Genomic DNA, 42,905 nt, shown 5'->3' with positions numbered 1-42,905 from the left:
GCAGAACCGCGTCACCCAAGCCGAATTCCGGTGCGTCGCCTGCGGGCACACCGCCCACGCCGACGTGAACGCGGCCAGCAACATCCTGCGGGCAGGGCTTGCCCGTCAGGCCGCACCCGCGGCCTGAAAAGCCGGTGCCTTCAGGCATCGGAGGAGTCACTGTCGTGGTCACCGGACGACATCAGTCCGTCTCGATGGTCGCCGAACCGGCCGGCGGGACCGCCCACCCGGCGAGCTTCTCGGCCAGCGCCGCGCCGCCGACGTTCTCCCGGGCCACCACGACGACGGTGTCGTCGCCGGCGATGGTGCCGACCACCTCCGGCAGTCCCGCCCGGTCCAACGCGCTGGCCAGGTACTGCGCCGCGCCCGGCGGGGTACGCAGGACGGCGATGTTGCCGCTGGCGTCGGTCCCGTTGAGCAGTTCGCGCAGCAGCCGGACCAGCCGGGCCGGTGCCTGCTCGGCGTCCCGCAGCGGCCGGTGGCCGTCCTCGGGGATGAGGTAGACGGCCGGCCCGTCGCCCCCGCGTACCTTCACCGCGCCGAGTTCCTCCAGGTCCCGGGAGAGGGTTGCCTGGGTGACCGCGACGCCCTCGGCGGCCAGCAGATCGGCCAACTCGGTCTGCGACCGGACCGGGGTGCCCCGGATCAGCTCGACGATCCGGGCGTGCCGGGCGGCCCGGGTCGACGGGCCGGTCACCGGGCACCCCCCGACTCGCGCAGCAGCCAGGTCAGCACCGCCTTCTGCGCGTGCAGCCGGTTCTCCGCCTGGTCGAACACGGCGCTGCTCGGCCCGTCGAGCACGTCGTCGGTGATCTCCTCGCCGCGGTGCGCCGGCAGGCAGTGCAGCACGATCGCGTCCGGCGCGGCGCCGGCCAGCAGCTCCTTGTTGACCTGGTACGGCAGGAACGGGGTGAGCCGGTCCCGGCCGTCGTTCTCCTGCCCCATCGAGGTCCAGGTGTCGGTGGCGACGACCTGCGCGTCGGCCACCGCCGCGGCCGGGTCGCGCAGCAGCCGGACCGATCCGCCGGTGCCGGCCGCGATCTTCGCGGCCCGGGCCAGCACCTCCAGCGCCGGGTCGTGCCCGACCGGCCCGGCCACCCGTACGTGCATCCCGGCGGTCGCGCCGGCGAGCAGGTACGACTGGGCCATGTTGTTGCCGGCGTCGCCGACGAACGCCAGGGTCCGGCCGGTGGTGTCGCCGAACCGCTCGCGGACGGTGAGCAGGTCGGCCAGTAGTTGGCACGGGTGGAAGCCGTCGGTCAGCGCGTTCACCACCGGCACCGTGGCGCCGGCGGCGAGTTCGGTGATCCGCTCGTCACCGTGGGTACGCAGCACGATCGCCGCCACGTACCGGGACAGCACCCGCGCCGCGTCGGCCAGGGTCTCGCCCCGACCGAAGTGGGTGAGCTGGGTGTCCAGCACCATCGGGTGACCGCCCAGCTCGGCGATCCCGGCGTCGAACGAGACCCGGGTGCGCAGGCTCTGCTTGTCGAACAGCACCGCCACCGATCGCGGGCCGGTCAGTGGGCGGTGGCCGAACCGGTCGGCCTTCATCCGGGCGGCCAGGTCGAGCACGGCCGCCTGCTCGACCGGGTCGAGGTCGTCGTCGCGCAACAGGTGTCGGATCATGACCTGCCATCCGGTACGTCGTGGGTGTTCCCGGCCGCCGCGCCCCGGGCCGCCGGCACGCCGGCCTGGCGGGTCGGAGTGCCCGGGGTGGCCTGGCCGGCATGGGTGACCTGGCCGGCGCCGGTGGCCTGGCCGGCCGGGGTGGCCGCGTCCAGGGCCGCCGGCAGGGCGGCCAGGAAGGCGTCGACCTGCTCGGCGGTGAGGATCAGCGGCGGGGCCAGCCGGATCACCTCCGGCTTGACCGGGTTGACCAGGAAGCCCGCCGCGCGCAACGCGTCGGCGGTGGCGCCCGCGACCGGCGCCCGCAGCACCAGACCGAGCAGCAGGCCGGCACCGCGGACCTCGGCCACCAGCGGATGGCCCAGCTCCTCGACACCGCGCCGGATCCGCTCACCGACCCGCTTGACGTGGTCCAGCAGGCCCTCGCCGGCGATGGTGGAGACCACCGCCAGGGCCGCCGCGCAGCTGACCGGGTTGCCGCCGAAGGTGCTGCCGTGACTGCCCGGCCCGAGCAGCTCCGCCGCGTCACCGAAGGCCAGGCAGGCGCCGATCGGCAGGCCACCGCCGAGGCCCTTGGCCAGCGTCACCACGTCCGGCTCGACCTGGTCGGCCTGGTGGGCGAACCAGTGTCCGGTGCGACCCATGCCGGTCTGCACCTCGTCCAGCACCAGCAGCGCGCCGTGCCGGGCGGTGATCCGCCGGGCCTCGGCCAGGTAACCGGCCGGCGGCACGACCACACCGTTCTCGCCCTGGATCGGCTCGACGATCACCATCGCGGTGCGGTCGGTGACCGCGTCGGCCAGCGCCGCGGCGTCGCCGTACGGGACGTGGGTGACCTCACCGGGCAGCGGTCGGAACGGATCGGCCTTGGCCGGCTGCCCGGTGAGCGCCAACGCGCCCATCGTCCGGCCGTGGAAGCCGCCGTCGGTGGCCACCACGTGCGAGCGGCCGGTCCGCCGGGACAGCTTGAACGCCGCCTCGTTGGCCTCCGCGCCGGAGTTGGCGAAGAACACCCGCCCGGGCCGGCCGGCCAGCGCCAGCAGCAGCTCCGCGAGCGCCACCGGCGGTTCGGCCACGTACAGGTTGGACACGTGGCCGAGGGTGGCGACCTGCCGGCTCACCGCCGCCACCACCGCCGGGTGGGCGTGCCCGAGCACGTTGACCGCGATGCCGCCGAGCAGGTCGACGTACTCCCGGCCGGTGTCGTCGACCACGACCGCGCCGCGGCCGGAGACCAGCGCCAGCGGCGGCGTGCCGTAGTTGTCCATCAGGACCTGCGACCAACGTTCCACGAGCGCGCTCATGCCGGCCCTCCGCTGCGCTCCGGGCCGCCATGAGGCACACCCGCACTGAGCCCGATGATTCGCTCGCTCATGCTGGGACAACCATCGTGCCGAATCCCTCCGAGGTGAAGACTTCCAACAGGATCGAGTGGGCCACCCGACCGTCCACCACGTGTGCGGCGGGCACCCCGCCGCGGACCGCCCGCAGGCAGGCCTCCATCTTGGGCACCATCCCGGCGCGCAGGTCGGGCAGCAGCTTCGCCAACTCGTCGGCGGTCACCTCGGAGATCAGGCTGTCGGCGTCCGGCCAGTTCGCGTAGAGCCCGGGCACGTCCGTCAGCACCACCAGCTTTCGGGCCCGCAACGCCACCGCCAGCGCCGCCGCGGCGGTGTCCGCGTTGAGGTTGTGCAGCACCCCGTCGGCGTCCGGGGCCACCCCGGCCACCACCGGGATCCGGCCGGCGTCGATCAGGTCGGTCACCGCGGAGACGTCGACGGCGTCGACGTCACCCACCTGTCCCACGTCGACCGGCTCGCCGTCGACGTACGCGGGGCGGCGCACCGCGGTGAACAGCCGGGCATCCTCGCCGGACAGCCCCACCGCGTACGGGCCGTGCTCGTTGATCAAACCGACCAGTTCCCGGCCGACCTGGCCGACCAGCACCATCCGGACCACGTCCATCGCCTCGGCCGAGGTGACCCGCAGGCCACCCCGGAACTCGCTGGCGATGCCGAGCCGGTCCAGCATCGCGGAGATCTGCGGTCCGCCGCCGTGCACCACGACCGGCTTGAGCCCGGCGTACCGCAGGAACACCATGTCGGCGGCGAACGCCCGCTGCAGCTGCGGATCGACCATCGCGTTGCCGCCGTACTTGACCACCACCGTGGCCCCGGAGAAGCGGGCCAGCCAGGGCAGCGTCTCGATCAGCGTGGCCGCCTTGCGCTGCGCCTCGCTCAGATCCCGGGACAGGGCCGCCGCCGTCACTGTGCCTGCCTTCCGTTCGCGACTGCGGGACTCCGCTTCGCTGCGTTCCTCGCGCTCACGATGAATACGCCGAGTTCTCGTGGACGTACCCGTGGGACAGGTCGTTGGTCCAGACGGTGGCGGTCTCGGAGCCCGCGTGCAGGTCGATCCGGATGGTGACGTCCCGGCCGGACAGGTCGACCTTGGACCGGTCCTCGGCCGCCGCGCCGGAGCGGCAGACCCACACCCCGTTGACCGCGACGTCCAGCCGGTCCGGCTCGAACGCCGCCGTGGTGGTGCCGACGGCGGCCAGGATCCGCCCCCAGTTCGGGTCGTTGCCGAACAGCGCGGTCTTGACCAGGTTGTTGCGGGCCACCGACCGGCCCACCAGCACCGCGTCGTCGGCGTCGACCGCGCCGACCACGTCGATGGCGATCCGCTTGGTGGCCCCCTCGGCGTCGGCGACGAGCTGCTGGGCCAGGTCGTGGCAGGCTGCGGTGACCGCCGCGGTCAGCTCCGCCTGGTCGGGTTCGATTCCGGAGGCGCCACTGGCCAGCAGCAGCACGGTGTCGTTGGTGGACATGCAGCCGTCGGAGTCGACCCGGTCGAAGGTCAGCCGGCAGGCCGCCCGCAGCGCCTCGTCGAGCGCGTCCGGCCCGGCGACCGCGTCGGTGGTGAGCACGCAGAGCATGGTGGCCATCGCCGGCGCCAGCATCCCGGCGCCCTTGGCCATCCCGCCCACCGTCCAACCGGCGCCGCCCACCACGGTGCTCTTCGGCCGGGTGTCGGTGGTCATGATCGCCTCGGCGGCGGCCGGACCGCCGTCGCGGGACAGCCCGCGCACCGCGAGCCGGATGCCGGGCAGCAGCTTGTCCATCGGCAGCCGCTCGCCGATCAGCCCGGTGGAGCAGACCGCCACCTCGCCCGCGCCGAGCAGCAGCCGGGCGTTGCGGTTGCTCAGCGCGGCGGCGGTGTGTTCGGCGGTGGCGTGGGTGTCCTGGAAGCCGGCCGGCCCGGTGCAGGCGTTGGCCCCGCCCGAGTTGAGCACCACGGCGCGGACCACCCCGCCGCGCAGCACCTGTTGGCTCCAGAGCACGGGCGCGGCCTTGACCCGGTTGGCGGTGAAGACGCCGGCCGCGGTGGCGTCCGGTCCGTCGTTGACCACCACCGCCAGGTCCGGCGCACCGCCGCTCTTCAGCCCCGCGGCGATCCCGGCCGCCCGAAATCCCTTGGGCGCGGTGACTGTCACTGTGTCAACCTTTCGTTCGCGACTGCGGGGCTCCGCTTCGCTGCACTCCTCGCGCTCACGGATGCCCCCTCGTTCGCGACTGCGGGGCTCCGCTTCGCTGCACTCCTCGCGCTCACGGTGCTACTCCGTAGGGGGAGAGGCCGGTGGTTTCCGGGAGGCCTGTCATCAGGTTGGCGCACTGCACGGCCTGGCCGGCGGCGCCCTTGCCGAGGTTGTCCAGCGCGCTGACCACGATCAGCCGGCCGGTGTCGAGGTCGACGGTGGCCTGCAGGTGGCAGGCGTTGGAGCCCAGGGTGGCCGCGGTGTGCGGCCACTGCCCCGCCGGCAGCAGCCGGACGAACGGCGCGTCGGCGTACGCGGCGGCGAGCACCTCGCGGGGGTCGACCGGGCCGGTCGGTCGGGCCGTCACGGTGGCCAGGATGCCGCGCGGCATCGGCGCCAGCACCGGCGTGAAGGACAGCCCGGTGGCCCCGGTCGCCTGCTTGATCTCCGGCACGTGCTGGTGGGCGCCGACCTTGTAGGGCGACAGGTCGCCCATCACCTCGCTGCCGAGCAGGTGGGCCTTGGCCGTCCGGCCGGCCCCGGACGTACCCGAGGCGGCGACGACCACGACGTCGTCGGCGGCCGCGACGCCGGCCGCGATCAGCGGGGCGAGGGCCAGGGTGACGGTGGCGGCGTAGCAGCCGGCGGCGGCGACCCGGTCCGCGGCCGCGACCGCCGCCCGCTGGCCGGGCAGTTCGGGCAGCCCGTAGGTCCAGGTGCCGGCGTGCGGCCCGTCGTAGTAGCGGGCCCAGGCGTCCGGGTCGGCGAGCCGGTGGTCGGCGCCGAGATCCACCACCTTGACCGAGTCCGGCAGCTCCGCGGCCAGGGCGGCCGACCGGCCGTGCGGCAGCGCCAGGAAGACCAGGTCCGCGTCGGCCAGCGCCGCCGGTCCGGTCGCGGTGAACGTCAGGCCGAGACCGGTCAACTGCGGATGTACGGCGGATACCGGCTGGCCGGCGTGGCTGTGCGCGGTCGCCGCGACGAGATCGAAGTCGGGGTGTCCGGCGAGCAGCCGGAGCAACTCACCACCCGCGTAGCCGCTCGCTCCGGCCACCGCCACTCGAATTCCCATACCGACCTCCGTATGATTATGCGGTCATAGTAATGGAGCCGCTCGACCGGCCGCAAGTTCATCCAGGCCCCGCCCACCGTGAAACGGGGGTTCACTCCGTTCACTCCCCATCGATGAACCTGAAACTCTCATTGCTGAGGGTTACGTTCCAAATACATCGAATAGCATAACTACGTTCGCTCGCCGCGCCGCGCTGGACCGGCTGCGCGAACGGCGGGTCCGGGCCGCGGAGGGATGGTTCACCGGCACTGCTGCACCCCCGGCAGCGGCGGCGCGGCCCCGCGTACCGGTTCCGGGCCGAACCCGCCGACGGCCCGGTCGCTGTCTCACAGCGGCGGCGCGGTCCCCCGCGCCGAACCCCTCCCACCCACGGCACCGCGGGCAACCGGGTCGGACGACGCCGCCGCGGGCCGGCGGCCGGCGACGCCGGTACCGCACGAGCTGCCGCCCGCCCCGGCGGTGTTCGTCGGGCGGGCCGGCCAGCTGCGCCGGCTACGGACCGCGCTGGTCGGCGCGGGCCACGCCGGCGCGCCGGTCGCCGACGACGTCACCGTGCCGGAGCCCGGCCAGCGGCACCCGGCGGGCCAGCACCCGGTCGCCGGAGCGGAGCGTCGGTTCCATGCTCCGGCCGACCACCGCCACCCGCAGCAGCCGGCGCCGGGCCCAGAGCAGCAGCGCGGTGGCCGACGCGAGGACGCCGGCCACCGCGACCACCAGCAGCGTGTTGCCCACCGGCGGCTCAGGCGCCGCGCAGGGTGGCACCGTACCGGCGGGCCGCCTCCGCCACCGCGGCGTCCCGGGCGGCCACCGCCTCCTCGGCGGTGAGCGTCCGGTCCGGCGCGCGGAAGGTCAGCTTGTACGCCAGCGACCGGCGACCCGCGCCGAGCTGCTCCGAGGCGTACACGTCGAACAGCCGGACCGACTCCAGCAGGTCACCGGCGCCCTCGACGAGCGCCCGGCGGACGTCCTCGGCGGCGACCGTGTCGGCCAGCACCAGCGCGACGTCGATCAGCGCCGGCGGGAACCCGGAGACCCGCGGGGCGGGCACCACCGGGGTCGGCGGCAACGCGTCCAGGTTCAGCTCCATCGCGCTGGTCCGCCGGGGCAGCTCCAGCGCCGTGACCACCGACGGGTGCAGCTCACCGGCGTGGCCGACGACCACGCCGTCCACCACCAGCTCGGCGCACCGGCCCGGGTGCCACGGCGCCCGGTCCCCCTGGCGGACCACCAACCGGTCGTCCGGGACGCCGGCGGCGGCCACCACGAGCCGGGCGGCCTGCACCGCGTCGGCCCAGCCGGCCGGCCGACCCGCGCCCCACCAGCCGGCCGGTTCGACCTCGCCGGCCAGCACCGCGGCCACGTGCCGGGGTTGATCCGGCAGGGTCGCGTCGGCGGCGGCCAGCTCGGCGTCCGACGGGCGCCGGTCGACGCCCATCGGCGGTGGGCTGCCGGCGTCCGGCCGGGGCCGGAACACCACACCCGTCTCGTAGAGCGCCAGGTCCCGCAGGCCGCGGCCGAGGTTGCGGCGCAGCACGCCGAGCAGCGGCCCGAGCAGGTTGGTCCGCAGCAGCGGGTCGGTGTCGGCGAGCGGGTTGGCCAGCCGCACCGCCCGCCGCCACGGGTCGTCCGCCGGCAGCCCCAGCGCGTCGGACGTCTCCGCCGACATGAACGGGTACGCCAGCACCTCCACGTACCCGTGCTCGGCCAGCGCCCGGGCGACCGCGCGGCGGCGCAGCTGGTCGGCGGTGAGCCCGCGGCCGGCCGGCGCGGCCGGCAGCACGCCCGGGATCCGCTGGTAGCCGTCCAGCCGGGCGACCTCCTCGACCAGGTCGGCCGGTTCGGTCAGGTCGGGCCGCCAGGTCGGCGGGGTCACCGCGAGGCTGACCCCGGCGCCGGCCGCCACGGCGACCGAACCCGGGTCCTCGGCGAGCCGGTCGGCGCCCTCGGCCACCCGGCAGCCGACCCGCTCCAGCAGGGCCACCACCCGGGCCGGCGGGTAGTCGACGCCGATCCGCCGGGACGGCAGCCCGGCGTCCATGCTGATCGGGGTACGCGGCCGGACGTGGTTGACGTCCAGCACCTCGGTCCCCGCCGTGCCACCGCCGTACGTGGTCAGCAGCTCGACCGCCCGGTCCAGCGCGACCAGCGGCAGGGCCGGGTCGACGCCGCGTTCCCACCGCTTGGCGGCCTCGCTGAACAGCTTGTGCCGGCGGGCGGTGCGGCCGATCGTCACCGGGTCCCAGTGTGCCGCCTCGAACAGCACCTCGGTGGTGCCGGCGACCACCTCGCTGGTCTCGCCGCCCATCACCGCGGCCAGCGAGATCGGCCCGGTGTCGTCGCAGATCACCAGGTCCTCGGCGTGCAGCGTGCGCTGGACGCCGTCCAGGGTGGTCAGCTTCTCGCCCGCTTCGGCCCGGCGCACCACCAGCGGCCCGACCAGCCGCTGCGCGTCGAACGCGTGCATCGGCTGGCCCAACTCCAGCATCAGGTAGTTGGTGATGTCCACCGGCAGCGAGATGGCCCGGATGCCGGCGGCGAGCAGCCGCCGCCGCATCCACTGCGGGCTGGCCGCGGTCGGGTCGACGCCGCGGACCATCCGGGCGGCGTACCGGTCGCAGCCGACGGTGTCGCGGACCTCGACCGGGTACGCCGGCGTGGCCGTGGCCCCGGGGGCGGGCGCCAGGGCCGGGTCCCGGAACGGCACCCCGAAGGCGTGCGACAGCTCCCGGGCCAGACCGCGCACCGACATGGCGTAGCCGCGATCCGGGGTGATCTCCGGCTCGACCACGATGTCGTCCAGTCCGACCACCGGCCGGGCGTCGTCCCCGGGCTTGGCCGGGCTGTCCGGGGGCAGCACCAGGATGCCCGAGTGGTCGTCACCGAGGCCGAGTTCCCGGGCCGAGCAGATCATCCCGTTGGAGTTGCGCCCGTACGTCTTGCGGGCGCCGATGGCGAAGCCGCCAGGCAGCACCCCGCCGGGCAGGACGACCACGACCCGGTCGCCGGGGGCGAAGTTGGTCGCCCCGCAGACGATCTCCTGCGGCTCGCCGGTGCCGTTGGCGGCGCCGACGTCCACCCGGCAGAACCGGATCGGCTTCTTGAAGCCGGTCAGCTCCTCGACCTCGACCACCTCGCCGACCACCAGCGGCCCGGTGACCGTGCCGGCCAGGTCCACGATGGACTCGACCTCGACGCCCAACTCGACCAGGGCCGCCTCCAGGTCTTCGGCGGCGAGGTCGGCCGGCAGGTCGACGTGTTCACGCAGCCAGGAAAGCGAAACTCGCATGACTTCAGATCACCGTACCCATTGCTCGATTCCCCATCCCGGTCACTGCCCCACGCCGAAGGCGCGGGTGAACCGCGCGTCGCCCTCGACCAGGTCGCGCATGTTGCCGATGCCGTGCCGCAGCATCAGCGTGCGTTCGATGCCCATGCCGAAGGCGAATCCGGAGTAGGCCTCCGGGTCCACGCCGCAGGCCCGCAGCACCCGCGGGTTGACCATGCCGCAGCCGCCCCACTCCACCCACCGCGGGCCGTCCCGGTGCTCGGCGAACCAGACGTCGAACTCGGCCGACGGCTCGGTGAACGGGAAGTAGTGCGGCCGCCAGCGCACCCTGGCCTCGGCGCCGAACATGGTCCGGGCGAAGTGCTCCAGGGTGCCGCGCAGGTGCGCCATGGTGATGCCCCGGTCCACCACCAGACCCTCCACCTGGTGGAAGACCGGGCTGTGGGTGGCGTCCAACTCGTCGGTCCGGTAGACCCGGCCCGGGCAGATCACGTAGATCGGCGGGGTGCGGGTGAGCATCGTGCGGATCTGCACCGAGGAGGTGTGCGGGCGCATCACCAGGCCGGGCACCTCGGTGTGGAAGGTGTCCATCAGGCCCCGGGCCGGATGGTCCGGGTGGATGTTCAACGCGTCGAACGCGGTCCACTCGGTCTCCAGCTCGGGGCCCTCGGCGACCTCGTAGCCCATCCCGACGAACAGGTCGGCGATCTGCTCCATCAGCGTGGTCAACGGGTGGCGGGCGCCGCGCGGCCGGCGGTCGTAGGGCAGGGTGACGTCCACCCGCTCCTCGGCCAGCATCCGCTCGGCCCGGGCCCGCTCGGCCTCCTCACGGCGCTGCGCGAACGCCTCCTCGATCGCCCGGCGGGCCTCGTTGACCCGCTTGCCGGCGTCGGACTTGGCCGCCGGGGGCAGCGCACCGATCTCCCGGCGGGCCAGCGAGACCGGAGCCCGGTCGCCCAGGTGCTGGTGGCGCAGTCCGGCGAGCGCGTCCGGATCGGCCGCGTCGGCGAACGCCTTCCGCGCGGTGTCCACCGCGTCGTCGAGGGCGCTCTGGTCGAGCAGCGCGACCTGCTTCGGGTCGTACGGATCATTGCGGTAGGTCATGACTTACGGGCACTCCCTGCCTCGCGGCGGAGTCGGTCTGGCGACTGGGGCGCCAGCGACACCGTGGTGGGTCAGCGGTCGGCGGCCATGGCGGGGCACTCGTCGCCCGGCTTCAGGAACCGGGCGCGGTGCGGGACGACATCGGCGCCGGCGACCGGCACAGTCTACGGACGCGCGGCTGCGCCGCTGCCCGCCGGTGGGAGGCTCGCAGGGAGGAAGAGGTCAGCCCTGCCGCCCGCCGGGACCGGCGGGCTGGCTAAAGGAACGCGTCGCGGCGTTCGTCACGGGGTGGACTCCCTGTCTCTGAGTGCTCTGGCCGAAGCGTACAGGCAAACGGCCGCGGCGGCAGCCAGGTTGAGGCTCTCGGCCCGGCCGTGCAGGGGCACCCGGACCCGGGCGTCGGCCGCGGCGGCCAACTCGTCCGGCAGTCCGTGTGCCTCCGAGCCGAACAGCCAGGCGGTCGGCCGGGCCAGGCCGCCGGCGTCGGCGAGCAGGTCCAGGTCGGTCTCGCCGTAGCCGGAGGCGGCGAACACCGCGTACCCGGCGGCGCGCAGGTCGGCGACGACGGCGGCCGGGTCGGCGGCGCGGACCACGTCGACGTGGAACAGGCTGCCGGCCGAGGCGCGGACGCACTTGCCGTTGTAGGGGTCGACCGTCTCGCCGGCGAAGACCACCGCGCCGGCGCCGGCCGCGTCGGCGGTGCGCAGCACCGTGCCGGCGTTGCCCGGGTCGCGGATCCCGGCCAGCACCGCTGCCAGCCGGTGACCGGGCACCGGCGGCCGCTCGGACCGCCGGCCGGGCGCCAGCACCCGCGCCAGTGACCGGTCCAGGTGGTGGCAGACCGCGACCAGGCCCTGCGGGGCCACGGTCTCAGTCAACGCCGCGAGCGCGTCGTCGGTCACCGGTGACACGGGTACGCCATCCCGGGTCGCGGCGGCGGTCAGGTCGGCGTACCGGTCCAGGGCGGCCGGGGTGCCGAACAGTTCGGCGACGGTGCCGGGCCGGGCGAGCGCCTCGCGGACGGCCTGCGGCCCCTCGGCGAGGAACCGGCGGGCGGCCTCGCGGTCGCGGCGGCGGTGCAGCCGGCGGGCGGCGACCACCCGGGGCGTACGGGCGGTGAACAGCGTGGGTTCCTGTCCTCGGACGGCGTCGAGGCGCCCCCCGGGTCGACGGTGCGACATGGGAGGCGCCTCGGTGACGTGCCGCGGTTCGATCAGGCGGCCTGGGCGGACGCGCCGCCGGTGCCCTCGGCCGCGACGGCGGCCTTGGCGACCTCGACGATGGCCGCGAACGCGGTGGCGTCGTTGACCGCCAGGTCGGCCAGGATCTTGCGGTCGACCTCGACGCCGGCCAGGCGCAGACCCTGGATCAGGCGGTTGTAGGTCAGCCCGTTGGCCCGGGCACCCGCGTTGATCCGGGTGATCCACAGCTGCCGGAAGTCGCCCTTGCGGTCACGACGGTCCCGGTAGCTGTACTGCATCGAGTGCAGCACCTGCTCCTTGGCCTTGCGGTACAGCCGGGAGCGCTGCCCCCGGTAGCCGCTCGCGGTCTCGAGCAGGGTACGGCGCTTCTTCTGGGCGTTCACAGCCCGCTTGACGCGTGCCATCTCAACTCCTTCTTATGTCGCGGTGGCGCGCGTCAGCGGCCCAGCAGCTTCTTGATGCGCTTGACGTCGGCCTTGGCCACCTCGACCGTGCCAGTCATCCGACGGGTCACGTGGGAGGACTTTCCCTCCAGCAGGTGACGCTTGCCGGTCTGCTCCGACATGATCTTGCCACGACCAGTGACCTTGACCCGCTTGCCCATTCCGGAGTGCGGCTTCATCTTCGGCATGTAAAACGTCTCTCCCCTGTTACTCGCCGCTGTTGTCGGCGACGGTGCCGGTGTCACCGGCGGTTGCGGCCTCGACGGCCGGTCCGGCGGTGGCTTCGGCGGTGTTCTGATCCCTGGGCGTGCCACCACGGTTGGCCGTGGCGGCTACCGCGGCTGCCTTGGTGGCCCGGTGCGGGGCCAGAACCATGATCATGTTTCGACCGTCCTGCTTCGGCGCGGCCTCGACGTAACCCAGGTCCGAGATCTCCGACTCGAGCCGGCGCAGCAGCCGGTAGCCAAGTTCGGGTCGGCTCTGCTCACGGCCACGGAACATGATCGTGACCTTGACCTTGTCGCCCGCCTTGAGGAACCGCACCACGTGACCCTTCTTGGTCTCGTAGTCGTGCGGGTCGATCTTCGGCCGGAGCTTCATCTCCTTGATGACCGTCTGCTGCTGGTTACGCCGCGCTTCGCGCGCCTTGAGTGCGCTCTCGTACTTGAACTTGCCGAAGTCCATGAGCTTGCACACCGGCGGGCGCGCCATCGGCGCGACCTCGACCAGGTCCAGGTCGACGTCGGCGGCCAACTGCAGGGCGCGCTCCAGCGGGACGATGCCCACCTGCTCACCCTCAGGGCCGACCAGACGGACCTCACGAGCCCGGATCTGATCGTTCACGCGTGGTTCGACGCTGATGGGGCCTCCTCGAGTCCGTACTCCGATAGGAGCCGACCCCGGCAGCCTCCGCGCGGAGGCCGGCCCGGAAAGCAGTAGGCCCCGGCACATGCCGGGGCCCGCTCGACCGGTCCGATACGGCCGATGGCCGTATGTCCGGATCGGGCGAACCCGAACCGGGGACCGGACCCGGACGCCGGTATCGGCGACGCGGGTGGGAGCAGGCGCTCCGCTTTATGGCTGTCATGGGCACGTGAGCACCCGTCGACAGCATGGTCGACACCGCAAGGTTACCAGGTCGGTCGACAGACCGCGAACCGGCGCCCCCGGCCCGGCGCGTCGGCCAGGGGCGCCGGCGGCACGGATCAGCCGGCGGCGGGTTGGGCCTGGTGGGCGGCGTGCAGGGCACGCAACTGCCGGACCCCGGCCACCGCCCGGTCCTTGTCCGCCACCTGCAGGGCCATCAGCGGCACCCGATCGTCGTCGTGCAACTCCAGGCTGGCGCAGGCCGCACCCCGGTCGAACCGGACGGCCCGGACCACCTCCCAGGGCAGGTCGTAGGAGCCGACCACGTTCCGCACCCGGATCCCGCGCTCGTCCGCGTCGACCCGGGGGCGGGTGAACCAGAGGGCGCCGAGCGCCCCCAGCACCCCGAGGCCGATCATGGCGAGCTGGTCGCCGCGCTGGAAGGTGCCTCCGTCGGCGCCGGTGGAGCCGTGCAGCGAGGTGGCGATCAGGCTGAAGACCACCAGCAGCAGGATCGCCGCCGGCCAGCACACCAGGCGGATACGGTACGGACGCAGGCGTACGGTCCGGGACTCGGTCACGGCACCCAGTGTGCCACCCGTCGTACTCACAGGCGGCAGGCGTGGATGTTGGTGACCAGGATCGCCCGCGCGCCGAGGTCGTAGAGCTGGTCCATGATCTGGTGCACGTCGCCGCGCAGCACCATCGCGTTCACCGCCACCCAACCCTCCCGGTGCAGCGCCGAGACGGTCGGCGACTCGATGCCCGGGGTCAGCGCGCTGGCCCGGTCGAGCAGGTCGACCCGGACGTCGTAGGTGAGCATCACGTACCGCCGGGCGACCAGGACGCCGTGCAGCCGCCGGTCGAGCTGGTCGACCCGGGGGTTGGCCGGCGCGCCGGCCCGGCCGATCAGCACCGCCGAGGACCGCAGGATCGGCTCGCCGACGACGACCAGGCCGGCCTGGCGCAGGGTGGCCCCGGTATCGACCACGTCGGCGATGACGTCGGCCACGCCGAGCCCGATGGCGTTCTCCACCGCGCCGTCGAGCTGGATCACCTCGGCCTTGAGGCCGTGCTCGGCCAGGTAGCGCTCCACCACCCCGGGGTACGCGGTGGCAACCCGCCGGCCGCCGATCTGGTCGACCGACGACAGCGTCTCCGGCCGAGCGGCGAACCGGAAGGTGGCCCCGCCGAAGTTGAGATCCATGATCTCCTCGGCGCCGCTGGCGGCGTCGACCAGCAGGTCCCGGCCGGTGATGCCGAGGTCGAGATCGCCCGACGCGACGTAGGTGGCGATGTCGCGCGGGCGCAGGTAGAAGAATTCGACGTCGTTGGCCTCGTCCCGGCAGACCAGATCACGGTCGTCGGTGCGCTGCCGGTAGCCGGCCTCGCGCAGCATCTGCGCGGCCGGGGCGGACAGGGTGCCCTTGTTCGGGATGGCGATACGCAGCATCGCTGAGTGCTCCTTCGGACAGTAAACGATCATGGCGAAAGGTGGCACTCAGAGATGTCGGTAGACGTCCTTGAGCTCCAGACCGGTGGCGAGCATCAGCACCTGGGCCTGGTAGAGCAGTTGGGAGATCTCCTCGGCGGCCCGCTCGGGCCCCTCGTGCTCGGCCGCCATCCACGACTCGGCGGCCTCCTCGACCACCTTCTTGCCGATGGCGTGCACGCCGCGCTCCAGCGCGGCCACGGTCGCCGAGCCCGGTGTGCCGGCCGCGGCCTTGGCCTGCAGCTCGGCGAACAGCTCCTCGAACGTCTTCACGGGTCCCGATTCTCGCAGCCGAACCGTCCGCCGCCCCTGGCAGGGGTGACCGCGTACCAGGTGCTGGACGGACGGTCCGTCGCCGCACCGGGGACGCCGGTGCGTGAAGGCAGGCCTACCGTTCCACACCCGGCGGATCGACGACGGATCCGTCCAGCGACCCCCGGGCGCCGTCCCACTCCGGGTCGGTGAGCTGGTCGAAGATTTCGGCGAGATCGTCCCACTGGCGCCAGCTCCTCGACTGGACGGGACCGAGCACGGCTGCGGGCCTTCCGGCGACAGTAATCACCACCTGTTCTCCCGCTTGAGCCCGGCGTACCAGATTGCCGGCGTTCTGCCGTAACCCTCGCAGTCCAACTTCTTTCACACCACGACGGTAGGACATGCGCTGAGGAGCACCGGCGTGAGTCACGCTCAACGGGCGGTCGGATCCTGGTACGTGGTCCAGCCGACGAACCGTTCGAACAGCGCGCGCGGCGGCGGGGCGTCGTGCGGGTTGAGCCGGTAGAGGTCGCGCGCCGCCTCGTGCAGCAGCCCGCACAGGTGCACGGCCAGACCGACCCGGTCGTGGAGGTAGCCGGCCCGCAGCAGCAGCCGGGCCATCGCGCACGGCCACGGTGCCGCGCAGGCCCGGCAGATCCAGATCGGCCGCAGCGGCACGTGCCGCCGCGCCTGGCGCGCGTCCGCCGGCGTCTTCCGGTCCAACCGGTCCAGCGCCAACACCGGAATCTTGTACGGCTGGATGCCGTTCACCGGCCAGCGGGATCCGATCTGCATTGGGGCCTCCTCGATCGCCGGTCGGTGGACGGGCCGCCCGTTCCGGGGACGGGCGGCCCGCGGTCCCGCCCGTCGGGCGTCGTACCGCCGTCATCCCGGTCGGCGGTCCGACAGGTCCGAGCGGTCCCGCCGGGACACCATTTTTGTGACCGAGCGACTACGGTCGGAAGCCGTTCGCGCTGCACCAGCGCGGACGTGCGGCGAATCCTTCTCATGTGCAGGAGAGTGCGAATGGAGTTGTCACCGTTGTTCGACCTGTTCGCCGGCGAGCTACGCCGGTTGCGGACCGCCGCCGGGCTGTCCCAGGAGGCCCTCGGCGAGAAAATCAACTACTCGGCGTCGCTGGTCGCCGCCGTCGAGCAGTGCCGCCGACCGCCCCGGCTGGAGTTCGCCGAACGGGCGGACGCGGTGCTCGGCGCCGACGGGCTGCTGCTGCGGATCCGGGCCGCGCTGCTGCGCGAGGTGGTACTGCCCTGGTTCCGCGAGTGGGTGGCGATCGAGAGGGAGGCGACCGGGCTCTGCTCGTTCGAGCCGCTGGTCGTCCCCGGCCTGCTGCAGACCGAGGACTACGCCCGGGCGTTGCACGAGGGCGCCAGCCAACTTGTCGGTGAGCCGATGGAACAGCAGGTGGCAGCCCGGCTCGAACGGCAGAGCGTGCTGACCCGGCCGAATCCGCCGCTGCTCGTCGCGGTGTTGGACTACACGGTGATCGAGCGGCCGGTCGGCGGCCCGAAGGTGATGCGCGACCAGCTCCGGCACCTGGTGGAGGTCGGCAGCCGGACCCGGGTGCACCTGCACCTGGTGCCGCGCGACGTCGGCGCCTATCCCGGCCTGAACGGCGCGTTCGTCCTGGCCACCCCGCCGGACGCGGACGAGATCGGGTACCTGGACAACCAGTTGCACGGCACTTTTGTGGAGCGGACCGCGGACGTACGATCGCTGCGGCAGTCCTGGGAGGCGGTGCGGGCCGAGGCGGTCTCGCACGGGCAGACCATCAAGATGATCTCGGAGGCGGCGGAAGCATGGACCTGACCGGGGCGATCTGGCGCAAGAGCACCCGCAGCAGCGGCAACTCGGGCAACTGCGTGGAGGTGGCCGACAACCTGTCCGACGTGGTCGCCGTACGGGACAGCAAGGACCGCAACGGGCCGGCGCTGGTCTTCTCCCCCACCGCCTGGCGCTCCTTCGTGGACTCCACCCGGCGACCCTGACCGCCCAGCCGGCCGGGCGACCACGACGCGCTCTGTTCGTCCACCCGGCCGGCCCACGCGCCGCCTGGCCGGTCCGGCCGGGCGCATCCATTACGGTTGGCCGGTGCGGCGACTCACCGACGAAACCGTCCTGGCGGTCGGCCGGCTGACCCTGGCGGCGACCGAGTTGGAGTACCTCCTCGCCTGGATCGGCGCCGACCAGGCCGGCGGCGACCCGACGGCGGTCTTCGCCTCCCCCGGTGAGCCGCTGCGGGCGGCCCGCGGGTCGGTGCAGTTCGCACCCCCGGAGCACCGCGACGAGTTCGTCGGCCTGGTCGAGGCCGCCGGCTCCTACCTCACCCAGGCCCACACGGCCGTACGGGCGATGTGGTTCGAGAACGGCCGGGTCGACGCCGCCACCTTCGACGAGATCGCCGGGCTCCTGCTGCGCTGCCGCGACCAGTTGCAGGCCCGCCTGGACGAGGTGGCGGCGTGACGACCCGGGTGATCGTGTTGAACGGCGGATCGAGTTCCGGCAAGTCGGGAATCGCCCGGTGCCTCCAGGCGGTCCTGCCGGACCCGTGGCTGACGGTCGGCGTCGACACGCTGATCGCCGCGATGCCCGCGTCGATGAGTGGTTCGGACACCGGCATCGTCTTCGCCCCGGACGGCGGGGTCGACGTGGGACCGGAGTTCTCGACACTCCAGGCGGCGTGGATGGCAGGCGTCGCCGCGACGGTACGCGCCGGCGCCCGGGTCATCGTCGACGACGTCTTCCTCGGCGGCGCGGGATCCCAGCAACGATGGCGCGAGGCGCTCGCCGGGCTGGACGTACTGTGGGTCGGGGTGCGGTGTGCGGCGGCGGTGGCCGCGGGTCGGGAGTTGGCCCGGGGGGATCGGGTCTGCGGGATGGCCGAGTCACAGGCGGACCTGGTCCACCGGGGTGTCGAATACGACCTGGAGGTGGACACCACCCACACCGAGGCCCTCGCCTGCGCCCGGATCATCGCCGACCGGCTCGCCGCGTCCTCGGCATGTCCGGGGTGATGCCGGCCCGCGAAACCGGTCCGCACGGTGAACGTGCCGGTCGCGATCACGCCTTCCGCCCGCCTGCGGATCGCGACGGTCGAAAGCTTGTTCATCGTGCTTAGCATCAGCGTTATGAGCTCGGGAGTCTGGATAGTTGCCGGGTCGGTGGCCGCGGTCCTCGCTGCCGTCGCGATCATCGCGCTACGTCGACGGCGGCGGGCGAAGGCGGGCGGATCCGACCCGGCAATGCGGGCGGCCCGTCAGGCCATCCGTCAGAGCCGACGCGATCAGCGTCGCCGGGGCCGGGGCAACCTCCGTGGTGAGGGCTACGGTGGCGACGACGGTCTCGGCCAGAGTGCCGGCGTGACAAGCGACGGCGGCGGCGTACCGTAAGCCCGAGGTGCGACTGTCCGGATCGCGCTCGACGGCAACGGTTGCGACAGCGGCGCGGCGAGTACCCTGCCGTCATGCCGAGCACGGAGTTGGACGAGTTGATCGTCGCGGACGCCGACGCGCTGCGCGCGTGGCTGACGGACCACCACGCCACCTCCCCCGGTGTCTGGCTCGCCCTGACCAGGAAGGGCGGCACGGTCACGACGCTGACCTGGCAGCAGGCGGTCGACGAGGCCCTGTGTTTCGGCTGGATCGACGGGCAGGCCCGGAAGGGGGACCAGGAGATGTCCTGGATCCGGTTCACCCCGCGCCGGCCGCGCAGCGCCTGGTCCCGGCGCAACGTCGAGCACGTGGCCCGGCTGGAGTCGGCGGGACGGATGACGCCCTCGGGCCGCGCCGTGGTGGAGGCCGCGAAGGCGGACGGGCGGTGGGCCGCCGCCTACGCCCCGCCGTCCGAGGCCGAGGTGCCGGCCGACCTGCTCGCCGCGATCGCCGCCGAGCCCGCCGCCCAGGCCATGTTCGACGTCCTCACCAAGACCAACCGGTTCTCCCTCATCTACCGCCTCAACGCCGTCAAACGGGCGCAGACCCGCGAGCGGAAGATCGCCGAGTTCGTCGCCATGCTGGCCCGGCACGAGACGATCTACCCGCAGAAGGCCAAGCCGCCGAACCCGCCGGCCTGATCACCGCGCGGCACGCCGGGAGGTCGTGCCCGCCACGGGGGTGACCGGCCGGAACAGTGCGACGATGTCGTCGAGCCGGAGGACGACGAGCGCACCCACCACGGCCAGCGGCACGCACAGCACGATGGTCCAGATCGTCGTCCCGGGAGCCGCGATCGAGGCGTACCCGCCGGTCCCGGCGACCACGGTCAGCGCGACGTTGCGGACGAGGTGATGCCGGCCGAACGGCGCCGCTGCGGCTTCCCCGAAGCACCGGCAGGACGCCGGCGTACCCCGCCGCAGGACGACGGCGACGGTCACCGTGAACGCCGCCAGCAGGGCCGTCGCCAGCGCGAACCCGACAGTGGACACCGCGGCGACGGGCAGCGGCACCAGCAGCACGGGCACGGCCGCCTCGGCCGCCACCACCACCGCCGCCACCGGGACGACCGCGCGCCCCGGCAGCAGATCCATGGCCCGCAGCGAGTCGGCGAACGCCGGGAACGCCGCCCGCCCGCGCAGTTTGCCGGCGGCCGAGGCCAGGAAGACCAGCGCGAGCAGGCACCGGCTGAACCCCAATACGTACGACATGATCTCTCGCCTCCTGTCGCCGCCGCCCCGGGGTGGGGCGTGCGTCGTCGGACGGTTCGCTACCGTGGCCCGATGCACCAGTCAACGCTGCTGATCGTCGCCGGCTCCGTCGTGGCGGTCGGGGTCGCCGTGTCGGTCGCCCGCGCCATGCTCCAGGTCGTCGGGGTGAACGGTGACAGCATGACCCCGACGTACCGGGACGGCGACCAGCTCCTCGTGCTCCGCCGGGGATTCCGACGTCGGCTGCGGGTCGGCGCGGTGGTCGTCTGCCTGCCGCCACCCGGTGTCACGATCACCGCGGGCGACGCCGAAGCGGCCACCCAGCTGATGGTCAAACGGGTGGCGGCGCTGCCGGCGGGACAGGTCCACGTCCTGGGCGACGCGCCGCGGCACAGCTTCGACTCGCGTGCCTTCGGCCCACTCGCGCCGGAGCTGGTACGGGGTGTGGTCATCCGACGGCTGCGGGCCGCCGTCGACTCACCGGCCGACGGACACGACGTCGCGTCCCGGGAACAACTCGGGTAGCTGGGCGGCGTTGTTGCTGACAGCGGCCACCCGGCCGTCGGTGTCGACCAGGTAGAACCCGGGGAACGCGGCGACCTGGAAGGCCGACTGGAGCGTCCCGTCGAGTGGCTCGTGGACGATCGCCGCCCGGCTGTCGGCCACGCCCAACGCGGCCACCAGGTCGGTGTCCTCGTTGTCCGTGTGCGCCGACTCCGGACGCAGGCGGGTGACCACGACGAGCACCGCCATCGGGGTGTCGAGTGCCTCGGCGAGCGCCGAGCGCACCGCGGGCAGTTGCTCCTGGCAGCCCGAACAGTCGGGGGCGAGGAACGCCACCAGGCCGCCCGAAGGGCGCAGCGCGGCGACGGACACCACGTCCCCGCCGGCGGTCGAGGCGGTGAAGTCGGGCACCCGCGCGCCGACCGACAGGGTCACCGGCGGGCGTACGGCGGTCAACTCCTGCTCGCGCAGCTTCCGGATCACGCCGAAGGTGAGCAGCAGGTTCAGCAGGGTGAGGATGGCGAGAACGGCGATGGCCGCGACGACGACGGACATGGGTGCACTCCTGACGGGATTGGGCAGGAGAGCGCCGCGGCCGGTCGGTGGCCGGCCGCGACGCCTCCAGGGGCGTTACTCAGCAGTCCGAACCCCACCAGCATTCGCACATGCTGTTACATGCGCGCCACTTGAACCGGGTGTTGGTGAAACGGCAGCATATCGGGGTGTTGGTGCAGGACGGCTGGCAGACGGCCGAGGCCGTGGTCCCGGGCAGCATCAGTGCCAGGAGACGGTCCGCGAGCGCTCCGACGTGACGGGTCATCTCGGGTACCTCCAATCTGGATCTAGACTGATCGCGGACGGTAGCCCGACGTGGTACACGGGGACCTACAGCGTCGATACAAAATTTGGAGGTGCCGTGAGCCTGCGATTCCAGCTACTCGGCCCCCTGCGGATCGTCGCCGACCGTCGGACGGTACCGGTGGGCTCGCCGAAGCAGCGGACGATGCTGGCGCTCCTGCTGCTGTTGGCCAACGAGCGGGTGTCGCTGGACCGTCTCGTCGGTGAGCTGTGGGACGAGCCGCCACGTTCGGCGGTGGCGAACCTGCGCACCTACGCCAGCGGGCTGCGCCGATTGCTGGGCGAGCTGGCCGACGGATGCGCCGGCGCCGACCGGCTGGTCGCCAGCGCCGCCGGATATCAGCTGCTCGTCGACCCGCAGGAACTGGACCTGCACCGCTTCCAGACGGCGGTCGAGGTGGGCCGGGCGGCCCTCGCCCGCGGTGACCACGCCGCCGCCATCGCGCGTCTGGGCGCGGCCCTGGACCTGTGGCGGGGTCGGCCGGCCGAGGACGTCCGCCCCGGACCGGAGCTGGCCGCCCGGGTCGCCCTGTTGGAGGAGCAGCATCTGTCGCTGGTCGAGGATCTGATCCAGGCACGCCTCGCACTCGGCGAGCACGCCTCGGTGACCGGCGAGCTGCGGCTGCTGATCACCGCCCACCCGTACCGGGAGCGGCTGCGTCAGCAGCTCATGCTGGCGCTGTACCGGTCCGGTGACGCGCCGGCGGCCCTGTCGGCGTACGCGCAGACCCGCGCGGTCTTCGCCGACCAGCTCGGACTCGAACCCGGGCCGGAACTGTCCCGGCTGCACCAGGCCATCCTGCGCCGGGCCCCGGAGCTGTCCGCACCCGCCGTCGCCGCGGCGTCCGTCGACACGGCACCGGCCGCCGGTCCCGACCACCCACCCGGCCCGCCCGATCCACCGCGACAGTTGCCACCGGACCCGGCGGCGTTCGTCGGCCGGGTCGCCGAGCTGCGTACCGTCGAGCGGGCCTGCACCGCCGCGGACGGCCCCCGGACGGGCCCGGCGGTGGTCGTGTTGCACGGACCGGCCGGGATGGGCAAGACCACCCTGGCGGTACGGGCCGCGCACCGGCTCGCGAGCCACTATCCCGACGGACAGCTCTACCTCGACCTGCAGGGCGGAGCTTCCGGCCGGCCTGGACTCGACCCGCTGTCGGCGCTCGGTCAGCTGCTGCGCGCGCTCGGTGTGCCGGCCGGGAACGTACCGCTGGAACTGGGTGAGGCGGCCGCGCGGTTCCGGTCGGAGACCGCCGCCCGGCGGCTGCTCGTCGTCCTGGACGGCGCGACCGGGGCGCCGCAGGTCAGGTCCCTGCTCCCGGCGGGCCGGGGATGCGCGGTCCTGATCACCAGCCGGCGACCGGCGAGCACCCTCGACGCGCTCCGCGTCCGGCTGGACCGGCTCAGCGACGCCGAGGGACGCCAGCTGCTCGACACCCTCTGCGGCGACGGTCGGCCGACGGCCGACCCCGACGCGTCGAACCGCCTGGTCACGCTCTGCGACGGGCACCCGTTGGCGCTGCGCATCGCCGGAGCCCGGCTCGCGGCCCGACCCGACTGGTCCGTCGCGGTACTGGCGGGCCGACTGGACGACGAGCGGGAACGCCTCGACGAACTATGCGCGGACGACCTCGCCATCCGGTCCAGTTTCTGGAACACCTACCGCCACCTGCTCGACAGCGCCGACCCGGACGACCGGACCGCGGCAGCCGCCTTCCGGTCCCTGTCGCTGCTGCGGATGCCGGAGATTCCGTTGCCGCTCGCAGCGGTCACGATCGGTGTCCCGCACCGGCGCGCCCTGGCGCTGCTGGACCGGCTCACCGAGGCGCACCTGCTGGACGCGGTGGGGGCGGCCCGGTTCCGGTTCCACGACCTGCTCCGGCTCTACGGCATGGAACTGGCCGATGCGGCGGATCCGGCCGCCGAACGCCAGTGCGCGGTACAGCGTGGGCTCACCGCGTTTCTGACCACGGTGCTGCGGGCGGGCCAGCTGTTGCGCCCGTTGCGGGTGGCCGACCTCGCCGCCGGGCCCACCGTCGTCGAGTTGGGCACGCTCGACGACGCCGTCCGTTGGGTGGACAGGGAACTGGCCGGGATCATCGTGGCCGCCCGCCAGGCATGCGACACGGCACCGCGGCTGAGCCGGTTGTGTCTGGAGGCGATTCCGTCGCTGACGGTGTGGCTGCAGAAGCACAACCGGTGGGCGGAAGCCGATGCCCTGGTCGCTGTCTGTGAGCGGGCGGCGGCACTCCTGGATGACGATGTCGCCCGGGCCACCGTGCTTCCGTTGCGGGCGACCCTGCACTGGCGCGGCGGATCGCCGGAGGCGGCCTGCGGCGCGTTGGAGTCGGCGTTGCGGCTGTGGCGCCGCCTGGGTCATCGGGAGGGTGAGGGACGGGCGCTGCAGAACCTCGGCTGGTTCCACCACCGGACGGGCTCGCCCCGCCGGGCCGCGGACCTCGTCCGGTCGGCGGTCGGGCTGCTCGACGACGCGAACCCGGTGTGGCTGGCGATGGCACTGCACAACCTGGCCGAGATCGAGTTCGAGTTGGGCGACTTCCCGGCCGCGGGTGAGCACCTCACCCGCTGCCTGGCGATGCGACACGAACACGGCGACGCCGTCGGCGAGGCGATCACGCTGGTCGCCCTCGGTCGTACGCACAGCCAACTCGGGCGGCACCGGGACGCGCTGACCGAACTCACCGCCGGCCTGCGCCTGTGCCGGCGGACCGGCAACCGGGAGGACGAGTGGGAGGCGCTGCTGAGCCGCTCGGAGGTGTACCTGCGGACCGGCGACGTGGCGTCGGCCCAGCGGGACGGTACGGAGGCGCTGGCCCTGGCCCGGGCGTGCGGCGACCGGTACGGCGAGGCGGCCGCGCTCCGCCAACTCGGTCGGGCGCGGTACCGCCTGGGCCAGCACCCGGCGGCGGACGGGTACGCCCGGCGAGCCGACGAGATCCTCGCCGACCTGCCCGGCCCTCGGGACGGGGTGCTCGAGACGTTCCTGACCGGCGCGGATCACCCGGTCGGCGTCACCCCCGCCTCGGCCGGAACGTAACCCGCCGCCTGCAACCGGAACAGCGTGGCGTACGTGCCGTCGGCGACCAGCAGGTCCTCGTGCCGGCCGGCCTCGACGACCCGGCCGCCGGACAGTGCCACGATCAGGTCGGCGTCCCGCAGCGTACCGAGCCGGTGTGAGATGAGGACGCTGGTCCGGTCGGCCCGGTAGTCGCGCAGCCGCAGCTGGATGTCCCGCTCGGCCTCGGCGTCCAGGCCGGCGCTCGGCTCGTCCAGGATGAGCAGGTCCCGCGACTCGGGCAGCACCGACCGGGCGATCGCCAGCCGCTGCCACTGGCCGCCGGAGAGCAGGACACCCGCGTCCGCCGGGTCACCGTCCAGTTCGAACACGCGGGACAGCATCGTCCCGTACCCCCGGGGCAGGGCCTCGATGGTCTCGTGCATGCCGGCCCGGCCGGCGGCGTGGGCGATCCGGCAGGCGTCCTCGGCCCGGACGTGGTCGGGGCCGGCCGGGTCGACGTCGCCGAGCCAGATGTTCTCCGCGACCGTCAGGTCGTAGGTCATGTAGTCCTGGAACACCGCGCCGATCCGGGCCCGCAGGTCGTGCACGGAGAACTCGCGCAGGTCGACGCCGTCCCACCGGATGGTGCCCCGGGTCGGGTCGTAGAACCGGCACAGCAGCTTGACCAGGGTGCTCTTGCCGGCGCCGTTGTGGCCGACCAGGGCCACCGCCTGGCCGGCCGGGATGAACAGGTCCACGCCGCGTAGCACCCACGGGTGGTCCGGACCGTAGCGGAACCAGACGTCACACAGTTCGATGCCCTGGGTCAGCGGAGGCACCGGACGCGGTCGGGTCGGCTCCGGCAGGTCCGGTGGTGCGGTGACGATCCGCTCGTAGTGTTCGAGCAGCAGCATCGCCTGGTGGATGCCGGCGAGGTGGTCGATCAGAGCGGACAGGCTGCTCTGCACCCCGGCGACGGCGGCGACGAAGACGGCCACGTCGCCCACCGTCAGTCCGCCGGACCGGGCGGTGACGACGGCCCACACCAGGCCACCCCCGGACAGCACGGCACTCAGGACGGCGAGAAGTGCCTGAACGCGTACCTCCCGGCGCTCGTGGGCCCGGTGGGCGGCGTTCGCGGTGCCCAACTCGGCGAGCATCCGGCGGCGGAACAGCCCGCCCAGCCGCAGCAGGCGTATCTCCTTGGCGGCGGACAGGCTGGTCAGCAGGCTGGCGTAGAACATCTCGCGCCGCTGCGCCGGCCCGATCTCCCACAGCAGGTTCGCCCGGCGACGGCTCAGTCGCAGCTCGGCCAGCAGGGCCGGGACGCCGCCGACCGTGACCAGCAGGGCCATCACCGGGTTGATCACCACAAGGGTGCCGAGGAGACCGGTCAGCAGCACGGTGCCCTGCACCAGACCGAGCAGGCCGTCGACGCAACGGCTGGGACCGTCCCGCCCCGCCTGCTCGGCCAGCCGGAGCGTGTTCTGGAATGCCGGCTCCTCCAGCCGCCTCAACCCGCGGAGGCGGTCGGTCGCGCCGTACAGCCGGTCGAGCGCGACGATGGCGGCCGAGCGGCCGAGGTCCGCCCGCAGGTAGCTCGTCAGGTGCGGCACCAGGGCGAGACCGACGGTGACCGCCGCCAGCCCGATCGCCACCCCGAGGATCGCGTCGGCGGCGGGGTTCGCGACCCGGTCGAGGACGAGTTTGGTGAGCCAGGCCGCGAGCACCGGAAGCGCCCCCGCGATCGGCGCGAGCAGCACGTACACCACCAGGTTGGCACGCCCGGCCCGCCAGGCCACCGCGAGGGCCCGGCCGGCCCGGGAGATGCTGATCATGGCGCGAGGGTACGGACGTCACCTTCAGGCTCCGCTACAGCTCCGGTACAGGCGCGGTCGAGCCGTACCGGGTCCGGGCCGGGTGCGGGCCAGGGATCGGCCCAGCTCCGTCTCGCGGTATCGACGAGCGCCGAAGTTCACCTATGCTGGCGGCCGTGACTCATCGATCTCTCGCGGCGGCGGTGACGGCCGTGGTCGGCCTGGTCGCGGTCGCCGGCTGCGCGCCGGAGGACAATCCCGCACCCGCCCCGCCCAACGTCGCGTGCACGCCGGGCAGCCTGCCCACCAAGGTCGCCGGGCAGCTCACCGTCGGCACCGACGACCCGGCGTACGCGCCCTGGTTCGTCGACAACAAGCCGGAGAACGGGCAGGGCTTCGAGTCCGCCGTCGCGTACGCGGTGGCCGACAAGCTCGGCTACGGCAAGGACAGGGTGACCTGGACCCGGGTGAAGTTCGACAACGCCATCGCCCCCGGTCCGAAGGCGTTCGACTTCGACATCAACCAGTTCTCCATCACCGAGGAACGCAAGCAGGCGGTCGAGTTCTCGGCGCCCTACTACCTGGTCCGGCAGGCCGTCGTCACGCTGAAGTCGTCGAAGATCGCGGGGGCGAAGTCGCTGGCCCAGCTGCGCGGCGCCAAGCTCGGCGCGCAGGTGGGGACCACCAGCTACCAGGCCATCACCAACGTGATCAAGCCGACCGGGAAACCCCAGGTCTACAACAGCAACGACGACGCGAAGAAGGCCCTGCAGAACGGCCAGCTCGACGGGATCGTCGTCGACCTGCCCACCGCCTTCCACATCACCGGCTCCGAACTCAAGGACGCCGCCATCGTCGGACAGCTTCCGCAGGTCGGCGCGCCCGAGGCGTTCGGGCTGTTGATGGACAAGAGTTCCACCCTGACCGGCTGTGTCAGCAAGGCGATCGGCGAGCTGCGCGACGCCGGTACGCTCGGCCAGTTGGAGCAGCAGTGGCTGGCCCGGACCGCGGGCGCCGCCGAGCTGAGGTGACCCTGCCCGACCACGTCCCGTCGCCGGTGGCCCGGGCCCGAGCGGACCGGTGCTCCGACCGCGGCTCAGCGGGCGAAGCCGACCGGACCGCTCACCGGGCGGTCGGCCGTGCGGATCGCCAGCGCGGCCTCCAGCGCCGCGATCGTGGCCGACCAGCCCTTGTCCTCGGCCGAGTCCGGGAACCCGGCCCGGTCCCGGGCCTGCTCGATGCTGTCGACGGTGAGCACCCCGTGGGCCACCGGCTTGCCGGTGTCCAGGGCGACCCTGGTCAACCCGTCGGTGACCGACCGGCAGACGTAGTCGAAGTGGGCGGTGGCGCCACGGACCACGACGCCGAGGGCGACCACCACGTCGCACCGACGGGCCAACGCCTGCGCGACCACCGGCAACTCCACCGATCCGGCGACCCGGGCCACCACGACGTCCGCCGCGTTGCAGGCGCGAGCCGCCTCGACCGCCCGCTCGGTCATGTGGTCGGTGAGGTCGCCGTGCCAGCGGGCCGCCACCACCCCGACGCGCAGGCCGGCCGCCTCGACCGGAGTCGCGCCCGGTTCCCCGAAACCTGCCATGACTCAGACCCCGATCTCTCGCTCGGCCCGCGCCGCAGCGCCGTTCGACCCGCCACCGTTCGACCCGCCACCGTTCGGGCCGGTCACGGTGGCTGCCGTACCGGCGGGGTCGGCGGCGGTACCGTCGACAATGTCGTCCAACTGGTCCAGCAGGTGACCCATCCGGTCCCGCTTGGTCCGCAGGTAACGCAGGTTCTCCGGGTGCGGCAGCACCGGCGTCGGCTCCCGGCCGACGATGGTCAGGCCGTACCCCTCCAGGCCGGCCCGCTTGGCCGGATTGTTGGTCAGCAGCCGCATGGTGCGGACGCCCAGGTCGTAGAGGATCTGCGCGCCGGTGCCGTAGTCCCGGGCGTCGGCCGGCAGGCCGAGGTCGAGGTTGGCGTCCACAGTGTCCCGGCCGAGATCCTGCAGCTGGTACGCCTGCAGCTTGTGCAGCAGGCCGATGCCCCGTCCCTCGTGTCCGCGCATGTAGAGGACCACGCCGCGGCCCTCCTGCGCGACCCGGTCCAGCGAGGCGTGCAGTTGGGGCCCGCAGTCACAGCGGTGCGAGGCGAACACGTCGCCGGTGAGGCACTCCGAGTGCACCCGGACCAGGACGTCCCGGCCGTCGCCGAGGTCACCGTAGACCAGCGCGATGTGCTCGGCCGGGTCGTACTCCGCCCGGTAGCCGACCGCCCGGAAGGTGCCGAACCGGGTGGGCAGCCGCACCTCGGCACCGCGCTCGATCTGGGTCTCGGTGCGCCGCCGGTGGGCGATCAGGTCGGCGATGGTGACCAGGGTGAGCCCGTGCTCGGCGCAGAACGGCTCCAGATCGGGCATCCGCATCATGGTGCCGTCGTCGTTGACCAGTTCGCAGAGCACCCCGGCCGGCCGCAGCCCGGCGAGCCGCAGCAGGTCGATCGTCGCCTCGGTGTGACCCGGCCGGCGCAGCACCCCGCCCGCCTTCGCCCGCAGCGGCACCACGTGCCCGGGCCGGGACAGGTCCGCCGGGACGGTCGCCGGATCGGCCAACAGCCGGACCGTACGGGCCCGGTCCGCCGCCGAGATCCCCGTGCTGATGCCCGTCCGGGCGTCGACGGTCACCGTGTACGCGGTCCGGCGCGGGTCCTGGTTGGTGTGGTACATCGGCGGCAGGTCGAGGCGGTCGCAGTCCTGCTCGGTCAGCGGCGCGCAGATGTAGCCGGAGGTGTGTCGGACCATGAAGGCCAGCAGCTCGGGGGTGGCCAGTTCGGCCGCGAAGATCAGGTCGCCCTCGTTCTCCCGGTCCTCGTCGTCGACGACCACGACCGGTCGTCCGGCGGCGAGGTCCGCGATCGCCTGATCGATCGATGTTCCGGGGGTCGTCATGCTGTTGCCTCCGCGTAGCCGGTGCGCATCCGGGCGTTGCTCCGCTGGAACGCCCGTGAGGTGCGTACCCAGCTGAGGAAACCCCAAGCGCAGAAGAAGCCGTAGACGGCGTACATCGCCGCCGACGGGTAGAAACCGCCGCCGAGCAGCAGCGGCACGCCGACGGCGTCGACGGCGATCCAGACGAGCCAGAACTCCACGTACCCGCGGGCCATGCCGTAGGTGGCGAGCAGGCTGCCGACCAGGATCCAGGCGTCCGGCAGCGGACCCCAGGAGCCCAGGGCCGCGAGGGCCGGATAGGCCACCGCCATCCCGACCAGCACGGCCACGGCCAGCAGCAGCCGTTCCCGGCCGGTGGCCCACCGGGGCACCACCGCGCCGTGGTCCGGTGCCAGGTCCCGCCGGCGGGTGACCGACCAGCGCCACCAGCCGTACGCGCTGACCACGAAGAAGAAGACCTGCCGTCCCGCCTGGCCGTAGAGGTCCACCGCCTGCGGGGTGGCGAACGCCCCGCCCAGGAAGACGGTCAGCAGCAGGGCGTTGCCGACCATGCCGACCGGCCAGGCCCAGAGCACCCGGCGCATGCCCAGCAGCGCCGAGCCGAGTCCGAAGACGTTGCCGACGATCTCCCGCCAGAGCACCGGCGAGCCGGCGATCTCCAGCCGGGCGTCGAGCAACCAACGCAGGAAGGTCATCACTCCGTCCTCCGGCCGAGCAGCCGCTCGACGTACTTGGCGATCACGTCCACCTCCAGGTTGACCGGGTCACCGACCCGCTTGTGCCCGAGCGTGGTGAGTTTGAGCGTGGTCGGGATCAGGCCGACCGAGAAGCCGTCGTCGGTCACCGCCGTCACGGTCAGCGACACCCCGTCGACGGTGATCGAGCCCTTCTCCACCAGGTACCGGGCGAGCCCGGCCGGCGCCGAGAACCGGACCGTCTCCCACTGCGGCGCCGGTTCCCGGTCGACGATCGTGCCGACGCCGTCCACGTGCCCCTGGACCAGGTGCCCGCCCAGCCGGCTGCCCAGGGTGGCCGCCCGCTCCAGGTTGACCGGGTCGCCGGGGCGCAGCGCGCCCAGCGACGAGCGGTGCAGCGTCTCCCCCATCACGTCGGCGGTGAAGACACCGTCGGCCACCTCGACGACGGTCAGGCACACCCCGTTGACCGCGATCGAGTCGCCGTGCCGGGCGTCGGCGGTGACCACCGGACCGCGTACGGCCAGCAGGGCCGAGTCGCCTCCGGTGTCGGTCCGCCGCACGACCTCGCCGAGTTCCTCCACGATTCCGGTGAACATCTGCTCAGCCCTCTCTCTTCCTGGGCAACGCGGTGATCCGCAGGTCGGGGCCGACCCGCCTGACGTCGACGTACTCGAGATCGATGACCTCGGCGATGGTCCGCGGCCCGGCGTCGACCAGCGCCGCCGGGCCCGCGCCGAGCAGCTTGGGTGCCAGGTAGCCGACCACCTTGTCGACCAGGCCGGCGGCGAAGAACGCGCCGGCCAGGGTCGGACCGCCCTCCAGCAGCGCGGCCCGCACGCCGCGCCGGTACAGCGCCGACAGCAGGGCGGTCAGGTCGACCCGGCCGTCCGGACCGGCGCCGACCTCCGCGGCGGTGGCGACCCAGGTGGGTGCGGCGGCGTCCCGGACCCGGGCGCCCGCCGGGGTACGTCCCGAGCTGTCCACCACCACCCGCAGCGGCTGCCGGATGGCCAGGCTGCCGTCGCGCAGGTTCCGGACGGTCAACCGGGGGTCGTCGGCCAGCACGGTGCCCACCCCGGCCAGCACCGCGTCGACGGTGCCGCGCAGCGCGTGCACGTCGGTCCGGGCCGCCTCGGAGGTGATCCACATGCTGGTGCCGTCGGCCGCCGCCAGGCGCCCGTCCAGCGTGGCGGCGTACTTCCAGATCACGTACGGCAGGTCGCGCCGGACGGCGGTGAGCCAGGCGATGTTGCCGGCCTCGGCCTCGGCGGCGCGGACCCCCGTGCGCACGTCGATCCCGGCGGCGCGCAGCGTCTCGATCCCGCCGGTGGCGACCGGGTCCGGGTCGTTGACGGCGAGCACCACCCGCGCGACGCCGGCACGGATCAGCGCGGCCGTGCAGGGGCCGGTGCGGCCGGTGTGGTCGCACGGTTCGAGGGTGACGACGGCGGTGCCGCCGCGGGCCCGCTCACCGGCCTGGGCCAGGGCGACGATCTCCGCGTGCGGGCCGCCGGCGTACGCGTGGAAGCCCTCCCCCACGAGCGCGCCGTCCCGGTCCAGCAGGACACAGCCGACGACCGGATTGGGGCTGGTGGTGCCGAGGCCCCGGGCGGCCAGGGTGATGGCGCGGCGCATCGCGTCGTCGACGGACATGTTCGCCATGCCGACCGTGCTCCCCTCGCTCGCCGTCGGGCGCGCGGGCGGGGCGGGGGCAGGGTGGCGGAATCCGGGGACGGCGGAGCCGACCCCGACGGCGGTCCGGTCGGCGCGCAGGGCACGCCGGGGACCGCGTCCATTCCGCGCGCTGTCTCCCATCCGGACTGTCTGAGCGCGGGTGGAGCCCGCCCTCAACCGTCGGCCCCGGAATCACACCGGGTCCACCGTTCGGCACTGCTGCCGACCGGGTCGCGGGCTGACCGCGGACATGCCGCGGATCACCGCCGGTTCGGAATTTCACCGAGTCCCGCCAGCGCGTGGTGGGTACCTTCGCAGTCTTACACGTTCCGGCGCCCTGATCGCCACTTGGGCGACCTAGGTCACAAGATCCGGTTGATCACACCTCGCCACGACGACGGTCGATGGCCACGTACGACCCGGGCTGACTCTTGGCGACGGTCTTCATCTCCGAGGCGACCGCGATCACCTCGAGCGGGTCGGTGAACCGCCGGTCGGCGTTCGACTGGGCCACCCCGATGGAGAGGGTGACCAGGGCAGCCTTGCGGACGTTGCCCCGCCGGTCCTTCAGCTCGACGTAGCCGCGCGCCCGGTCCTGCGGGTCGTACAGCTCGTCGGCGGTCTTCTCGAAGTCGACCACCGCGCGTTCGGTGAGCGGCAGCACCTGTTCCGGGGCGCAGACGATCACGAAGTCGTCGCCGCCGATGTGGCCGAGGAAGGCCGGCGGCAGGCCGGCCGAGACCACCGCCCGGTTGAGGCAGCGGGCCAGCGCGCTGATGAACTCGTCGCCGCGGACGAAACCGTACCGGTCGTTGACGCTCTTGAAGCGGTCGATGTCGATGTAGCCGACGGCGTAGTCGAGGCCGCCGCGGACCCGGTCGCTGATCTCCCGGCGGACCCGGCTGTTGCCGGGCAGCCCGGTCAGCGGGGAGACCTCGCGGAACTCCTTGTTGCGCCGCAGCGTGGAACTCACCCGGGCGATCAACTCGGCGGTGTCGAACGGCTTGACCAGGTAGTCGTCGGCGCCCGCGGTGAGGCCGAGGACCTTGTCCGCGGTCATTCCCCGGGCGGTCAGCATGATCACCGGCAGGGCGGTGGTCATCGGGTCGGCGCGCAACCGCCGGGTCAGCTCGATGCCGTCGATCCGGGGCATCATCAGGTCCACCACGGCCAGGTCGGGCCGCTCGCGTTGGATCTGCTCCAGCGCCTCCTGACCGTCCCGGGCGTGCATCACCTCGAAGCCGTGCAGGCGCAGGTTGAACTCGACGAACCGGGCGATGTCCTCGTCGTCGTCGACGACCAGGATCAGGTCGGGCCGGTCCGCCCCCGGGTCGACGCTCACGCCGTCACCTCGCCGGGCCCGGCGACACCGCCGAGCCCTCCGGTCCGCCCGCACGCTCCGTTCACGTCGACCGGCCCGCCCGCTCGGCGAGCCCGCGCAGCCGACGTACCGCCTCGGCCGGGTCCTCGGCGCCGTAGACGGCGGTGCCCGCGACGAAGGCGTCCGCCCCGGCCGCGGCCGCCTGCTCGATGGTGTCGGCGGCGATCCCGCCGTCCACCTCGATGCGTAACTCCAGATGTCCGGCGGCGACGTGCCGGCGGGCGGTGCGCACCTTGTCGAGCAGCTCCGGGATGAACCGCTGGCCGCCGAAGCCGGCCTTGATCGTCATGATCAGCAGGGTGTCGAAGCTGGGCAGCAGGTCCAGGTACGGCTCGATCGGGGTGTCCCGGTCGATCGCCAGCCCGGCCTTGGCGCCGGCCGAACGCAGGTCCTTGGCCAAGGCGACCGGGTTGTCACAGGCCTCGGCGTGGAAGGTCACGTTGTAGGCGCCGGCGTCCGCGTAGGCGGGAGCCCAGCGGCGCGGTTCGGTGATCATCAGGTGGACGTCGAACGGCAGCGACGACACCGCGAGCAGACTCTGCACGACCGGCAGCCCGATGGTCAGGTTGGGCACGAAGTGGTTGTCCATCACGTCGACGTGCAGCCAGTCCGCCGACGGCTGCACCGCCCGGACCTCGTCGGCCAGGTGGGCGAAGTCGGCGGCCAGGATGCTGGGCGCCACGATCGGTGCGGTCACGGCGCCAGTGTACGAACGCCGTCGAGGCCGGCGGCAGCCACCACCGTGCCCGGATGGCGGTTTATCGACCAACCGTCCCCGTCCGTGACACTGAGTGAGCCGAAAGGCACAGATGGGCACTTGTGGGCGCATCCCGACCCACGAGTAACATTTGCCCACCACCGATGGCCGGCGGAGGCCGTAGGTTGGTGGCGCACGGCGGCCGATTCGCGGGGAGGCGGACGAGATGCGACGGTGGCGGGCCGGGATGGCCGCCTGCGCGGCGGTGACGTTGGTGCTGACCGGCTGTGCCGACCGGCCGACCGAAGTGGACGGAGACCTGACGAACGGATGGGCCGCCCTCACCGAGCCGACGGCCTTCGTACCGGTGGCCGGCGTGTGCCACCTGCGGGTGCGCGAGGTGGCGGTCAGCGCCTACCGGATCGTCGACTGCGCCCAGCAGCACCGGGCCGAGACCGTGCACGTCGGCGCCTTCACCGGCAAGACCGCGAAGGCGCCGATGCCGCCGGTGGTCGGGTCGGCCGGCTTCGGCACGGCCCGGGCGGAGTGCGAGCGCAGGGCCAACGACCTGCTCGGCGCCGACTGGCGCACCGGCCGGCTGGCGCTGTCCGTGCTGGTGCCGCAGGCGGAGGCGTGGGCCGGCGGGGCGCGCTGGTTCCGCTGCGACCTGAGCGAGGTGGAGAGCCTGGACAACGACAAGCCGGTGCCCCGCGCCGGCTCGCTGCGCGGTGCGCTGACGGCGGGTTCGCCCCTGGCGTACGGCTGCTTCAACCCGAAGTTGATCAAGGACGACATCAACTTCATGGACCCGATCTCCTGCGACAAGCCGCACCACGCCGAGTTCGCCGGCCTCTACCTCGCCCCGGACACGCCGCTGGCGGCGTTCGTGAAGGACGCGGCCGCCGCGCACCGGTCCTGCATGCGGGTCATCGCCCGGTACGCCGGCCTGCCGGACAACCCGGAACTCGGCTTCCGGGTCGGCTCGATCTTCTACCACCCGGACGAGCAGGGCTGGCTCGCCGGCAACCGGGGCGTGCAGTGCTTCCTCTGGGTCGACGACCGCACCCTGACCCGGTCGATGAAGGGCGCCGGTCCGAGCGCCCTGCCGGTGACCTGACCCGACCTGCCCCAGCCGGCCCGCCCGCAGCCGGCCCGCCCGGAGCCGGCCCGCCCGGAGCCGGCCCGTCTCGGCCGACCCGGCGGGTCAGGACGGTTCGCGGCGCAGCACCGCGAGGAACATCGCGTCGGTGCCGTGCCGGTGCGGCCAGAGTTGGACCGTGGGTCCGTCACCCAGCCCGGGCATGCCGGCCGGCAGCAGGCCCCGCGCGTCGACGAAGTCGACCGGTACGCCGCTGCGGCGGGCCGCCTCGGTGACCGTCACGTGCGTCTCCACCATGTGCGGCGAGCAGGTCACGTAGCCGACCAGTCCGCCGGGCCGCACCGCCCGCAGGGCGGCGCCGAGCAGTTCCCGCTGCAGCCGGGTCAACGGCGGCAGGTCCGACGGTTGCCGGCGCCACCGTGACTCGGGCCGGCGGCGCAGCGAACCGAGCCCCGAGCACGGCGCGTCGACCAGGACCCGGTCGAATCCCGCCGCCGGCAGTTCGGATTCCGCGCCGACCGACCGGCCGTCCATGGTGAGCACGGTGACCGGCAGACCACGGACCGCCTGCTCGACCAGCCGGGCCCGGTGCTCGGCCACCTCCACCGCGGTGAGGGTCGCGCCGCGCTGCGCGGCGATCGCGCCGAGCAGCCCGGCCTTGCCGCCCGGCCCCGCGCACAGGTCGAGCCAGCGGCTGTCCGGCCCGTCCAGCGGCGCGCCGGCCAGCGCCTCGGCCACCAGTTGGGAACCCTCGTCCTGGACGTGCGCGCGCCCCTGCGCCAGCGCCGGCAACTCACCCGGCGAGCCGCCGGGCAGATACACCGCGTACGGCGAGAAGGCCCCCGGCGCGCCGCCGACCTCGTCGGCCAACGCCACCGCGTCGGCCCGACCCGGCCGGGCGCACAGGTGCACCGGCGGCCGTTCGTTGTCCTCGATCAGCAGGCGGGTGGTCTCGGCCAGGTCACCGCCGAGCGCCTCGGCGAACGCCCGGACGATCCACTGTGGATGACTGTGGGTCAGTGCCAGGTGGCCGATCGGGTCCGTCTCGTAGGCCGGGGCCAGCTCGGTGGTCCAGGCCTCGACGTCCCGGCCGCTGATCTCGCGCAGCACCGCGTTGGCGAACCCGACCGCGCCCGGGGCGACCGCGCGCACCAGCTCGACGGTGGAGGAGACCGCCGCGTGCGCCGGCACCCGGGTGTGCAACAGCTGGTACGCGCCGAGCCGCAACGCGTCCCGGGCCGGCGGGTCGATCCGGTCGACCTCCCGGCCGGCCGCCGCGGCGACGATCGCGTCCAGGGTGCCCCGCACCCGCAGGGTGCCGTAGGTCAGCTCGGTGGCGAACGCCGCGTCCCGACCGTGCAGCCCGCGTTCCCGCAGCATGGTGGGCAGCACCAGGTTGGCGTACGCGTCGTCCCGGTGCACGGCCGTGACCGCGTCGTACGCCGCCCAGCGGGCCGGGTCGACCGGCGCGCCGCCGGAGCGGGCCGGTCGGCGGTCCCGGCCAGCCCCGGCCGTCGGCCGGCCGCCCCGCCGCTCGCCGCCCCCGGTCACGCGGACACTCCGCCGGCGGCGGATCGCCGGCCGGCTCGCCGCGGGCTCACCCGAACACCTCGTCCGCGCCGACCCGGACACCGCGCGCCCAGTCGCTCGCCGGCATGGCCCGCTTGCCCGCCGCGCGTACCTCGCCCAACTCGACCGGGGTGGTGGCCGTGCCGGCCAGCACCCGGGACCGCTCGACCAGCAGTCCGCCGGGCGGCAGGGTGGGACCGTTGGCGACCGGGCGCACCGGTCCGAGCTTGACCCGGTCGCCGCGGAAGGTGGTCCAGGCGCCCGGGGCCGGGGTGCAGGCGCGGATCCGCCGGTCCACCGCGAACGCCGGGTCGCTCCAGCGGACCTGACCGTCCTCGACGGTCAGCTTCGGCGCGAGGGACACGCCGTCGGCCGGCTGCGGCTCGGCAAGCGCGGAGCCGGCCTCGATCGCGTCCAACACCGCCACCAGCAGGCCGGCGCCGGAGTCGGCGAGCCGGCCGAGCAGGTCACCGGCGGTGTCGGTGGGTCGGACCTCGTCGGTGACGGTGCCGAACACCGGCCCGGTGTCCAGGCCCTCCTCGAGCTGGAACACGCTCGCGCCGGTCACCTCGTCACCGTGCAGCACGGCGTGCTGGACCGGGGCGGCGCCGCGCCACGCGGGCAGCAGCGAGAAGTGCAGGTTGATCCAACCGTGGGCGGGAACGGCCAGTGCCGCGGGCGGCACCAGGGCACCGTAGGCCACCACCGGGACGCAGTCCGGCGCGATCTCGGCCAGCCGGGCGAGGAAGTCGGGCTCGCGCGGGCGACGCGGGGTCAGCACCTCGACGCCGCGTTCGTCGGCCCAGGCGCCGACCGGTGACCGGGACAGCCCTCGGCCCCGGCCAGCCGGCGCGTCCGGGCGGGTCACCACGGCGACCAGTTCGTGTCCGGACGCGGCGATGGCGTCCAGGGCGGGCACCGCCACGGCCGGCGTACCGGCGAATACCAGGCGCACCCCGTCACCGACCCAGACCGAAGGGGTTACCGGCGCCGTGCGGGCTGACCTTGACCACCGGCGGCGCGGCCCGGTCGTACCAGTCGGCCTGCCGGATGGCTTTCATCGCCTCCTTGCGCCCGGCCGGGTCCAGCCGGTCGAGGAAGAGCACCCCGTCGAGGTGGTCGGTCTCGTGCTGCACGCAGCGGGCCATCAGCCCGGTGCCGACGATCTGCATCGGGTCGCCGTACGAGTTGAAGCCCTTGGCGACGACGTTGAGCCGGCGCTTGGTGTCGAAGTAGAGGCCGGGGATGGACAGGCAACCCTCCGGACCGTCCTGTTCCTCCTCGTCCGGGAACTCCAGCACCGGGTTGACCAGATGCCCGAGCACGTCGTCCACGTCGAAGGCGAACACCCGCAGGCCGACGCCGAGCTGCGGCGCGGCCAGGCCGGCGCCGTTCTGCTCCCGCATGGTGTCGGTCAGGTCGGCCACCAGCTTGCGCAGCTCGGCGTCGAAGTCGACCACCGACTCGGCCGGCGTGCGCAGCACCGGGTCGCCGAACAGACGGATGGGCTGAACGGTCACGCGAGGTGGCTCCTTGTCGACGGGTGGCACGCCGGGGCGGGCGGCACGATGCCGTACCAGTCTACGGAGTGCCGCCGGGTCGACCGCCGCCGGTCAGCCGGCCGCACACCGGGTGGATCGGCCTCAGAGCAGGTCGAGCGGGTCGACCTGGACGCGTACCGGCTGGGCGGCCTTGCGGGCGGTGCGTACCCCGGCCGCGTCGTGCAGCGCGCGGGCCAGCGCGGCCGCCCCGGACCGGGCGACCCGCAGCAACATCCGCTCCTGGCCCTCGGCCGCCGGGACCGGCCCGAGCACCTCGACACCCGCCGGCAGCCGGACCACCGCGAGCAGGTCGGCCACCGCCTCCGGGGTGCCGGTCAGGCTGGCCATCCGGACCGCCGGCGGGAAGCCGAGTTCCCGCCGCTCGGTCAGTTCCCGGTCGGCGAACCAGGCCGGGTCCCAGCGCAGCAACGCCTGCACGGTGGCCAGCCCGCCGTCGGCGACCACCACCACCCGGCCGCCGTCGCCGGCCGGCCGGGCCAGCGCGGCCGCGGCCAGCCACCGGCGCAGTGCCTCCTCGCTGGCCCGCAGGTCGGCCCGGGTGAGCAGGGCCCAGGTGTCCAGCAACAGGACCGCGCCGTAGCCACCGACGGCGACCGGCTCCGCGCCGGGCGTGGCGACCACCACGGACGCGCCACCGGGCACCTCGGCGAGGACCTCCTCCCGCCCGGAGGTCCGCACCGGCACTCCGGGGAAGGCCCGGCCGAGTTCCTCCGCGGTCCGCCGGGCACCGGTCACCGCGGCGCGCAGCCGCCGTCCGCCGCACTCGGGACAGGCGTACGCGGCGTCGACCCGGCCGCACCAGTGGCAGGCGGGCAGGGCCCGGGCCGAACGCAGCGCGAGCGGCCCGGCGCAGTGCGCGCACCGGGCCGGCGCGCGGCAGTCGGCGCAGGACACCGAGGGCAGGTAGCCGCGCCGGGGCACCTGCACCAGCACCGGCGCGTCGGCCTTGAGCGCGGCCCGGGCCGCCTCCCAGGCGAGGCTGGGCAGCCGGGCGGTCGCGGCGGCCGGGTCCCGGGCCAGTTGCGGGTCGTCGCCGGTCGGCAACACCTTCGGGGTACGCGCCCGCAGCGTCTCCCGGGTGGCCACGACCTCCTTCGCCCAGCCGGTCTCGACCAGCAGCTGGGCCTCGCCGGAGCGGGCGTACCCGCCGACCAGGGCTGCGGCGCCGGCCAGCTGGGCCCGGGTGAGCAGCACGTCCCGGGCGTGCGGGTAGGGCGCCCGCGGCTCGGCGTGCAGGTCGTCGCCGTCGTCCCAGACGGCGACCAGACCGAGCCGGTCGACCGGGGCGAAGCCGGCGGCCCGGGTGCCGATCACCACGGGCACCGCGCCACGCCGGGCGGCGAGGAAGGCCCGGTAGCGCTTGGCCGGACCGAGCGCCGCGGACAGCACGACGTGACCGCCGGCACCGGAGAGCGCGGTCAGCGCGGCGTCCAGCCGGTCCAGGTCCCGGGCATCGGGTACGACGGCCACCGCGCCCCGGCCGGACCGGGCGGTGGCGGTCAACGCCTCGGCGAACCGGGCCGGCCAGTTCTCACCGGCCAACGCCGACCACACCGCCCGGGGCGACCGTCCACCGGCGAGCGCCCGCAGGTAGGCCGGGCCGGTGGGGTAGGCGGCCCAGCCGGCCGCGAGATCGTCGACGGCCGGCCCACCGGCGGCCGGCGAGGCCGACCCCCTGGCCGGCGCCGGCCCGGCACCGCTGGTTGACGCCGGCTCGGCACCGCTGGCCCGCGCCGGCTCGGCACCGCCCGTCGACGCCGGCCCGGCGCCGCCGGTCGGGGCCGGCTGCGGCTTTTCGCTCGGGACGGTTTCCCGCTCGACCCGGGCGTGGCGGGGCGGCACGGCCAGCCGCAGCACGTCGGCGAGGTTGCCCGCGTACCGGTCGGCCACCGCCCGGGCCAACCGGGCGATCTCCGGGCTCAGCACCGGTTCCGGGGAGACCAGCCGGTCCAGGTAGGCCAGCCGTCCGCCGTGCTCGGAGGACGGCACCCGCTCCAGCAGCCAGCCGCCGACGAGTTGACCGGCGAACCGGACCTTCACCCGGGTGCCGGGCCGCGCGTCGTCGGCCAGTTCGGCCGGGACGAGATAGTCGAACGGCCGGTCGAGGTGGGCCAGCGGCACGTCCACGCAGACGCGAGCGACCGGCAGCCCTGGTGCGGGCTGCCGGTCGCTGCGCTTGCCGCTGGTCAGGCTCCCGCTGCCGACTTGAGGTCGGCGGCGCGGTCGGTGTTCTCCCAGGTCAGGTCCGGCAACTCCCGGCCGAAATGCCCGTACGCCGCGGTCTGCCGATAGATCGGCCGCAACAGATCCAGATCCCGGATGATCGCCGCCGGCCGCAGGTCGAACACCTCACCGATCGCCTTCTCGATCCGATCCACCGGCACGTTCTCCGTGCCGAACGTCTCCACGAACAGGCTGACCGGGTGCGCCTTACCGATCGCGTAGGCGACCTGCGTCTCGCACCGCTCCGCCAGACCCGCCGCCACCACGTTCTTCGCCACCCACCGCATCGCGTACGCCGCCGACCGGTCCACCTTCGACGGATCCTTACCCGAGAACGCCCCACCACCATGCCGGGCGTACCCGCCATAGGTATCCACAATGATCTTCCGACCCGTCAGACCCGCGTCCCCCATCGGACCACCGATCTCGAACCGACCCGTCGGATTCACCAACAACCGGTAGCCCTCGGTGTCCAGGCCCAGCCCCTCCACCTCCGGAGCGATCACATGCTCCCGCACATCCGGAGTGAGCAACGACTCCAACGAAATGTCCGCCGCATGCTGACTCGACACCACCACCGTGTCCAACCGCACCGGCCGCAAACCGTCGTATTCGATGGTGACCTGCGTCTTACCGTCCGGCCGCAGATACGGAACCGAACCGTCCTTGCGCACCGCCGACAACCGGGCCGACAACCGATGTGCCAACGCGATCGGCAACGGCATCAACTCCGGCGTCTCCGAGCAGGCGAAGCCGAACATCATCCCCTGGTCACCCGCGCCCTGCGCGTCCAGGGCGCTCTCCGACGAGCCGCTGCGCAGCTCCAGGGCGCTGTCCACGCCCTGCGCGATGTCCGCCGACTGCGATCCGATCGACACGCTGACCCCGCAGGAGGCGCCGTCGAAGCCCTTCTTCGACGAGTCGTACCCAATTCCCAGGATCGTCTCCCGGACGATGGTCGGGATGTCCGCGTACGCGTTGGTCGTCACCTCACCGGCCACGTGCACCTGACCGGTAGTGATCAACGTCTCGACCGCGACCCGGCTGCGCGGATCCTCCGACAGCAGCGCGTCGAGAATCCCGTCGCTGATCTGGTCGGCGATCTTGTCCGGGTGGCCTTCCGTGACCGACTCGGAAGTGAAAAGGCGGCGTGCCACGGTGCTCCTCAGCGTCTCGAAAAGGTAATTGCAGGCAGCTTAATACTGCTGCCGGGTGATTCGACCGTAGGCCACCGGGGGCCCGGCAGTCAGGAAATGTCCATCAAGCGGATCGCCACCAGGTCCCAGACCGCGTCGGCGAGGTCCTCCTTGGGCTGCTCGGCCAGGACCGTCACCGAGCCGTCGGCGCCGAGCACGGTGGCCGCGTTGGCGTCCGCGCCGAAGGTCTTGTCCGGGCCGACCTCGTTGATCACGATCAGGTCGGCCTTCTTCCGGGCGAGCTTGGCCCGGCCGTTGGCCACCGCGTCGCCGGTCTCGGCGGCGAAGGCGACCAGCAGTTGACCGGGTCGGCGCCGTTCGCCCAGTTCGGCGGCGATGTCCGGGTTGGTGACCAGCTCGATGGTCGGCGCCGGCTCCCGCTCGGATTTCTTGATCTTGTGCGGAGCGTAGGTCGCCGGGCGGAAGTCGGCGGGCGCCGCCGCCATCACCACCGCGTCGGCCGATTCCGCCGCCGCCAGCGTCGCCGTCCGCAACTCCTCCGTGGTGCCGACCCGGACCAGGTCCACCCCCGCCGGATCGGCCAGCGACACGTTGGCGGCGATCAGGGTCACCCGGGCACCGCGGGCCGCCGCGGTACGGGCGAAGGCGTACCCCTGTTTGCCGGACGAGCGGTTGCCGAGGAACCGGACCGGGTCCAGCGGCTCCCGGGTGCCGCCGGCGGTGACCACCACGTGCCGGCCGGCCAGGTCCGGCGTCACCGGCCCGCCCCGGGCCAGCACCCGGCGGGCGATGGCGAAGATCTCGGCCGGGTCGGGCAGCCGCCCCTTGCCGGTGTCCGCGCCGGTCAGTCGCCCGCTGGCCGGCTCGATGACGAGGACGCCGCGGCGGCGCAGGGTGGCGACGTTGTCGACGGTGGCCGGGTGCTCCCACATCTCGGTGTGCATCGCCGGGGCCAGCACGACCGGGCAGCGGGCCGTCAGCAGGGCGTTGGTGAGCAGGTCGTCGGCGAGGCCGTGGGCCGCCCGGGCGAGCAGGTCGGCGGTCGCCGGCGCGACCACGACGAGGTCGGCCTGCTGGCCGAGGCGGACGTGCGGCACCTCCTGCACATCCGCCCAGACCTCGTCGGCGACGGGTTGCCCGGAGAGCGCGGCCCAGGTGGGCGCGCCCACGAAGCGGAGCGCGGCGGCGGTCGGCACCACCCGCACGGAGTGACCCGACTCGGTGAACAGCCGGAGCAGTTCACAGGCCTTGTAGGCGGCGATGCCGCCGCCCACCCCCAGGATGACCCGCTTGCTGACGATCGGCACGCGGGGAGGGCTTACGGCTGGTCGGTCGGCTCGGCGGTGAGCAGGCCGGCGTTGATCTCCCGCATGGCGATCGAGAGCGGCTTCTCCTGCGGCGTGGTCTCCACCAGCGGTCCGACGTATTCCAGGAGGCCCTCACCGAGCTGGCTGTAGTAGGCGTTGACCTGCCGGGCGCGCTTGGCGGCGAAGATCACCAGCGCGTACTTCGACGTGGTCTTTTCCAGCAGCTCGTCGATCGGCGGGTTGGTGATGCCTTCGGGGTTGGCGATGGATCCCACGAGAAGAAAACCTCTGCGTCTCTCAACCGCTGGCACGCGGTTGGGCTGGAGTCAGAAAGGAATAACCGAGCAAGCCTACCAGTTCATCGGCGGCGCGCTCGACGTAGTCGTTGACGACAGTGATGTCGAATTCCTGCTCGGCCGCCAACTCCTCGTCGGCGTGCACCAGCCGACGACGGATGGTCTCCTCGTCGTCGGTGCCGCGACCGATCAGGCGGCGCTTGAGCTCCTCGACGCTCGGTGGCGCGAGGAACACCAGTTGAGCTTCCGGCATCGCGCCGCGTACCTGCCGGGCGCCCTGAAGATCGATCTTCAGGAGCACCGGTTGCCCGCGCCGCAGGTGGGCCTCCA

General features: G+C 73.5%; 46 protein-coding genes, 1 pseudogene and 1 riboswitch (1 of these 48 running past the window's edge). Of the genes and pseudogenes, 11 read left to right on the top strand and 36 right to left on the bottom strand.

Annotation, left to right across the window (positions count from 1 at the left end; all coding sequences use genetic code 11):
• Positions 1-127 (top strand): zinc ribbon domain-containing protein (locus ACFOX0_RS09275; protein WP_377543596.1); only part of this gene is annotated, 127 nt, incomplete at its 5' end.
• A gap of 54 nt (positions 128-181) precedes the next feature.
• Here ACFOX0_RS09275 and ACFOX0_RS09270 read toward each other — a convergent pair.
• The 18 genes from ACFOX0_RS09270 to ACFOX0_RS09185 all read right to left on the bottom strand — a co-directional run bounded on the left by ACFOX0_RS09270 (position 182) and on the right by ACFOX0_RS09185 (position 15,902).
• Positions 182-697 (bottom strand): arginine repressor, encoded by a 516-nt coding sequence (locus ACFOX0_RS09270; protein WP_377543537.1) that lies wholly within the window; start codon positions 695-697, stop codon positions 182-184.
• Entirely contained in the window at positions 694-1,629 is a 936-nt protein-coding gene (argF, locus tag ACFOX0_RS09265) for an ornithine carbamoyltransferase (protein ID WP_377543535.1), read from the bottom strand. Before argF ends, ACFOX0_RS09270 begins: the two co-directional genes overlap by 4 nt.
• On the bottom strand, positions 1,626-2,933 hold the full coding sequence (locus ACFOX0_RS09260; RefSeq protein WP_377543533.1) for an acetylornithine transaminase: 1,308 nt from the start codon (positions 2,931-2,933) through the stop codon (positions 1,626-1,628). Before ACFOX0_RS09260 ends, argF begins: the two co-directional genes overlap by 4 nt.
• A gap of 67 nt (positions 2,934-3,000) precedes the next feature.
• Complete coding sequence (gene argB, locus ACFOX0_RS09255; RefSeq protein ID WP_377543531.1) at positions 3,001-3,897, bottom strand: acetylglutamate kinase; 897 nt, start codon at positions 3,895-3,897, stop codon at positions 3,001-3,003.
• A 55-nt stretch (positions 3,898-3,952) separates the two neighbouring features.
• Positions 3,953-5,125: a bifunctional glutamate N-acetyltransferase/amino-acid acetyltransferase ArgJ gene (gene argJ / locus ACFOX0_RS09250; RefSeq protein ID WP_377543529.1), complete on the bottom strand. Its 1,173-nt coding sequence runs from the start codon at positions 5,123-5,125 to the stop codon at positions 3,953-3,955.
• A gap of 112 nt (positions 5,126-5,237) precedes the next feature.
• A complete protein-coding gene (gene argC / locus ACFOX0_RS09245; RefSeq protein ID WP_377543527.1) occupies positions 5,238-6,239 on the bottom strand; it encodes an N-acetyl-gamma-glutamyl-phosphate reductase in 1,002 nt (333 codons plus the stop codon).
• Between the two features lie 492 nt (positions 6,240-6,731).
• On the bottom strand, positions 6,732-6,971 hold the full coding sequence (locus tag ACFOX0_RS09240; RefSeq protein ID WP_377543526.1) for a S26 family signal peptidase: 240 nt from the start codon (positions 6,969-6,971) through the stop codon (positions 6,732-6,734).
• 7 nt (positions 6,972-6,978) lie between these two features.
• Positions 6,979-9,525 (bottom strand): phenylalanine--tRNA ligase subunit beta, encoded by a 2,547-nt coding sequence (gene pheT, locus ACFOX0_RS09235; RefSeq protein ID WP_377543524.1) that lies wholly within the window; start codon positions 9,523-9,525, stop codon positions 6,979-6,981.
• A 42-nt stretch (positions 9,526-9,567) separates the two neighbouring features.
• Positions 9,568-10,629, bottom strand: a complete 1,062-nt coding sequence (locus ACFOX0_RS09230; protein WP_377543522.1) for a phenylalanine--tRNA ligase subunit alpha — start codon at positions 10,627-10,629, stop codon at positions 9,568-9,570.
• Positions 10,630-10,910: 281 nt separating this feature from the next.
• Positions 10,911-11,810 (bottom strand): TrmH family RNA methyltransferase, encoded by a 900-nt coding sequence (locus ACFOX0_RS09225; RefSeq protein ID WP_377543520.1) that lies wholly within the window; start codon positions 11,808-11,810, stop codon positions 10,911-10,913.
• Between the two features lie 32 nt (positions 11,811-11,842).
• The gene (gene rplT, locus ACFOX0_RS09220; RefSeq protein ID WP_377543518.1) at positions 11,843-12,235 is read right to left on the bottom strand and encodes a 50S ribosomal protein L20; all 393 of its coding nucleotides are present in this window, start codon (positions 12,233-12,235) and stop codon (positions 11,843-11,845) included.
• A gap of 32 nt (positions 12,236-12,267) precedes the next feature.
• Complete coding sequence (gene rpmI, locus ACFOX0_RS09215) at positions 12,268-12,462, bottom strand: 50S ribosomal protein L35 (protein WP_377543516.1); 195 nt, start codon at positions 12,460-12,462, stop codon at positions 12,268-12,270.
• Positions 12,463-12,481: 19 nt separating this feature from the next.
• Positions 12,482-13,117 carry a translation initiation factor IF-3 gene (infC, locus tag ACFOX0_RS09210; protein ID WP_377543514.1) on the bottom strand — a complete coding sequence of 212 codons (636 nt, stop codon included), beginning with the start codon at positions 13,115-13,117 and terminating at the stop codon, positions 12,482-12,484.
• 362 nt (positions 13,118-13,479) lie between these two features.
• Positions 13,480-13,941 carry a PH domain-containing protein gene (locus ACFOX0_RS09205; RefSeq protein ID WP_377543512.1) on the bottom strand — a complete coding sequence of 154 codons (462 nt, stop codon included), beginning with the start codon at positions 13,939-13,941 and terminating at the stop codon, positions 13,480-13,482.
• A 26-nt stretch (positions 13,942-13,967) separates the two neighbouring features.
• Positions 13,968-14,813 (bottom strand): ATP phosphoribosyltransferase, encoded by an 846-nt coding sequence (gene hisG / locus ACFOX0_RS09200; RefSeq protein ID WP_377543510.1) that lies wholly within the window; start codon positions 14,811-14,813, stop codon positions 13,968-13,970.
• A 48-nt stretch (positions 14,814-14,861) separates the two neighbouring features.
• Positions 14,862-15,125, bottom strand: a complete 264-nt coding sequence (locus ACFOX0_RS09195) for a phosphoribosyl-ATP diphosphatase (RefSeq protein WP_121159833.1) — start codon at positions 15,123-15,125, stop codon at positions 14,862-14,864.
• 115 nt (positions 15,126-15,240) lie between these two features.
• The gene (locus ACFOX0_RS09190; RefSeq protein ID WP_377543508.1) at positions 15,241-15,510 is read right to left on the bottom strand and encodes a type II toxin-antitoxin system Phd/YefM family antitoxin; all 270 of its coding nucleotides are present in this window, start codon (positions 15,508-15,510) and stop codon (positions 15,241-15,243) included.
• A gap of 29 nt (positions 15,511-15,539) precedes the next feature.
• Complete coding sequence (locus ACFOX0_RS09185) at positions 15,540-15,902, bottom strand: hypothetical protein (RefSeq protein WP_377543506.1); 363 nt, start codon at positions 15,900-15,902, stop codon at positions 15,540-15,542.
• Between the two features lie 231 nt (positions 15,903-16,133).
• Here ACFOX0_RS09185 and ACFOX0_RS09180 point away from each other — a divergent pair, with 231 nt between their 5' ends.
• The 6 genes from ACFOX0_RS09180 to ACFOX0_RS09155 all read left to right on the top strand — a co-directional run bounded on the left by ACFOX0_RS09180 (position 16,134) and on the right by ACFOX0_RS09155 (position 19,197).
• A complete protein-coding gene (locus tag ACFOX0_RS09180; protein ID WP_377543504.1) occupies positions 16,134-16,934 on the top strand; it encodes a helix-turn-helix domain-containing protein in 801 nt (266 codons plus the stop codon).
• Positions 16,925-17,113: a DUF397 domain-containing protein gene (locus ACFOX0_RS09175; protein WP_377543502.1), complete on the top strand. Its 189-nt coding sequence runs from the start codon at positions 16,925-16,927 to the stop codon at positions 17,111-17,113. Before ACFOX0_RS09180 ends, ACFOX0_RS09175 begins: the two co-directional genes overlap by 10 nt.
• A 103-nt stretch (positions 17,114-17,216) precedes the next feature.
• A complete protein-coding gene (locus tag ACFOX0_RS09170; RefSeq protein ID WP_377543501.1) occupies positions 17,217-17,588 on the top strand; it encodes a hypothetical protein in 372 nt (123 codons plus the stop codon).
• The gene (cpt, locus tag ACFOX0_RS09165) at positions 17,585-18,139 is read left to right on the top strand and encodes a chloramphenicol phosphotransferase CPT (protein WP_377543499.1); all 555 of its coding nucleotides are present in this window, start codon (positions 17,585-17,587) and stop codon (positions 18,137-18,139) included. Before ACFOX0_RS09170 ends, cpt begins: the two co-directional genes overlap by 4 nt.
• 27 nt (positions 18,140-18,166) lie before the next feature.
• Positions 18,167-18,514: a hypothetical protein gene (locus ACFOX0_RS09160; RefSeq protein ID WP_377543496.1), complete on the top strand. Its 348-nt coding sequence runs from the start codon at positions 18,167-18,169 to the stop codon at positions 18,512-18,514.
• Positions 18,515-18,588: 74 nt separating this feature from the next.
• Positions 18,589-19,197, top strand: coding sequence for a YdeI/OmpD-associated family protein (locus ACFOX0_RS09155; RefSeq protein ID WP_377543493.1), 609 nt, complete (start codon positions 18,589-18,591; stop codon positions 19,195-19,197).
• Here the strand turns inward: ACFOX0_RS09155 and ACFOX0_RS09150 are convergent, their stop codons facing one another.
• The gene (locus ACFOX0_RS09150) at positions 19,198-19,767 is read right to left on the bottom strand and encodes a MauE/DoxX family redox-associated membrane protein (RefSeq protein WP_377543491.1); all 570 of its coding nucleotides are present in this window, start codon (positions 19,765-19,767) and stop codon (positions 19,198-19,200) included. It abuts the gene before it with no gap.
• Positions 19,768-19,839: 72 nt separating this feature from the next.
• On the opposite strand from ACFOX0_RS09150, the gene ACFOX0_RS09145 reads away from it, so the two are divergent.
• Complete coding sequence (locus ACFOX0_RS09145) at positions 19,840-20,292, top strand: S26 family signal peptidase (RefSeq protein WP_377543488.1); 453 nt, start codon at positions 19,840-19,842, stop codon at positions 20,290-20,292.
• Here ACFOX0_RS09145 and ACFOX0_RS09140 read toward each other — a convergent pair.
• Positions 20,245-20,826, bottom strand: a complete 582-nt coding sequence (locus ACFOX0_RS09140) for a peroxiredoxin family protein (protein ID WP_377543485.1) — start codon at positions 20,824-20,826, stop codon at positions 20,245-20,247. The two genes, ACFOX0_RS09145 and ACFOX0_RS09140, sit on opposite strands and share 48 nt — an antisense overlap.
• A gap of 361 nt (positions 20,827-21,187) precedes the next feature.
• Here ACFOX0_RS09140 and ACFOX0_RS09135 point away from each other — a divergent pair, with 361 nt between their 5' ends.
• Positions 21,188-24,187, top strand: a complete 3,000-nt coding sequence (locus tag ACFOX0_RS09135; protein WP_377543483.1) for an AfsR/SARP family transcriptional regulator — start codon at positions 21,188-21,190, stop codon at positions 24,185-24,187.
• On the opposite strand, the gene ACFOX0_RS09130 is transcribed toward ACFOX0_RS09135, so the two are convergent.
• On the bottom strand, positions 24,148-25,986 hold the full coding sequence (locus ACFOX0_RS09130; protein ID WP_377543481.1) for an ABC transporter ATP-binding protein: 1,839 nt from the start codon (positions 25,984-25,986) through the stop codon (positions 24,148-24,150). The two genes, ACFOX0_RS09135 and ACFOX0_RS09130, sit on opposite strands and share 40 nt — an antisense overlap.
• Before the next feature lie 143 nt (positions 25,987-26,129).
• Here ACFOX0_RS09130 and ACFOX0_RS09125 point away from each other — a divergent pair, with 143 nt between their 5' ends.
• Entirely contained in the window at positions 26,130-26,996 is an 867-nt protein-coding gene (locus ACFOX0_RS09125) for an ABC transporter substrate-binding protein (RefSeq protein WP_377543478.1), read from the top strand.
• A gap of 65 nt (positions 26,997-27,061) precedes the next feature.
• On the opposite strand, the gene ribH is transcribed toward ACFOX0_RS09125, so the two are convergent.
• From ribH to rpe, 7 genes and pseudogenes are all read right to left on the bottom strand, one after another.
• Entirely contained in the window at positions 27,062-27,565 is a 504-nt protein-coding gene (gene ribH, locus ACFOX0_RS09120) for a 6,7-dimethyl-8-ribityllumazine synthase (RefSeq protein ID WP_377543476.1), read from the bottom strand.
• A gap of 138 nt (positions 27,566-27,703) precedes the next feature.
• Positions 27,704-28,912, bottom strand: a pseudogene (locus ACFOX0_RS09115) (bifunctional 3,4-dihydroxy-2-butanone-4-phosphate synthase/GTP cyclohydrolase II); the annotation flags it as partial.
• Entirely contained in the window at positions 28,909-29,607 is a 699-nt protein-coding gene (pnuC, locus tag ACFOX0_RS09110) for a nicotinamide riboside transporter PnuC (RefSeq protein ID WP_377543473.1), read from the bottom strand. The gene pnuC and the pseudogene ACFOX0_RS09115, both read right to left, overlap by 4 nt.
• The gene (locus tag ACFOX0_RS09105) at positions 29,607-30,206 is read right to left on the bottom strand and encodes a riboflavin synthase (protein WP_377543470.1); all 600 of its coding nucleotides are present in this window, start codon (positions 30,204-30,206) and stop codon (positions 29,607-29,609) included. The genes pnuC and ACFOX0_RS09105 overlap by 1 nt, the downstream gene beginning before the upstream one ends.
• A 4-nt stretch (positions 30,207-30,210) precedes the next feature.
• Positions 30,211-31,272, bottom strand: coding sequence for a bifunctional diaminohydroxyphosphoribosylaminopyrimidine deaminase/5-amino-6-(5-phosphoribosylamino)uracil reductase RibD (gene ribD, locus ACFOX0_RS09100; RefSeq protein ID WP_377543467.1), 1,062 nt, complete (start codon positions 31,270-31,272; stop codon positions 30,211-30,213).
• 137 nt (positions 31,273-31,409) lie between these two features.
• Positions 31,410-31,585: riboswitch (FMN riboswitch) on the bottom strand.
• Between the two features lie 78 nt (positions 31,586-31,663).
• Positions 31,664-32,626: a GGDEF domain-containing response regulator gene (locus ACFOX0_RS09095; RefSeq protein ID WP_377543465.1), complete on the bottom strand. Its 963-nt coding sequence runs from the start codon at positions 32,624-32,626 to the stop codon at positions 31,664-31,666.
• Positions 32,627-32,687: 61 nt separating this feature from the next.
• A complete protein-coding gene (gene rpe, locus ACFOX0_RS09090; protein WP_377543462.1) occupies positions 32,688-33,362 on the bottom strand; it encodes a ribulose-phosphate 3-epimerase in 675 nt (224 codons plus the stop codon).
• Positions 33,363-33,588: 226 nt separating this feature from the next.
• On the opposite strand from rpe, the gene ACFOX0_RS09085 reads away from it, so the two are divergent.
• Positions 33,589-34,479: a septum formation family protein gene (locus ACFOX0_RS09085; RefSeq protein ID WP_377543460.1), complete on the top strand. Its 891-nt coding sequence runs from the start codon at positions 33,589-33,591 to the stop codon at positions 34,477-34,479.
• A gap of 87 nt (positions 34,480-34,566) precedes the next feature.
• Here the strand turns inward: ACFOX0_RS09085 and ACFOX0_RS09080 are convergent, their stop codons facing one another.
• The 8 genes from ACFOX0_RS09080 to gmk all read right to left on the bottom strand — a co-directional run.
• On the bottom strand, positions 34,567-36,036 hold the full coding sequence (locus ACFOX0_RS09080; protein ID WP_377543591.1) for an RsmB/NOP family class I SAM-dependent RNA methyltransferase: 1,470 nt from the start codon (positions 36,034-36,036) through the stop codon (positions 34,567-34,569).
• A gap of 22 nt (positions 36,037-36,058) precedes the next feature.
• Positions 36,059-36,985: a methionyl-tRNA formyltransferase gene (fmt, locus tag ACFOX0_RS09075; protein WP_377543457.1), complete on the bottom strand. Its 927-nt coding sequence runs from the start codon at positions 36,983-36,985 to the stop codon at positions 36,059-36,061.
• A 4-nt stretch (positions 36,986-36,989) separates the two neighbouring features.
• Positions 36,990-37,550: a peptide deformylase gene (def, locus tag ACFOX0_RS09070; protein WP_377543455.1), complete on the bottom strand. Its 561-nt coding sequence runs from the start codon at positions 37,548-37,550 to the stop codon at positions 36,990-36,992.
• Positions 37,551-37,673: 123 nt separating this feature from the next.
• On the bottom strand, positions 37,674-39,719 hold the full coding sequence (locus tag ACFOX0_RS09065; RefSeq protein WP_377543453.1) for a primosomal protein N': 2,046 nt from the start codon (positions 39,717-39,719) through the stop codon (positions 37,674-37,676).
• Between the two features lie 59 nt (positions 39,720-39,778).
• The gene (metK, locus tag ACFOX0_RS09060) at positions 39,779-40,972 is read right to left on the bottom strand and encodes a methionine adenosyltransferase (RefSeq protein WP_377543451.1); all 1,194 of its coding nucleotides are present in this window, start codon (positions 40,970-40,972) and stop codon (positions 39,779-39,781) included.
• An 89-nt stretch (positions 40,973-41,061) separates the two neighbouring features.
• Entirely contained in the window at positions 41,062-42,273 is a 1,212-nt protein-coding gene (coaBC, locus tag ACFOX0_RS09055) for a bifunctional phosphopantothenoylcysteine decarboxylase/phosphopantothenate--cysteine ligase CoaBC (protein WP_377543588.1), read from the bottom strand.
• A gap of 17 nt (positions 42,274-42,290) precedes the next feature.
• On the bottom strand, positions 42,291-42,554 hold the full coding sequence (rpoZ, locus tag ACFOX0_RS09050) for a DNA-directed RNA polymerase subunit omega (RefSeq protein WP_007075826.1): 264 nt from the start codon (positions 42,552-42,554) through the stop codon (positions 42,291-42,293).
• A 22-nt stretch (positions 42,555-42,576) separates the two neighbouring features.
• Positions 42,577-42,905, bottom strand: the 3' portion of a protein-coding gene (gene gmk / locus ACFOX0_RS09045) for a guanylate kinase (protein ID WP_377543449.1). It continues 274 nt past the right edge of the window; 329 of the gene's 603 nt are visible here — the last part of the coding sequence; its start codon lies beyond the right edge, outside the window; its stop codon occupies positions 42,577-42,579.

The organism is Micromonospora zhanjiangensis (assembly GCF_042650605.1).
Lineage (GTDB): Bacteria > Actinomycetota > Actinomycetes > Mycobacteriales > Micromonosporaceae > Micromonospora_J > Micromonospora_J zhanjiangensis.
This window is presented reverse-complemented; position numbering and strand designations above follow the sequence as displayed.

Excerpts from the sequence above, each read along its gene's own strand:
- ribD (WP_377543467.1), bottom strand. The coding sequence starts at position 31,272 with ATGGCGAACATGTCCGTCGACGACGCGATGCGCCGCGCCATCACCCTG.
- ACFOX0_RS09230 (WP_377543522.1), bottom strand. The coding sequence starts at position 10,629 with ATGACCTACCGCAATGATCCGTACGACCCGAAGCAGGTCGCGCTGCTC.
- argC (WP_377543527.1), bottom strand. The coding sequence starts at position 6,239 with ATGGGAATTCGAGTGGCGGTGGCCGGAGCGAGCGGCTACGCGGGTGGT.
- ACFOX0_RS09125 (WP_377543478.1), top strand. The coding sequence starts at position 26,130 with ATGCTGGCGGCCGTGACTCATCGATCTCTCGCGGCGGCGGTGACGGCC.
- ACFOX0_RS09130 (WP_377543481.1), bottom strand. The coding sequence starts at position 25,986 with ATGATCAGCATCTCCCGGGCCGGCCGGGCCCTCGCGGTGGCCTGGCGG.
- ACFOX0_RS09185 (WP_377543506.1), bottom strand. The coding sequence starts at position 15,902 with ATGCAGATCGGATCCCGCTGGCCGGTGAACGGCATCCAGCCGTACAAG.
- ACFOX0_RS09140 (WP_377543485.1), bottom strand. The coding sequence starts at position 20,826 with ATGTCCGTCGTCGTCGCGGCCATCGCCGTTCTCGCCATCCTCACCCTG.
- ACFOX0_RS09155 (WP_377543493.1), top strand. The coding sequence starts at position 18,589 with ATGCCGAGCACGGAGTTGGACGAGTTGATCGTCGCGGACGCCGACGCG.
- ACFOX0_RS09180 (WP_377543504.1), top strand. The coding sequence starts at position 16,134 with ATGGAGTTGTCACCGTTGTTCGACCTGTTCGCCGGCGAGCTACGCCGG.
- ACFOX0_RS09225 (WP_377543520.1), bottom strand. The coding sequence starts at position 11,810 with ATGTCGCACCGTCGACCCGGGGGGCGCCTCGACGCCGTCCGAGGACAG.
- ACFOX0_RS09145 (WP_377543488.1), top strand. The coding sequence starts at position 19,840 with ATGCACCAGTCAACGCTGCTGATCGTCGCCGGCTCCGTCGTGGCGGTC.
- hisG (WP_377543510.1), bottom strand. The coding sequence starts at position 14,813 with ATGCTGCGTATCGCCATCCCGAACAAGGGCACCCTGTCCGCCCCGGCC.
- ribH (WP_377543476.1), bottom strand. The coding sequence starts at position 27,565 with ATGGCAGGTTTCGGGGAACCGGGCGCGACTCCGGTCGAGGCGGCCGGC.
- pnuC (WP_377543473.1), bottom strand. The coding sequence starts at position 29,607 with ATGACCTTCCTGCGTTGGTTGCTCGACGCCCGGCTGGAGATCGCCGGC.
- ACFOX0_RS09085 (WP_377543460.1), top strand. The coding sequence starts at position 33,589 with ATGCGACGGTGGCGGGCCGGGATGGCCGCCTGCGCGGCGGTGACGTTG.
- ACFOX0_RS09175 (WP_377543502.1), top strand. The coding sequence starts at position 16,925 with ATGGACCTGACCGGGGCGATCTGGCGCAAGAGCACCCGCAGCAGCGGC.
- ACFOX0_RS09105 (WP_377543470.1), bottom strand. The coding sequence starts at position 30,206 with ATGTTCACCGGAATCGTGGAGGAACTCGGCGAGGTCGTGCGGCGGACC.
- rplT (WP_377543518.1), bottom strand. The coding sequence starts at position 12,235 with ATGGCACGCGTCAAGCGGGCTGTGAACGCCCAGAAGAAGCGCCGTACC.
- ACFOX0_RS09190 (WP_377543508.1), bottom strand. The coding sequence starts at position 15,510 with ATGTCCTACCGTCGTGGTGTGAAAGAAGTTGGACTGCGAGGGTTACGG.
- ACFOX0_RS09150 (WP_377543491.1), bottom strand. The coding sequence starts at position 19,767 with ATGTCGTACGTATTGGGGTTCAGCCGGTGCCTGCTCGCGCTGGTCTTC.
- argF (WP_377543535.1), bottom strand. The coding sequence starts at position 1,629 with ATGATCCGACACCTGTTGCGCGACGACGACCTCGACCCGGTCGAGCAG.
- pheT (WP_377543524.1), bottom strand. The coding sequence starts at position 9,525 with ATGCGAGTTTCGCTTTCCTGGCTGCGTGAACACGTCGACCTGCCGGCC.
- rpmI (WP_377543516.1), bottom strand. The coding sequence starts at position 12,462 with ATGCCGAAGATGAAGCCGCACTCCGGAATGGGCAAGCGGGTCAAGGTC.
- ACFOX0_RS09260 (WP_377543533.1), bottom strand. The coding sequence starts at position 2,933 with ATGAGCGCGCTCGTGGAACGTTGGTCGCAGGTCCTGATGGACAACTAC.